Below are 57,671 nucleotides of genomic sequence, written 5' to 3' on the forward strand. Positions count from 1 at the left end.
GATGGCGGCGGCGGTCCGCCGGGAGTTCGGCAGGGGGCGTCCTGGACGCGGCACGCTCTCGTGGTCAATGGTCATCAGCGCACGAACTCCCCTGCTGTGAACCTGCCCGGGCAGACTGTGCGCCCGCCTCGACAGGAAGGCCGGACCGGCATCCGGATCGGCGCGGACATCCCGGCTCGATGGATTCGGCCCGGGTGACACCTGCCGCCATGGGCGGATTTCAGCCAATTCCCGGACTGCCCCCCGGAGGGCCGACGGCTCAAAGAGGTAACGAGGCAGGCAGAATCAGACAATACCGAACGGCGGCTTGATTTCGATGAGGTGACTTGCCATTTCATTCCACCCGCCCATTGATCAGACTTTCCGATTTGAACCCTCGATCGCGCAGTCGGGAAGCGAACACGGCGGTGCTGTCGCGGCGAGCATTCACGGCCTGAGAAACGATCAGGAACGCCCCGGGACACGGGCAGTTCGGCGGGGCGGAGGCAGAATGCCCGATGCATCCGGGAATTCCGCGAGGAGAATTGTTCGATAGAGCTCCGTCACCCGCCGCACCACCGAGCGCACATCATGGTGGCCGATCACATGTTCCCGGGCGACCGCACCCTGACGTTCGCATTCGATCAGATCGGAGAGCGACTCGGCCATTCGCCGGGCGAGTTCCGTCGGATTCTCCGGCGGAACCAGTCCGCCCGCCGACCGTCCGGGCGGCAGCGACTCCCGCGCCCCCGGCACATCCGTCAGCAGCACCGGGCGGCCGGTCGCCATCGCCTCCAGCGGAGCCAGCGCCATGCCCTCCCAGCGGGACGGCAGCACCACCAGATCGGCGGCGGCCAGCCAGGGCCGGAGGTCCGCCACATCGCCCGCCAGCCGCACCCGGGACGGCTCGGGCAGTGCACGGACCAGATCAGCCAGTGCGGTGGCGTCCGGACCGCCGCCGACCAGGGCCAGCCTCGCCTCCGGCAGCCGCTCGGCCACCTTCGGCCAGGCCGCCAGCAGGACGTCCTGGCCCTTCTGCCGGCAGAGCCGGCCGACGCAGACCGCCAGCGGGGCGTCCAGATCGAGGCCCAGCGACATCCGGGCGGCCCGGCGGGCCGCCGAGTCGGCGAAGGTGTGGTGCCGGACGTCCACCCCGTTGCGGACCACCCGCCAGGGCGCGACCAGTCCGGCCGCCTCGCCGTCCTGCCTCTCCCGCTCGCTCACGCAGAGCACCGCACGGGCCCAGCGGGTGGCGTACCGCTCCCAGCGCAGGGAGGCCGCCGCGAGCGGGCCCTCGACGGCGGCGAACGACCAGGCGTGCGGCTGGAAGACCGTCGGCACCGCCCCCCGGACGGCCAGCCGACCCGCCAACCCGGCCTTGGCGCTGTGCAGATGGACCACGTCGGGGGCCGCCGCCAGGACGATCCGGCGCAGCCGCCACGCCTCTGCGGGCGTCCACGGACCGGGCGCGCGCCGGGCCGGCCAGTCCAGCACCAGCGCCCCGGCCGCCGTCGCCTCGGCGGCCAGCCGGCCACCCTGCGGGCAGGCGACCAGCACCCGGAACCCCGCCTCGCGCTGCCCCCGGACCAGGTCCACCACCACCCTGGCGACGCCGCCGTCCACGGGCTGGGAAACATGAAGGATCGTCATATGCACGGCGGCGAGCCTAGGTTGGCGCGAGACCCGGGCTCGGGTGCGGTCACCCGGGACGGGGAACGCAATCACCCGTACGGCCCAACGGCCGTACGGGTGTGCGGCAGCGCTCCGGGAGCAAACCGTTCAGGGCAACCGGGTGCGCCCGTGGTTGCCCCCGGCGGGGAGAGGTCAGGCGACCTCGTCGGTGAGGCGGGTGAGGAGTGCGTCGTGGATGCGGTTGAGGCCCTTGGGTGCGAAGGTCCGCTCGAAGAAGCCGCCGATGCCGCCTGCGCCCTGCCAGACGGTCTCGACGAGCACCTTGGCCTGGTCCGCACCGGCCGCCGTGACCGTCCAGGTGATCACCATCGAGGAGTTGGCGTCGGACTCGACCAGCTTCAGCGGCGCCGGCTCGGTGACGTTGAACAGGCAGTCGCGGACCCGCTTCTCGGTGGCCTGGAGCTTCCAGTGCACCTGGGTCCCCGCGCCGGTGCCGCCCGCCCGGACCTCGTACTCGCTGTACTGCGCGGGCAGCAGCTTCGGGCGGGTGACGGCGTAGTCCGCCAGCGCCTCGTACACCCGCTGCGGGGACGCCTGGTAGACCCGCTCGGTGGCGGCGTACACCTGACCCATGACTTGTACTCTCCTCCGGCTGGGTGGCAAAGCTCCGAATATCCGGCCCAAGCCAACCACCGCTCACCTCCCGCGCCAAAACCGGGGCCGCGTCCGCGAGCTGCCGGGTTAGGGTGGCCGGTGTGCTGACCGAGGTGACTGCGCTCCGCTATCTGGACCCGCTGCGGGCGGGCGGCTCCGTGCCCGGGATCGTGGAGACCGACGACCTCGGGACGTACGTGGTCAAGTTCACCGGCGCCGCGCAGGGCCGCAAGGCGCTGGTGGCCGAGGTGATCGTCGGTGAGCTGGCCAGGCGGCTCGGCCTGCGGGTGCCCGAACTGGTCGTGGTGGACTTCGATCCGACCGTCGCCGCCGAGGAGCCGGATCCCGAGATCCAGGACATCCTGCGCGCCAGTGCCGGGCGCAACCTCGGCATGGACTACCTGCCGGGCGCCCGTGACTTCCAGCCGGGCGGCGGCGCCGCGGGCGGCCCGCCGATGGTGGACGTCGACCCCGTCGAGGCCGGGCAGGTGGTCTGGCTGGACGCGCTGACCGGCAATGTGGACCGCAGCGTCCACAACCCCAACCTGATGGTCTGGCACGGCCGGCTCTGGCTGATCGACAACGGCGCGGGGCTGATCTTCCATCACCGCTGGTCCGGTGCGCATGCCTCGCTGCTCAAGCGGTACGACCTGAGCGGTCACGCCCTGGCCGCCTTCGGCCCCGACGTACCCGCCGCCGACGCCCGGCTGGCGCCGCTGGTGACCGAGGAACTGCTGCGCGAGGTGGTCGCGTTGGTGCCCGAGCAGTGGCTGGCCGAGGAGCCCGGGTTCGACTCGGTGGCGGAGCTGCGCGAGGCGTACGTCCACCATCTGGCCGCGCGGGCCCGGGGGTCCGCCGCCTGGCTGCCGGACGGGTTCGCCACGCTCGAGCAGCTGCGGCGCACCGAGGCCGAGCGGGCCGCCGCGACCCGGGCCGGGCGGCCGGCCTGGCTCCAGCACGTGCCGGACCTGCACGGGAAGCCCGCGGCCGCGCCCGACTGGAGCCGGCACATCGACTGACCGCAACTGCCGAGGGGCGCGGGAGCCGTGCGATCGGCCACGACCTGCGTGTCCGGTTTCTCGCACGGCCCCCGCGCCCCTGCGCTGCGGCCGGTCAGGTGGCGGTGGAGCGGTTACCAGCGCCACCAGTCGACGGCCTTGGCGGCGTTGACGACTCCGGCGCCGTAGAAGCCGTTGTTCTGCAGGCCGCCCTCACAGGTGGCCTTGTAGGACCCGGTGCCGCCCGGGTCGTAGACCGAGGTCGGGCAGGCGTGCTCGTCGGCCTGGCTGGTCAGCAGGTGGCGCAGCTCGTCGGGGCCGGCCCACGGGTGGCTGCTGGCGAGCAGCGCGAGGACGCCGGCGACGTGCGGCGAGGCCATCGAAGTGCCCTGCATGTAGGCGTACTTGTTGCCCGGGACGGTGGAGAGGATCCGACCGTTCTTGTCCGGGGTGTCCGGGGTCTGGTAGCGGGCGTCGCCGCCGGGGGCGGCCACGGTGACCTTGTTCAGGCCGTAGCTGGAGTAGTAGGACTTGTCGCCGTTGCTGCCGGTCGCGGCGGCCACGACCACGCCGGGGAGTTCGACGGGCAGCGAGAGGCAGCTGCCGTCGATCGGGCGGGACGCCGGGGTGGTGTCGTCGGGACTGGAGGCGTCCGTGGTCTTGTGGGCCAGGTCGATGTTGGCGTTGCCCGCCGCCGCGACGCTGAGCACGCCGTTGCGCTGCGAGAAGGCCACCGCACGGCGGACGCCCTCACTGATGGCGGCCTGGTCCGGGTCGGCCTTGCAGTTGAACATCCAGGGGTCGACGTAGTAGCTGTTGTTGGTCACCTGGAAGTGGTGTTGACCGGCCCAGACGAAGCCGCAGATGGCGTACTCGGGGTAGATGAAACCGCCGTCGTCGACCACCTTGACCGCGGCCAGCCGGACGTTCGGCGCGATGCCGACGACGCCCTTGCCGTTCTTGGCGGCGGCGATGGTGCCCGCCACGTGGGTGCCGTGCTCGCTGGTGGTGGGCTGCCAGGCCTTCCAGTCGGTGTCGGGCTTCCCGCCGTCGATGCAGGAGACCGAGAGTGCGGGGTCCACGTTGGGCGCGAGGTCCTCGTGGGTGGCGTCGATACCGGAGTCGAGGACGCCGACCACCACGTTGCGGCTGCCGAGGGTGGTGCGGTGGGCCTGGTCCGCGCCGATCTGGCGCAGGTCCCACTGGTTGGCCTCCAGCGGCTCCGTGCCGTCGGCGGGCGCGGCGGCCGGGGCGGCCACCTCGGTCGCCGTCTCCAGGTCGTTCTGCACGATGCCCTTGGTGCGGCTGGCTCCCACCGAGTCGACGGTCTTCGACTGCCGCAGTTCGGCGGCGAACCGGGTGTCGGCGGAGCGGGCGATGATCACGCCGATCTGCTCGTACGAGTAGACCACGGTGCCGCCGAGTGCGGTGATCTCCCGTTCGGCCTTCTTGACCTGTCCGTGGTTGGCCTTGGTGTTCACCACATAGCTGACCAGCGGCCCGGTGGCCGCGGCGGCGGTGGCCGCGGGCGGCACCGGTGCCGTGGCCGCGACCGCGGTACCGGCCGGCAGCGCCAGCGCACCGGCGGTGGCCAGCGCGAGCCCTCCCGTTGCGAACCTGATCCGGCGTATCCGGGGAACTCTCATAGGGGTTGGCCCTCCCGAGTATTCATATGAATGCCCGGGACGGTAGTGAACAGACCTTGCCACCGGCAAGAGGTCGACACAGAACTGTCATACCGTCAACATGACTTGAAGCCAGCTGAAACCAACCGCCATCAGGTGGTCAAGGGAGCTCAGAGACGGTACAGGCGGCGGGCGTTGTCGGCCGAGACCAGTCGCTCGATCCGCAGCCCGTCGGCCGCCGAACAGGCGCCGTCCGCCCGCCAGTCGGCGAGCAGCCGCCCGAGGCTGTGCCGGTACTGGGCGGCGCCGACCAGGAACAGCTCGGGCAGACCGTACGCGTCGGTGGAGAACAACACCTTGCCGAACGGGGCGAGTTCGAGCACCTCGCCGATCACCTGGGCGGCCCGGGCGCCGGTGTACGAGACGGTGAGGCCGATGTCCGCGTACACCTGCGGGAAGGAGGCGGCCAGCCAGGCGGCCTGTCGGTGGTACGGGTAGCCGTGCAGCAGGACCAGCGGGACGCCGCTGGGCTCGGCGGCGCGGACGAAGTCGACCAGCAGCGCCGGGTCGGCCCGGTGCAGCCGCAGGTCGGGGTCGCCGAAACCGGTGTGCAGCTGGATCGGCAGGCCCAGTTGGACACAGACGTCGACGGCCGTCCACAGCAGCCGGGCGAGCAGGACGGGGTCGGTCAGCCTGGTCCGGGGGCCGCTCAGCCAGGCGCCGGCCGCCCGGACCACGTCGGCCTCCGCCGGCGGTGCCGGCGGTACCGCCAGCCCGTGCCGGTAGGCCAGGACGGACTTCACCGCCACGGCCCCGGCGCAGGCGGTCCCCAGCGCCGACCGCAGGGCCCGGGACCAGCCGTCCGCGGTGGCGGTGACCCGTTCGGCGACGTTTTCCAGCCGGACCACCTCGCGGACCTCGGCGCCGGTGGCGGCGGCCAGTTCGGTGAGCGGGAGCAGGGTGTGCCCGGCGGCGGCGGTCAGCCCGGTGTCGACCAGGCAGGTGTCGAGCGCGGCCGCCGCCAGCAGCCGCGCGGTGGCCTCGGCGGGGCCCAGCTCCCGCCGCCGGGCCAGGTAGTCGGCGGCCGGGGCGTGGGCGGGCAGCCCGAGGACCGGCGGGCACCAGCGGCGGACGGCCAGGCCGAGCGCGCTGTCGAAGGGGGTGGTCCCGGCGGCGGGCGGGCGGTCGGACTCGGTGAGCAGGGCGGCGAACCGCTCCGGCTCCAGGTCGGCGAGGACCACGCTGTGGCAGTGCTGGTCGACCAGGTCCACGGTCAGTACCGCCAGCGGGTCGCGGCGATCAGCTCCTCCGCGCCCAGGCTGCCGAGGAGTTCGATCTCCGCCCGGCGGACGGCGAGCACCGCCGCGTGCAGCTGGGCACCGAGTGCCTCGCGCAGCAGGACGGACTTCTCGTACGCGTCCACGGCCACCGCGAGGTCGGCGGGCAGGCGTTCGACGCCGGACACCCCGGCCGGGTCGCCGTGCACCTCGGGCGGCAGCGACCGGCCCGCGTCCAGCCCGGCGAGCCCGGCGGCCAGCACCGCGCCGACCACCAGGTAGGGATTGGCGGCCGCGTCGAAGCACTTGATCTCGGCGTTGGCCTGCGCGCCGGTGGAGCCGGTGATCAGCCGCAGCGCGGCCTCCCGGTTCTCCAGGCCCCAGCAGCGGAACGGCCCGGCCCAGCGGGAGGGTTGCAGCCGCAGGTAGCTGGCGACGCTGGGCGCGCCGAGGGCCAGCAGGGCGGGGAGCTCGGCCAGCACCCCCGCGAGAAAGGTCTCCGCGTCGTGGTGCAGACCGTACGGGCCCGAGCCGCCGTGGCCGAGGTTCTGCTCGCCGCGCCACAGGCTCAGGTGCAGATGGCCGCCGTTGCCGACGCCGTCCGGCGTGACGGCGGGCGCGAACGAGGCGCGCAGCCCGTACCGGTGCGAGACGGCGCGCACGGTGTGCCGCACCAGCAGCGCGGTGTCGGCGGCCTCGATCGGGCCCTCGGCGGCGACCGAGACCTCGAACTGGCCCGGGGCGTACTCGGGGTGGATCTGCAGTACCGTCAACTCCTGTGCGGTGAGGGCCCGCAGCACGTCCCTGAGGTAGTCGGAGAGGTCGATCAGCCGGTTCATCCCGTACGCCGGGCCTTCGCCGGCGGGCCGGCCGTCGGCGTCGGTGACCACCCACTCGACCTCGAACCCGGCACGCAGCGCGAGGCCGCGCCGCTCCAGGGCGTCCACCATCCGCCGGGCGAAGCGCCGCTGGCAGCCGGGGTGCGGGGTGCCGTCCTGGGTGTAGCGGTCGGCGGGCGCCCAGGCCCAGCCGGGCTGGGCGGCCAGCCGGGAGAGCCGGGCCAGGTCGGGGACCAGCCGCAGGTCGCCCTCGGGGCCGGTGGTGAACGGGCTGCTGGTCATCGAGTCGTCCAGCAGGAACACGTCGAAGCAGGGTGCGGCTCCGACGCCCCACTCGGCGGCGTGCGCCAGCTGGCGCACCGGGACGGCCTTGACCCGGCTGATCCCGGCGTTGTCCACCCAGCCGAGCACCACGCCGTCGATGGCCTCGTCGGTGAGTCTGGCGGCGGCCAACCGGGCCTGGGCGGCGCGTTCCGCGCGGGGCTGCGTGGTGCTCATACCTCCATGCTGCCGTTCCCGCATCCGTCGGGGGCCGAACCGGGCAGATCTGTCACCCGTCCGGCCGATCCGGCGGCCCGATCCGGGTTCCGGGGCGCATCTGCGACCATGGATGCCTCGGTGGCCGAGTCCCGCCCGAACCGAAATTCGGTTGAACCGGGCGCCGTTGTCGCGGAGAGTGGTCACTCTGGGCCTCGTCTGCGGCGAAGGGGGCCGAAGGCCGCGCCGAGCGAATTCCGAAGCCTGTGACGCAGGTCACCTCCGATCCCGAAATATCCGGGGATGAACTCCCCGTTTACTCCTCTGTCCGCACGATCCGGGGACACATTCCCCGGAAGCACACCTGCCGCCGGACTCACCCCGAAGGGAGCCCTCGACCATGACCGTCACCGCCGCCAAGCCGGCCGAACCCCGACTCAGGGCCGATGCCTCCCGCAACCGGGCGCGGATCATCACCGCCGCCCGCGAGGCGTTCGTCGAGTCCGGTGCGGACGTGCCACTGGACGAGATCGCGCGCCGCGCCGGGGTGGGGAACGCGACGCTGTACCGCAACTTCCCGGACCGGCGCGAGCTGATCCACCACGTGACGCTCTCGGTGCTCACCAACGTCGTCGAGCACGCCGAGGCCGCGATGGCCGAGGAGGCGGACACCTTCGAGGCCGTCCGCCGCTTCGCCCTCGCGGCCGCCCGCGAGCGGATCGGCGCCCTGTGCCCGCTGCTCTCCGACCACATCGACCAGGACGACCCCGACCTGGCGGCGAGCCGCCTGCGCCTGGAGCAGACGGTCACCGAACTGGTGACCCGTGCCCAGCGCAACGGCCGGCTCCGCCCCGACGTCGCCGTCGGCGACTTCGTGGTCGTCCTCACCCAGCTCACCCGTCCACTCCCGGGCAGTGGATGCCTGACCATGGACGGTTTCGTCCAGCGCCACCTCCAGCTCTTCCTGGACGGCCTGGAGGCCCCGGCCCGTTCCGTACTGGACGGCCGCGCCGTGACCCTGGAGGACCTCAAGCCGCACAACTGACCTGCATCCGATCTGCGCTCTGACTCCCCGCACTTCTGCACGCTCTTGTACGTAAGTGGGTACCCCCATGTCTGAAACCGTCCTCCAGCCGGACCCCCGGCGTTGGAAGGCCCTGGTCTTCATCGGCCTCGCCCAGCTGATGGTCGTGCTCGACGCGACCATCGTGAACATCGCCCTCCCGTCCGCCCAGGCCGACCTCGGCTTCTCGGACGCCAACCGCCAGTGGGTCATCACGGCCTACGCCCTGGCCTTCGGCGGCCTGCTGCTGTTCGGCGGCCGGATCGCCGACCTGTGGGGACGGCGGCGGACCTTCATAGTCGGCCTGACCGGCTTCGCGCTCGCCTCCGCACTCGGCGGCGCGGCCGCCAACACCGCCATGCTGCTCGGCGCCCGCGCCCTGCAGGGTGTGTTCGGCGCACTGCTCGCCCCGGCCGCGCTCTCGCTGCTCGCGGTGATGTTCACCGAGGCCCACGAGCGCGCCAAGGCCTTCGGCATCTACGGCGCGATCGCCGGTGGCGGTGGCGCCATCGGCCTGATCCTCGGCGGCCTGCTGACCGAGTACCTGAACTGGCGCTGGACCTTCTTCGTCAACATCCCGTTCGCCGCGATCGCCATCGCCGGTGCCGTCCTGGTGATCCGCGAGCCCGCCCAGGGCCGCAACCGCAACAAGCTGGACGTCCCCGGCGTGCTGCTGGTCACCACCGGCCTGGTCTCCCTGGTCTACGGCTTCACCCGGGCCGAGTCGGACGGCTGGACCTCGGGCAGCACGCTCGGCCTGTTCGCCGCCGCCGCGGTGCTGCTGGTCTCCTTCGTGCTGGTCGAGCGCTCGGTCAAGGCTCCGCTGCTGCCGCTGCGGGTGATCACCAACCGCAACCGCGCCGGTGTGTACCTGTCGCTGGGCTCGGCCGTGATCGGCATGTTCGGGCTCTTCCTGTTCCTGACCTACTACCTTCAGGTCGTGCTGCGCTACACCCCGGTCGTCACCGGCCTGGCCTTCCTGCCGATGGTCGCGGGCATGATCACCGGCTCGACCCAGATCGGCGCCCGGCTGATGACCAGGGTCGCCCCGCGCCTGCTGATGGTGCCCGGCTTCCTGACCGCCTCGCTCGGTATGCTGATCCTCACCCAGATCAAGGTGGACACGTCCTACCCGACGCTGATCCTGCCCGGTCTGGTCCTGATGGGCCTCGGCATGGGCACCGCGTTCATGCCCGCGATGAGCCTGGCCACGTACGGGGTCGAGCCGCGTGACGCGGGTGTCGCCTCCGCCATGGTCAACACCTCGCAGCAGGTCGGCGGCGCGATCGGCACCGCGCTGCTGAACACCATCGCGGCCAGCGCGGCGACCGCGTACGCCAAGTCGCACCTGGCGTCGGCGGCCTCGCCGCTGTTCAAGGTGCAGACCATGGTGCACAGCTTCTCGACCGCGATCTGGTGGTCCTTCGGCATCCTGGTGCTGGCGGCGGCGATCGCCTTCGTCTTCATCAACGTCGGCCGCCCGAACACCGAGTCGCAGGGCGCCGCGCAGGAGAACGACGTGCCGGTGCTGGTGCACTGACCTTCGCGTCCTCGAAGCCCCCGCGGTCCGTCCCTGTCAAGGGGTGGGCCGCGGGGGCTTCGTCATGCCCGGAGTCCTGTCCCAACTCTTCCTACGCGGCGGTAACTTCGCTACAGTGACCGCACGCACCACCGCCGGGCTTCGGGAGCCGCACCGGCGGGGCAGGCGTCCGACGCGCCATCGCGCGGTCCACGGGCCCGGCACAGGTGCCCGCTTCCCGGCCACGGCCCGCTTCGGGCGACGGCCACCTTCTCAGCGTCAGCGTCGCTTCATCCCATCCAGCGCGCCTGAGCACCACGGCACACCCGCAGCACGGCCGGAGCGGACCGGCCCTGCCTGCGGTGCCGCAACCGTCATCACCACTCCCCCGCGCCGCCGCGCCCTCCTCCGGCCCGGCCGTGGCACAGCGCTGCCCCGGCGCAGCACCGGAGCGCGGCGCGGGGCCCATGACAAGGAGTCAGGACCATGGAGCGTCCCTTCCCCACCGTCGCCGTGGTCGGCCTCGGCACCATGGGTGCCGGTATCGCCGTGGCCGTCGCCCGTAGCGGCCGCCGGGTGATCGGCATCGAGGCCGGTCCGGACGCCGCCGCCCGGGCGCTGGCCCGGATCGAGGAGGCCACCGCGCACGCCGTCCAGCGCGAGCGGTTCACCGCCGAGGAGCGGACGGCACTGCTCGCGCTGATCGAGGTCGGCGACCGGCTCGACGCGGCGGCCGCCGCCGACCTGGTGATCGAGGAGGTCCCCGAGCAGCTGGAGCTCAAGCGGGAGGTCTTCGCCGAACTGGACCGGATCTGCCCGCCGGAGACCGTCCTGGCCACCGGCACCACCGCACTCTCGGTCACCCGGATCGCCGCCGCCACCGCCCGCCCCGAGCGGGTGCTCGGCCTGCACTTCTTCAACCCGGTGCACAGCATGAAGCTGGTCGAGGTGGTCCGCACCGTGCTGACCTCGCCGCAGACCGCCGCGCAGGCCGCCGAGTTCGCCCGGGAGCTGGGCAAGGAGCCGGTGGCGGCGGGCGACCGGGCCGGGTTCGTGGTCAACGGCCTGCTCTTCGCCTACCTCAACCAGGCCGCCGCGATGTACGAGTCCAAGTACGCCACCAGGGAGGACATCGACGCCGCGATGCGGCTCGGCTGCGGCCTGCCGATGGGCCCGCTGGCGCTGCTGGACCTGATCGGCGTGGACACCGCCCGTACCGTCCTGGAGGCGATGTACGAGCAGTCCAGGGACCGGCTGCACGCGCCCGCGCCGATCCTCGGCCAGCTGGTCGCGGCCGGGCTGCTCGGCCGCAAGTCGGGGCGCGGCTTCTACACCTACGAGGCACCGGGATCGTCCAAGGTGGTCGCCGAGGCCGCCGTCGGTGCCGCGCCCGCGCCGGCCGGCCGGGAGGTGCGCAGCATCGGCGTCTGCGGCTCGGGCACCATGGCGACCGGCATCGCCGAGGTCTTCGCCAAGGCCGGGTACCGGGTGCTGCTCGCCGCCCGCAGCCAGGACAAGGCCGACCGGGCCAAGGCGCAGCTGGCCAGGTCGCTGGAGCGCTCGGTGGCCAAGGGCCGGCTCAGCGAGGCGCAGCGCGAGGCGGCCCTCGCGCTGGTGGCCCCGACCGGTTCGTACGCCGAACTGGCCGAGGTGGACCTGGTGGTGGAGGCGGTGGCCGAGGATCTGGCGGTCAAGCGCGAGCTGTTCGCGACCCTGGACAAGATCTGCAAGCCGGGCGCGGTGCTGGCCACCACCACCTCCAGCCTGCCGGTGATCAGTTGTGCGACCGCCACCTCGCGGCCGCAGGACGTGATCGGCATGCACTTCTTCAACCCGGCCCCGGCGATGAAGCTGGTCGAGGTGGTCTCCACGGTGCTGACCTCGGCGGATGTCACCGCGACCGTGCTGGGGCTGTGCACCGCGGTGCGCAAGCACGCGGTGGAGTGCGGGGACCGGGCCGGTTTCATCGTCAACGCGCTGCTCTTCCCGTACCTGAACGACGCGGTGCGGATGCTCCAGGAGCACTACGCCACGGTGGACGACATCGACACCGCGATGAAGCTGGGCTGCGGCTACCCGATGGGCCCGTTCGAACTGCTGGACGTGGTCGGCCTGGACGTGTCGCTGACCATCGAGAAGGTGCTGCACCAGGAGTTCCGCGAGCCGGGTCTGGCGGCGGCGCCGCTGCTGGAGCACCTGGTGGCGGCCGGGTGCCTGGGCCGCAAGACCGGCCGCGGCTTCCGCGACCACGCACGCCGGTGAACGGCCTGCCGGCGCAGGGTCCGGCAGCCGGCCGGGGGCGGCCGGGCGGTGCCCGGGCGAGCGGGGGCGACGGGGCCGTCCGGCCGGTCTGGGACCCGGGGGCGGTCTCCGCCCGCTGGCCGCGGCCGATCGCGACCGGGCCGGTGACGGCCGTGCGCCGCCCCAAGGCCCCGGGCGTGACTGCCGGGGCGTGTAGCGTGCCTGGCATGGATCGGGATCAGTCATCCGTGCAGCAGTCGGCCCTCGAAGAGGCACTGGCAGTACCGGTGCCGGCAGCGCAGTCGGCGGTGGCCTCGCCCGCCGGTCACCGGCGGGCGGCGGCCCAACGGCAGCAGATGCGCCAGGATCTGGCCACGGCCGCCATGGAACTGTTCGCCTCCCAGGGGTACGAGGAGACGACGGTCGATCAGATCGCGGCCGAGGCCGGGGTGGCCCGGCGGACCTTCTTCCGGTACTTCCGGTCGAAGGAGGAGGCGATCTTCCCGGACCACGACGACACCCTGGTCCGGGTGGCCGACCTGCTGGCCAGCGCCGAGCCGGAGGAGCATCCGCTGGACGTGGTCTGCCGGGGCATCAAGGAGGTGCTGCGGATGTACGCCTCCACGCCCGGGGTGTCGGTCGCCCGGTACCAGCTGATCCGTCAGGTCCCGGCGCTGCGCGAGCGGGAGATCGCGGTGGTCTCCCGGTACGAGCGGCTGTTCACCCGGTACCTGCTGGGACGGTTCGACGCCGCCGAGGAGATCCCGCCCGGCTGGCAGCGCGGCGGGGACGACGACTCGATGCTGGCCGAGGTGTCGGCGGCGGCCGTGGTGGCGGCGCACAACCACGTGCTGCGGCGCTGGCTGCGCGCGGGCGGCCACGGCGACGTGGAGGCGCAGCTGGACCACTCCTTCGAGGTGATCCGGGGGACGTTCTGGGCGACCGCCCCGCATCGGATGCGACGGCGTGGCACCGCTGTGGCACCCGGTGCCACCGATGACACGTTCCCTTCGCTGGAGGAGACGGCGGTGAGCGCACTGAGTGCCAGCCCGGGCGGTGAGGTCCTCATCACAGTGGCCCGCACGGACGCTCCGCTGGACCTGGTCGTGGACCGGATCAAGGCCGCCCTGAGCGGCGCGTCGATGAGCTGATTCCGCAGGTCAGACAGGTTCCCAAGGCCCGTTCCGCAGTAGCGGGGCGGGCCTTTGCACTGCCCGTTTCGCGGCATTCGAACGGTCGTCGCACTCGCCCGAATTGATGACACCCAGTGTCTTTACGAGTGGCACAGGGTGCCACTACGTTGTTACTCACCAGTCGCGGCGCCGCGGCTCCCCACCTCGGCGCGCCTCGTCCGGTGCGACACCACCACCCGTCGCAGGCACCACCACCCACCCTCAGACCGATAGCGAAGCCGGTGTCCGCTCCCGGCTACCCCAGACGCCCTGTGCAGCCCTCACACAGGTACGCCTTCGGAGGCAGCCATGAAGGAAATCCTCGACGCGATCCTCAACTCCGACAGCACCTCGGCGGACTTCGCCGCCCTCAAGCTGCCGGAGTCCTACCGAGCGGTGACGCTCCACAAGGACGAGGAGCAGATGTTCGCGGGCCTCGACAGCCGCGACAAGGACCCCCGCAAGTCCCTCCACCTCGACGACGTGGCCCTGCCCGAACTCGGCCCCGGCGAGGCCCTGGTGGCCGTCATGGCCAGCGCGGTGAACTACAACACCGTCTGGAGCTCGATCTTCGAGCCCGTGTCCACCTTCGGCTTCCTGGAGCGGTACGGGAAGCTCTCCCCGCTGACCAAGCGCCACGACCTGCCGTACCACGTGGTCGGCTCCGACCTCGCGGGCGTGGTGCTGCGCACCGGCGCCGGGGTCAACGCCTGGAAGCCCGGCGACGAGGTGGTCGCGCACTGCCTCTCCGTCGAGCTGGAGAGCTCCGACGGCCACAACGACACGATGATGGACCCGGAGCAGCGCATCTGGGGCTTCGAGACCAACTTCGGCGGCCTGGCCCAGCTGGCCCTGGTGAAGACCAACCAGCTGATGCCCAAGCCCGCCCACCTCACCTGGGAGGAGGCCGCCTCCCCCGGCCTGGTCAACTCCACCGCGTACCGCCAGCTGGTCTCGGGCAACGGCGCGGGCATGAAGCAGGGCGACAACGTGCTGATCTGGGGAGCGAGCGGCGGACTCGGCTCGTACGCCACCCAGTACGCGCTGGCCGGCGGCGCCACCCCGATCTGCGTGGTCTCCAGCCCGCAGAAGGCCGAGATCTGCCGGGCGATGGGCGCCGAGGCGATCATCGACCGCAGCGCCGAGGGCTACCGGTTCTGGAAGGACGAGCACAACCAGGACCCGCGCGAGTGGAAGCGGCTCGGCGGCCGGATCCGCGACCTGACCGGCGGTGAGGACGTGGACATCGTCTTCGAGCACCCCGGCCGGGAGACCTTCGGCGCCTCGGTCTACGTGACCCGCAAGGGCGGCACCATCGTCACCTGCGCCTCCACCTCCGGCTACATGCACCAGTACGACAACCGCTACCTGTGGATGTCGCTCAAGCGGATCGTCGGCTCGCACTTCGCCAACTACCGCGAGGCGTGGGAGGCCAACCGCCTGGTCGCCAAGGGCAAGATCCACCCGACGGTGTCCAAGGTCTACTCCCTGGAGCAGACCGGGCAGGCCGCGCTCGACGTCCACCACAACAGGCACCAGGGCAAGGTCGGCGTGCTCTGCCTGGCCCCGGAGGAGGGCCTGGGCGTGCGCAACCACGAGCTGCGGGCCACCCACCTCGACGCGATCAACCTGTTCCGTGAGGTCACCGAGCGGACCGAACAGCACAGCAGGAACATCTGATGAGCACTCAGAAGCGCGACCGCCCCTGGCTGATGCGCACCTACGCGGGCCACTCCACCGCCCACGACTCCAACGCGCTCTACCGGCGCAACCTCGCCAAGGGCCAGACCGGCCTCTCGGTCGCGTTCGACCTGCCGACCCAGACCGGGTACGACTCCGACCACGTGCTCGCGCGCGGCGAGGTCGGCCGGGTCGGTGTGCCGGTGGGCCATGTCGGCGACATGCGCACGCTGTTCGACGGCATCCCGCTGGAACAGACCAACACCTCGATGACGATCAACGCCACCGCGATGTGGCTGCTGGCGCTCTACCAGGTGGTCGCCGAGGAGCAGGGCGCCGACATCGCCAAGCTCACCGGCACCACCCAGAACGACATCGTCAAGGAGTACCTGTCGCGCGGGACGCACGTCTTCCCGCCCGGCCCGTCCGTGCGCCTGATCACCGACATGATCGCGTACACGGTGGCCAACATCCCCAAGTGGAACCCGATCAACATCTGCAGCTACCACCTCCAGGAGGCCGGGGCCACCCCCGTCCAGGAGATCGCGTACGCCATGTGCACCGCGATCTCCGTCCTGGACGCCGTCCGCGACTCCGGCCAGGTCCCGGCGGAGCGGATGGGCGAAGTGGTCGGCCGGATCTCCTTCTTCGTCAACGCGGGCGTCCGCTTCGTCGAGGAGATGTGCAAGATGCGCGCCTTCGCCGCACTCTGGGAGAAGGTCACCCTGGAGCGCTACGGCATCGAGGACGCCAAGCAGCGCCGGTTCCGCTACGGCGTCCAGGTCAACTCGCTCGGCCTGACCGAGGCCCAGCCGGAGAACAACGTCCAGCGCATCGTGCTGGAGATGCTCGCCGTCACCCTCTCCAAGGACGCCCGCGCCCGCGCCGTCCAACTTCCGGCCTGGAACGAGGCGTTGGGCCTGCCCCGGCCCTGGGACCAGCAGTGGTCGCTGCGCATCCAGCAGGTACTCGCCTACGAGTCCGACCTGCTGGAGTACGGCGACCTGTTCAACGGCTCCGCGGTGGTCGAGGCCAAGACCGCCGAACTGCTCGCCGGGGCCGAGGCGGAGATCGCCAAGGTGCTGGAGATGGGTGCCCAGGCCGGCAACCGGGGCATCATCCCGGCCGTCGAGTCCGGCTACCTGAAGTCCAACCTGGTGGCCTCGCACGCCGCCCGGCGGGCCAGGATCGAGTCCGGCGAGGACAAGATCGTCGGGGTCAACTGCTTCGACACCACCGAGGAGAGCCCGCTCACCGCCGACCTGGACACCGCCATCATGGTGGTCGACCCGGCCTCCGAGCAGTCCGTCCTGGCCGCCCTCAAGCAGTGGCGTGAGCAGCGCGACGAGGCCGCCGTCCAGATCGCGCTGGAGGAGCTGAAGGCCACCGCGGCCACCACCGCCAACCTGATGCCCGCCACCCTCGCCTGCGCCCGCGCGGGCGTCACCACCGGCGAGTGGTCCTTCGCCCTGCGCGAGGTCTTCGGCGAGTACCGCGCCCCCACCGGGGTCGGTGGCGCCCCGGTCGCGGTGGCGGCCGAGCCGGGCGGCGAACTCGCCGGCGTCCGCGAGGCGGTGGCCGCCACGGCCGCCGAGCTCGGCGCGGGCAAGCTGCGCCTGCTGGTCGGCAAGCCCGGACTCGACGGCCACTCCAACGGGGCCGAGCAGATCGCCGTCCGCGCCCGCGACGCCGGTTTCGAGGTGGTCTACCAGGGCATCCGCCTGACGCCCGAACAGATCGTCTCCGCCGCGGTCGCCGAGGACGTGCACTGCGTCGGCCTGTCGATCCTCTCCGGTGCCCACCCGGAACTGGTTCCCGACGTTCTGCACCGGCTGCGCCGGGCAGGGGTGGAGGATGTGCCCGTCGTCGTGGGTGGCATCATCCCGGCAGCGGATGCCGAGGCCCTGAAGGCCGCGGGAGTCGCAGCAGTCTTCACCCCGAAGGACTTCGGCATCACCACCATCATCGGCCGGATCGTGGACGAGATCCGGCTGGCCAACAGGCTCCAGCCTTGGGCCGCGACGCTGCACGGCATCGAGCAGCAGGCCGCGACCAGCTGACCGGAAGGAACGAATCCCGCACATGACCACCGTCAACCGCCTCCGGCCCCGCCGTTCCTGCCTCGCCGTGCCCGGGAGCAACCCGCGCTTCCTGGAGAAGGCCCAGGGGCTCGCAGCCGACCAGGTCTTCCTCGACCTGGAGGACGCCTGCGCCCCGCTGGTCAAGGAGAGCGCCCGGCACAACATCGTGGACGCGCTCAACAACGGCGACTGGGGCAGCAAGACCCGCGTCGTGCGGGTCAACGACTGGACCACCCACTGGACGTACCGGGACGTGATCACGGTCGTCGAGGGCGCCGGACCGAACCTGGACTGCATCATGCTGCCCAAGGTCCAGGACGCCACCCAGGTCAGGGCGCTCGACCTGCTGCTCACCCAGATCGAGAAGACGATGGGCTTCGAGGTCGGCCGGATCGGCATCGAGGCGCAGATCGAGAACGCCAAGGGCCTGGTCAACGTCGACGAGATCGCCGCCGCCTCGCCGCGGCTGGAGACGATCATCTTCGGCCCGGCCGACTTCATGGCCTCGATCAACATGAAGACCCTGGTGGTCGGCCAGCAGCCCCCCGGCTACCCGGCGGACGCCTACCACTACATCCTGATGCGCATCCTGATGGCCGCCCGCACGCACGACCTGCAGGCCATCGACGGCCCCTTCCTGCAGATCCGCAACCCCGACGGCTACCGCGAGGTGGCCGGCCGCGCCGCCGCCCTGGGCTTCGACGGCAAGTGGGTGCTGCACCCGGACCAGGTCGCCATCGCCAACGAGGTCTTCTCCCCCTCCCAGGAGGACTACGACCACGCCGAGCTGATCCTGGACGCCTACGACTGGTGCACCTCGGAGGCCGGCGGCGCCAAGGGCTCCGCGATGCTCGGCGACGAGATGATCGACGAGGCCAGCCGCAAGATGGCCCTGGTCATCGCGGGCAAGGGCCGCGCCGCCGGGTTCGAGCGCACCTCCAAGTTCGAGCCCCCGCAGGCCTGAGACCCCTAAGGAAGACGCGATGCAGTTCGGACGCACCTACGAGGAGTTCGAGGTCGGCGCGGTCTACAAGCACTGGCCCGGCAAGACGGTCACCGAGTACGACGACCACCTCTTCTGCCTGCTCACCATGAACCACCACCCGCTCCACATGGACGCCAACTATGCGGAGAACACGACGGACTTCGGCAAGAACGTCGTAGTGGGCAACTACATCTACTCCCTGCTGCTCGGCATGTCCGTCCCGGACGTCTCCGGCAAGGCCATCGCCAACCTGGAGATCGAGTCGCTGCGCCACGTCGCGCCGACCTTCCACGGCGACACGATCTACGGCGAGACGACCGTCCTCGACAAGTGGCCGTCCAAGTCCAAGGACGACCGGGGCATCGTCTACGTCGAGACCAAGGGCTACAAGCAGGACGGCACGGTCGTCTGCATCTTCCGCCGCAAGGTGATGGTGCCGACCGAGACCTACATCAAGGAGCGCGGCGGAGAGCAGCCCGGACGGCCGACCCCGCTCTCCTGAGCCCCACACCCCAAGACCCCGGACGGGGAGGCCGCCGTCATCGGCCACCCCTCACCCGGACACGGGGGCCCTGCTGCCGCAGCCACGCCGGCCGGGCCCCCGTCACCCCCACTTCCCCGCCGCCCGCCACCGCCCTTCACGGGCGCGCCGCGCGCGACACCTCTATACATACGGAGCCGCACGATGGGACGCCTCGCACAGACCGACGGCCTCACCGAGATCCAGCGGGACATCCTCGCCACCGTGCGGGACTTTGTCGACAAGGAGATCATCCCGGTCGCGACCGAGCTGGAGCACCGGGACGAGTACCCGACCGCGATCGTGGAGGGGATGAAGCAGCTCGGCCTGTTCGGCCTGACCATCCCCGAGGAGTTCGGCGGCCTCGGCGAGTCGCTGCTGACCTACGCGCTGGTGGTCGAGGAGATCGCCCGCGGCTGGATGTCGGTCTCCGGCATCGTCAACACGCACTTCATCGTCGCCCACATGATCAACGCCCACGGCACCCAGGAGCAGAAGGAGTACTTCCTGCCCCGAATGGCGGCCGGCGAGATCCGCGGCGCCTTCTCGATGTCCGAGCCGGGCCTCGGCTCCGACGTCGCCGCGATCTCCACCAAGGGCGTCAGGGACGGAGACTTCTACGTCCTCAACGGCCAGAAGATGTGGCTGACCAACGGCGGCACCTCCACCCTGGTCGCGGTGCTGTGCAAGACCGACGAGGGCGGCTCGACGCCGTACAAGAACATGACCACCTTCCTGGTCGAGAAGACGCCCGGCTTCGGCCCCAACCCGACGGTCCCCGGCCTCACCGTGCCCGGGAAGATCGAGAAGATGGGCTACAAGGGCGTCGACACCACCGAGCTGGTGCTCCAGGACGTCCGCATCCCGGCCGACCGGATCCTGGGCGGGGTCCCGGGCCGGGGCTTCTACCAGATGATGGACGGCGTCGAGGTCGGCCGGGTCAACGTCGCGGCCCGCGGCTGCGGTGTCGCCCGGCGCGCCTTCGAGCTGGGCATCTCGTACGCCCAGCAGCGGTCCACCTTCGGCAAGAAGATCGCCGAGCACCAGGCGATCCAGTTCAAGCTGGCCGAGATGGCCACCAAGGTCGAGGCCGCCCACCAGATGATGGTGATGGCCGCCCGCAAGAAGGACAGCGGCGAGCGGAACGACCTGGAGGCGGGGATGGCCAAGTACCTCGCCTCCGAGTACTGCAAGGAGGTCGTCGAGGACGCCTTCCGGATCCACGGCGGCTACGGCTTCTCCAAGGAGTACGAGATCGAGCGCCTCTACCGCGAGGCTCCGATGCTGCTGATCGGTGAAGGTACTGCGGAGATCCAGAAGATGATCGTGGGCCGCCGCCTGCTGGAGGAGTACCGCATCGCGGAGTGAGACACGCCGGTGAGCACCCGGTCCGGATTCCGCCACGCCGAATCCGGGCCCGGGAGCCCGGCACGAGAGCCATTCGAAAGCCAGGAGGCGGGCGTGCGGGCCTGCCTCCCGGCCCCGCCGTACCGCGGCAGTCCCCGGGCCTGGTCAGCCGATCGGGGGCGGTACGGCGATTTGGGGAAGGTCGTAGGGCGCGTACCCGCCGGTACGCGCCCTACGGCATACCTGCTCGCCCCAAACGCCCCAGAACGGCCCACAGGGCCCGCTCAGCGCCGTTCCAGCCCCTTCCCCAGACTGCGGGACGCGGAGCTGACTCCCAGTCAGCCAGGACCCGCCTCGTCGCTCTTGTCCGAATTGAGACATGGGTCACGCGCTTCGTCCAGCCTCTTGGGAACCGCGCCGAGCCGAGCTACGGTCGTACACATAGCAGGCACAGATCGGCGCCGCACCGGACTCCTGAACAAGCAGGCGGCTTGCCCACCTACCGCCTGGTCCCGATAGCATCCACCGGGACAGCAGCCGTCCCCATCTCACCCGATCCCCGCGGTGGCCCCCGTCCAGCGGCCATGATCCCCCGCGACTAAGGTCTTCGATGCCCATCAGCCCGTCCCCTCACACCTCCGCTCCGGCCGGCGCCCTCGACGCCCCGGCGGGCGGTCGGCGTCCCCGCGTGACCATTGCGCGCGGCGCCACCCCCTGGTTCGTCCCGACCCTGGCCACTGCCGCCCTCACCACCGCCCTCACCAGGCGGAACGGCAAGTGGGCCGTGGCAGCGGTACCGGCCTGCGCGCTCGGCGCGGGCATGCTGTGGTTCTTCCGCGACCCGGAGCGCGAGATCGGCGCCGGCAGAGTGATCTCCCCCGCCGACGGTGTGGTGCAGAGCATCGATGCCTGGCCGGACGGCCGGACCCGTGTCGCGATCTTCATGAGCCCGCTCAACGTGCACGTCAACCGCGCCCCGCTGCCCGGCACGGTGACCTCCGTCGAACACGTCGCCGGCGGCTTCGTCCCGGCGTTCAACAAGGACAGCGACCGCAACGAGCGCGTCGTCTGGCACTTCGACACCGAGCTCGGCGACATCGAGATGGTGCAGATCGCGGGGGCCGTGGCCCGCCGCATCGTGCCGTACGTGGACGCCGGCACCAAGGTCGAGCAGGGCGAGCGGATCGGGCTGATCCGCTTCGGCTCTCGCGTAGACACCTACCTGCCGGCCGGCGTCGACGTCGGCGTCGAGGTCGGCCAGAAGACCACTGCCGGGGTGACACGCCTTGACCGTGACTGATCCTGAGACTCTCGTCGGCCTGAGCGAGGAGGAGGAGACCGGCCTGCACCGCCGCCGCTGGGCACGCGACCGCGAGCTGCGCGCCCCCCGCTCGCCGCAGCACCTCTCCACCGCCGACTTCCTGACCCTGGGCAACGCCGTCTGCGGCTTCATGGCGATCTACTCGATCACCACCGGGGTCCTGATGCCGCACCTGATGGGCGACGCCATGCCGAACCGGCACAGCGCGGCCACCGCCGTGACGCTGCTGCTGATCGGCTCGATGTGCGACCTCTTCGACGGCCTGGTGGCGCGCAAGCTGCGCTCCTCCGCGCTCGGCGCCGAGCTCGACAACCTGGCCGACCTGATCAGCTTCGGCATCGCGCCGGCCTACTTCGTCGCGGTCTGGGGCATCGTCTCGCCGGACAGCAACCAGCAGCTCTCGGCGTTCATCGCGGTGACCGTCCTGCTCGCCGTGGTCCTGCGGCTGGCCAGGTTCTCCGCCGTGAAGATGCGGCCGGGGATCTTCCAGGGCATGCCCTGCCCGATGGGCGCGATGACGGTGATCGCCATCGTGCTGCTCGAACCGCCGCTGATGCTCGGCCTGCTGATGATCCTCGGCGTGGCGTACCTGATGGTGAGCCGCATCGAGTACCCCAAGCCGCAGGGCCTGCTGGCCACGGCGACGCTCTGCTGGATCGTGGTCTCCATCGGCTGCCTGGCGGCCTGGGCCGCCGGCCTGCCGGGCGGCGACACGCTGATGCACATCGGGGCGATCGCGCAGATCACGCTGGCCGCGATGGCGCCGCTGCTGGTCATCCGCCGCAAGGTGGGCCAGAAGGTGGGCGACGTCCGCGCCCGCCGCGCGGAGTCGCGGGGCTGCTGAGCCCGCCGTGAACGCCCGGAGGGGCCCGGATCCTGGATCAGGATCCGGGCCCCTCCGCCGTTCCGGGACAGGAGCCCTGGGCCTTTCAGGGGCAAGGGTGGGCAAATCCGGGGCGCGGGGAACTGCGCGCGGCGGAAGGTGACCGGGGTCGGTCGAGCACGGCGGGCCGGTTGCAGGACCTCCGGGTGGGGCGGTGCGACTTGATTACCGGAGGTACGTGCGGGTCCGGGGCCTTCCGGTTCGCGCACGCGGTTGATCAAGCAGAGCCCCGCGCCCCTGAGCGGCCCCGGCAGGGCTAGGCGCCGCCGTGGTGGACGCTGAAGGCGGAGCGGCGGGCCGCACGGGCCACGGCGGGGTCCGGGTGGACGCCCGCGACGGCGGTGAGCACGGAGGCCGCCCGGGGGTGGCCGGACTGCCTGGCCCGGTTGAACAGCCGGACCGGCTCGCCCGCCGAGGCGCCCTCGACATGGCCCACCAGCAGCTCGGTCTCACCGTGGTCGAGGACGGCGGCGGCCGTGTCCACCCAGAGCCAGGCGGCGTCGTCCGCACCGAGCACGTCGGCCGGCGAGACCCCCTCGTCCGACTGCTCGGCCAGCCAGAGCAGCGCGTACGGCCGCAGTACCGGCTCGTCCACGGCGGCCCGGACGGCCTGCTCGGCGGTGCCGCCCGCGACCCGGAGCGCCTCGAAGGCGAGCCCGCGCAGCAGCGCGTCCTCGCCCCGGGCGGCGTCCAGCAGCTCGGCGACCGCACGGTCCACCGGGCGGGCGGCGACCCAGGCCCGGTACTCGGCGCGGGCCGGGCCGGGAGAGTAGTTGGCGCAGGCGTCCAGGAGCTCCAGGGCGCTCTGCTCGATGTGCCCGGCCGCGGTCTGGGCGACCGTGCAGATCTCCTCCAGCTTGGCGCGCACGGCCCAGTGCCCGAGCAGGGAGAGCTCCGCGGCCTCGTCCCGGCGGACCAGGGCGCCGACGGCGGCGAGGCCGTCCAGCATCCAGTCGAGGACGGCGGCGACGTCCGAGGGGGCCGGCGGGTTGTCCACCTGCGGCTCACGGCAGGTGCCGCGAACCGCGGAGACGGCCGAGGCGGCGTGCGGGACCGGGGAGAGCGCCAGCGTGCCGGTGCCTGCGCCGTGGCGGCGCTCGTCCAGGCCGCGCCGGAGCAGTTCGAGCAGCTCGCTGTCGGCGACCGGGCCGTCCACCAGGTGCAGGAAGGAGAGCAGGTGGGGCGCGTGGTCGACGGCCTGCCCGGCGAGGACGGCGAAGACTCCGCGCATCGCGGCGGGCGGGACGGGGGCGACCAGCGTCCAGGAGTCGAACAGCGCGGACCAGCCCCGGATCACCGCCTCGTCGTCGTGCTCCCAGGCGTGCAGCCGCCAGCCCGGTCCGGCACCGCCCTCGCGCGGTTCGACCAGACCCACCAGCAGGGCCTGGCCCCAGGCCTTGGCCGCGGCGCCGACCGTCATGGCGAGGGCGCGCCCTGCGGCGCGGGCGTCGTCGGAGAGCAGCTCGCCCCGGCGGTCGACCTTGTCGAGTTCACCCGCCCAGCGCGCGATCCGGACCGCGTCCACGAGCATCCGGCGGGCCAGCGGGGCGAGCTCGGCCGGTGCGGGGAAGCCGTCGGGCACCGGAACCCTCCCCCGTCCCGGCTTGGGCGCCGGGGTACGGCGGCGGGCTCCGGCGGGGTGGCCGGGGTGCGCGCCGTCGGCGCGGCGGACCGTACCGGGCAGACGGGTCACCGTCGCACCGGTACCGATCGTCGGCGGGAGCGGGGCATCACGGTCGCGCGGGTTCCGAGACGTCACGCCGTGCAGTCTTCCCCGTGCACCGGCCTTCTGTCACATCGGGTTCGGCGCGTCTTTGGCCGCCCGGTGAGAAGCGATGGAAGAGATCGGGCAACAGCCCGCAAACCGGGCCTGAACATTCGAATGGTTGGCCTGATTCGAGTGTCGTGTCCCCAACAAGATGATCGACACTCCGTCAGGTTCAGGTCACCGGGAGCCCCCGGGGCACCTGATCGATGGTGACCGATCATCCACGGAGAGTGACTACGTGGTCAGAGCAGCGGGGTGAGCCAGCGGCGCAGCGCCTCCGCGTAGCCGTCCGGGTGGGCGTTCCACAGTTGCGTGTGCTCCGCACCGGGCAGCTCGTGCAGGCTCACCAGGTCGGGGCGGTGGTGCGCGAGGCGGCGGGCGGCTCCGATCGGCGCGATGCCGTCGGCCGGACTGCCCAGCAGCAGGGTGGGGACCCGCAGCTCCGTACCGTCCGCGAGGCGGGCGAAGGCGGCCGGATCCACCTTGGTACGGCCTTCGGCGGCCAGCGCGCCCAGCTCGGCCAGGGCACCCGGGATACCCGCCCGGACGCTCTCCCGGCGCACGCCGGCGGACCAGTCGAGGATCGGGGAGTCCAGCACCAGTCCGGCGATCGAGGCCCGCCGGGCGGACCTGGCCGCCGTCAGCAGGCACATCGTGGCGCCGAGCGACCAGCCGTACAGGACGACCCGTCCCGCGCCGCTGTCCAGGGCGAGCCCGATCGCCGACTCGACGTCCCGCCACTCGGTCTCGCCGAAGTGGCCGAGCCCGTCCGGCGAGGGCGGGGCCCCGGCGTCGCCCCGGTAGGTGACGGTCAGGGTCGGCAGTTTCAGCGAGCGCAGCAGCGGGAGCACCGGCAGCGCCTGGGTGCGGTCGGCGCCGGGGCCGTGCACCAGGATCACCCAGGTCCCGCGCATCCCGGGGACGTACCAGGCGGGCAGCAGTCCGAGCTCGCCCTCGGCGGCGGTCTCGGTGAAGTCGAGGCCGAGGGCGGTGGTCGGGTCGCCGAGGTAGACCCGGGGGGTCATCTCGACCTCGGTGCCGACGGCGAGGGTGCCGCGCTCCGCGCGCTCCAGCCGGCGGGTGACGGTCTGGACGTCGGTGCCCAGCACCTCGCCGACCACCGCGTGGCCGCCGCCGCGCCACTCCAGCGCGTACCGGCCCGGACGTTCGCTCTCCGGGGCCCGGGTGAGGGCGACCCGCCCGGCGGCGAGCTCGTGCACCCGGAGGGTGGCGGCCAGGCCCGGCCTCCCGGCCGGCGGGCGGACCGAGCGCTCGGACACCCTGCGGCCGATCAGGACCACGGCTGCTCCGGCTCCGACGGCGGTGGCTGCCACGGCGGCGGCGGTTCCCCAACGCATAGCGCTCCCCGGTGTGCTGGACGGGACGGTGCCTCCCAGTCCACTCTCCGGGCCGCGCGCGTGCCACCGGGGCGAGTCCGTCCGTGCGGGCCGGGCACTGCAGGCCATGCGGATCCCCGCCGCTCGCTACACGGGGATTTCGGTGGGGTAGCGGGAGAGCAGCTCCCAGAAGCGCCGGGCGAGCGGCTGCTCCGGCCCGTGGTCGGCCGGGGCGGGGGCGGAGGAGCCCCAGTGCGTCGGGACCAGGTACTCGTTCTGCAGGTCCGAGAGCGCCGAGGAGAGGGTGTCCGGCGAGACCGGGAGCAGCCTGCCGATCGCCTTCAGCTGCCCCTGCCAGCGGCCGTCGACGCACTGGCGCAGCCGCCGGTCGAAGTCGTCCTCACGGTGTGTCACCGCCAGCAGGGTGCGCAGGCCCAGGCCGAGGACGTGGGCCAGTGCGCGCGACTGCTCCTCGTCGCCGGTCCACCTGCCGGTCGACTCGGCCCGTTCGTACGCCGGCAGCGGCATCCCGATCCGGCGGGCCGCCTGTTCCCGGCCGAGTTCCCGGGCGAGGCGGAAGTCCCGCAGCGTTCCCGGAGGGACTCCCATCAACTGGACCGGCGGGCACCACAGGGCGCGCGCGAGGGCGATGAACTCCTCTTCGGAGGGCCGGATCTCACCGCTCTCCCAGCCGAGCACATGGGCGGGCAGCAGCCGGATGCCGTGGGCGGCCATGGCGTCGGCGACCTGCTCGGGGGTCAGGCCGAGCCCGGCCCGGTGGGACCGCGCGGCCGTCGGGGAGAACGGCACCGGGGGCGGAGGGGCCGGCTGTCTGCGTCGCATGGCACCCGACCGTAGGGGGCGCACATTTCGTCCACACCCCGCCGATTGCACGAAGCTCGGGTGGCCGCCCCGAGTCGGCATCGGATGATCCTCCACCCGGGCCCGGGGGAATCGGTCTGCTACTCGGAGGTAGTGACGGTTCCTCGGCGGACGGACGGACTACTCGGGTGGCTGTCCGGGCGGTAGCGCACGCCCGCCGGGGCCTGCCGAGGCGTCAGGCGGATCCGGTCACTTCAGGCCCAGCTTGCCGAACAGTTGCTTGAGGTGCTCCTCGGTGGGCGGATCGCCTGCGGGGTCAGCTTGTCGACGGCGTTCGGGAGGTGGGCGGCTTTCCGAGATCGTCCGTCATCGGTCGTCCTCCCATGAGGTCGTGGTCGAGTGAGGTCGTGGTCGAGCCGCGCGGGCGGGCACAGCGCCGGTCGCGGCAGGGGCCGGGGAGGCTGCCGCAGGGCTGTGACCAAGCCCTCCGCCGGGTTTGTTGACTCCCGGTCGCGGCCCGTGGTGGGATCTTTCAGCCAAACGGAGGCATGCAGAGGAAGCCGGTGCGAGTCCGGCGCGGTCCCGCCACTGTCACCGGGGAGCACACTCGACGTTTGGTCACGGCGGTCCGTTCGTACGGCTGCCGGTGGACCGGGGGTGTGTCCGCCCCGGAAGCCAGGAGACTCTCGCCTCCGGTACGTCGATCCAGGGCGCGGACCCTGAGTGAGGACACGCACGCCATGCAGGCTGCCCCGGCCCGAGTACGGCCGCCGTTCGACCTCGGGTCCGCCCCCCGGTCCGCCTCCGTCGCCGTGCCCGCGCCGTGCCTCGACTGAACCGCAGCACCGCCTTCGCCCTGGGCAGCATCGCCGGGTACCTCGCCGACGCCGCCCTCGCCGACCCCCGGCGCGGGCACCCCGTCGCCGCCTTCGGCACCGCCGCCGGGCGGCTGGAGCGGGCGCTCTGGCGCGACCGGCGGGCGGCGGGTGCCGGGTACACCGCCGCCTGTGTCGGTACGGTCGCGGCCGGGGCGGTGCTCGCCGAACGCGCGCTCGGGCGCAGCGGGTACGGACAGGCGGCGCTGGCCGCCGCCGCGACCTGGACGGTGCTCGGCGGTACCTCGCTCACCCAGGAGGCCAGGACCATCGGCCGTTCGCTCCAGGCCGGCGATCTGACCGCCGCCCGCGAGCGGCTGCCGCACCTGTGCGGCCGCGACCCGAGCGCGCTGGACGGGCAGCAGATCGCCCGCGCCGTGGTCGAGTCGGTGGCCGAGAACACCGCCGACGCCGTGGTCAACGCGCTGACCTGGGGTGCACTGGCCGGTACGCCCGGACTGCTCGCCTTTCGGGCCGTCAACACGCTGGACGCGATGGTCGGTCACCGCTCCCCGCGCCATCTGCGCTTCGGCTGGGCCTCGGCCCGGCTGGACGACGTGGCCGGCTGGCCCGGCGCCCGGCTGACCGCCCTGCTCACGGTGGCCGCCGCACCCGAACCCCGGACCGCCTGGCGGGTCTGGCGGCGGGACGGCTCCGCTCACCCGAGCCCCAACGCCGGGCAGGCCGAGTCCGCCTTCGCCGGGGCGCTGGGCGTACGGCTGGGCGGCACCCTGCACTACGGCGAGCGCGTGGAGCACCGGCCGGTGCTCGGCGCGGAGCTGCGGCCGGTGGCGGTCGGGGACATCGAGCGGGCGTGCCTGCTGTCCCGGCGGGTGGGCGCCCTGGCGCTGGCGGCCACCGTGGCCGGGCGGACGCTGTGGACCCGGCGGCGGAGGCGGACGTGAGCGCACGTCACGGAGCGGCGCCGCGCTGCGCCGGTCCGGGCGCCAGCCGGGTGGAGCACGGCAGGGTGAAGCACAGCCGGGTGGGGCAAGGGCGAGTGCGGCAAGGCCGGGTAGAGCGCAGCCGGGTGGGGCATGGCCGGGGAAGAACGACGACCGTGAAGCGGAGCGGAGAAGCATGAGCGGGGCACTGCTGGTCGCCGGGACGACCTCGGACGCGGGCAAGAGCGTGGTCACGGCGGGCATCTGCCGCTGGCTGGCCCGACAGGGCGTCAGGGTCGCGCCGTTCAAGGCGCAGAACATGTCGCTGAACTCCTTCGTGACCGCCGACGGCGCCGAGATCGGCCGGGCGCAGGCGATGCAGGCGCAGGCCGCCCGGGTCGAGCCGGAGGCGGCGATGAACCCGGTGCTGCTCAAGCCGGGTGCGGACGGCCGCAGCCAGGTGGTGCTGCTCGGCCGGGCGGTCGCCGAGGTCGGTGCGCTGGACTACCGGGAGCGCAAGCCCGTCCTGCTGGAGCGGGCGCTGGAGTGCCTGGCCGATCTGCGCAGCCGGTACGAGGTGGTGGTCTGCGAGGGCGCGGGCTCGCCGGCCGAGATCAACCTGCGCGACCGGGACATCGCCAACATGGGTCTGGCCACAGCCGCCGGGCTGCCGGTGGTGGTGGTCGGCGACATCGACCGGGGCGGGGTCTTCGCCGCGATGTACGGGACGCTGGCGCTGCTCTCGGCGGAGGACCAGCGGCTTGTGGCCGGCTGGTTCGTCAACAAGTTCCGGGGCGATGCCCGGCTGCTGGCGCCCGGTCTCGACATGCTGCACCAGCTGACCGGACGCCCGGTGCTGGGCACCCTGCCGATGCTCTCCGGCCTGTGGCTGGACGCCGAGGACTCGCTCGACCTGACCACGGTGGTGGACCACGCGGCGAGCAGCGGACCGGTCGGCGCGGACGTCCTGCGGGTGGCCGTGGTGCGCTTCCCGAGGCTGTCCAACTTCACCGATCTGGACGCGCTGGCGCAGGAGCCCGGCGTACTGGTGCGCTGGGCGACCCGCCCGGAGGAGCTGGCCGACGCCGACCTGGTGGTGCTGCCCGGCAGCCGGGCCACCGTCGCCGACCTGGCCTGGCTGCGCGAGCGCGGCCTCGAACCCGCGCTGAAGGCGCGGGCGGCCGCCGGGCTGCCGGTGCTCGGGGTCTGCGGCGGCTACCAGATGCTGAGCCGGAGCATCGTGGACGAGGTCGAGTCCAGGGCCGGCGAGGTCGCCGGGCTCGGTCTGCTGCCGACCCGGGTGGTCTTCGGGCGCGAGAAGGTGCTGGCCAGGCCGGTCGGCGAGGCGTACGGCGAGCGGGTCGAGGGCTACGAGATCCACCACGGGGTGGTGTCGGTCGAGGGCGGCGTGCCGTTCCTGGACGGCTGCCGGGTGGGCTCGGTCTGGGGCACCACCTGGCACGGCGCGCTGGAGAACGACGGCTTCCGGCGCCGACTGCTGCGCGAGGTGGCCGCGTCGGCCGGGCGGGCGTTCGTCCCCGCCCCCGACGTCTCGTTCGCGGCGGCCAGGGCGGCCCGTCTCGACCGGCTCGGCGACCTGATCGAGGAGCACGCCGACACCGACGCGCTCTGGAAGCTGATCGAGGGCGGGGCACCCGGTGGCCTGCCCTTCGTCCCGCCAGGGGCACCCCGAACGATGGAGAGCTGATGAGTGACGTCCGATACCCGTTCACCGCGATCGTCGGCATGGCCGACCTGCGGCTCGGGCTGCTGCTCAACGCGGTCTCCCCAGCCGTGGGCGGAGTGCTGGTGCGCGGTGAGAAGGGGACCGCCAAGTCGACCATGGTGCGCGCGCTGGCCGGGCTGCTGCCCGCCATCGCGACCGTGCCCGGCTGCCGGTTCGCCTGCGATCCGGCGGCGGCCGACCCGCAGTGCCCGGACGGTCCGCACTCCCCGGAACCGGCCGAGCGGCGCCCGGCACACCTGGTGGAGCTGCCGGTCGGCGTCTCCGAGGACCGGATCGTCGGCTCGCTCGACCTGGAGCGGGCGCTGGCCGAGGGCGTCAAGGCGTACGAGCCCGGGCTGCTGGCCAAGGCGCACCGGGGCGTGCTCTACATCGACGAGGTCAACCTGCTCCAGGACCACGTGGTCGACCTGCTGCTGGACGCCGCCGCGATGGGCCGTTCCTACGTGGAGCGCGAAGGCGTCTCGGTGCGGCACGCGGCCCGGTTCCTGCTGGTCGGGACGATGAACCCGGAGGAGGGCGAGCTGCGCCCGCAGCTGCTCGACCGCTTCGGGCTGACGGTCGAGATCGCCGCCACCCGCGACCCGGCCGAGCGCGCCGACGTGGTCCGGCGGCGGCTCGCCTACGACGCCGACCCGGCGGGCTTCGCCGCGCGCTATGCGGCGGACGAACGAGCCCTGGCCGAACGGATCACCGCAGCACGGGAGTTGCTGCCCGAGGTGGAGCTGACCGATCTAGCGCTTCGTCAGATCACCGCCGTGTGCGCGGCGTTCGAGGTGGACGGACTGCGGGCGGACATCGTGATGGCCCGGACGGCGGTCGCGCTGGCGGCCTGGGACGGGCGCACCGAGGTGCTGGAGGAGGACGTCCGCAAGGCCGCCCAGCTGGCGCTGCCGCACCGGCGGCGCCGGAACCCGTTCGACGCACCGGGGCTGGACGAGGAGCAGCTGGACCGCACGCTGGCGGAGCACTCCCAGCCGGAGGAGCCGGCAGAGTCCGAGGAGACGGCAGGCCCCGAGGAGCCCACCGACCCGGAGGGCGGCCCCGAGGGCGACGGTCCCGACGGCGGCGGCCCGGACGGGGGCGGGGCTCCCGCGCCCGGTGACGCCCCGGACGGCAGTGCCGCCTCGGAGCCCGAGCCCCCGGCCGAGGCGGGCATCCCCCCGCAGGGCACGGGTGGTGCGGGCAAGGCGCCGGTGGCCTCCGCCGGGGACCCGTACCGCACCCGGCTGTTCAAGGTGCCCGGCACCGGGAAGGGCGCCCAGGGGCGCCGCTCCCCCGCCGAGACCGACGGCGGGCACACCGTCCGGGCCCGCCGCCCGCAGGGGACGCTGAGCCGGCTGCACCTGAGCGCCACGCTGCGCGCCGCCGCCCCGCACCAGGTGGCGCGGGGCCGCGACTCGCGCGCGCTGGTGCTGCGCCGGGACGACTTCCGTGAGCAGGTGCGGCAGGGCCGGGAGTCCAACCTGGTGCTGTTCGTGGTGGACGCCTCCGGGTCGATGGCGGCGCGGCAGCGGATGACCGCCGTCAAGGGCGCCGTGATGTCGCTGCTGATGGACGCGTACCAGCGCCGCGACAAGATCGGCATGATCACCTTCCGGGGCTCCTCGGCCGAGCTCGCCCTGCCGCCCACCTCCTCGGTGGAGGTCGGCGCCGCCCGGCTGGAGCAGCTGCCCACCGGCGGCCGGACCCCGCTGGCGGCCGGGCTGCTGCGCGCGCACGAGGTGCTGCGGGTGGAGCGGATGCGCGACCCGCACCGCCGTCCGCTGCTGATGGTGGTCACCGACGGCCGCGCCACCGGCGGCCGGGACGCGCTGGCCCAGGCCGGGCGGGCGGCCGGGCTGCTGGCCGGGCAGGGCCTGGCGAGCGTCGTGCTGGACTGCGAGTCGGGACCGGTACGGCTCGGCCTGGCCCGTACGCTGGCCGGCCAGTTGAACGCCCCCGCTGTAACGCTGGACGAGCTGCGGGCCGAGGGTGTCACCGCACTGGTCCATGCGCACCGAACCGTTGGCCACGACCGAAAGGCAGCCTGAGCCATGCCGAAGGGTATTCCCGAGTCCGTCCCCGACGACGGCCTGACCACGCGTCAGCGCCGCACCCTGCCGATCACCGCCGTGCACACCGGCCCCGGCAAGGGCAAGTCCACCGCCGCCTTCGGGATGGCGCTGCGGGCCTGGAACCAGGGCTGGTCCGTCGGGGTGTTCCAGTTCGTGAAGTCCGCCAAGTGGAAGGTCGGCGAGGAGAACGCGCTGCGCGTGCTCGGCGCCTCCGGCGAGGGCGGCACGGTGGACTGGCACAAGATGGGCGAGGGCTGGTCCTGGGTGCAGCGCTCCGCCGAGATGGTCGAGTCCAGCGAGGAGGCGGCGAAGGAGGGCTGGGCGCAGATCAAGCGCGACCTGGCCGCCGAGCGCTACCGCTTCTACGTGCTGGACGAGTTCACCTACCCCATGCACTGGGGCTGGATCGACGTCGAGGAGGTGCTGACGGTGCTGCGCGAGCGGCCCGGCAGCCAGCACGTGGTCATCACCGGCCGCTACGCGCCCGAGGCGCTGACCGAGTTCGCCGACCTGGTCACCGAGATGACCAAGGTGAAGCACCCCATGGACGCGGGCCGCAAGGGCCAGCGCGGGATCGAGTGGTAACCGTACTGCCGTGAACAGTCCCCGCACCGACACCCCTCGTACCGACCGCCCCCGCACCGACAGCCGCCGTACGGACATCCCGCGCCTGGTCGTCGCCGCGCCGTCCTCGGGCGCGGGCAAGACCACCATCGCCACCGGGCTGATGGCCGCGCTCTCCGCCCGGGGCCTGGCGGTCTCCCCGCACAAGGTCGGCCCGGACTACATCGACCCCGGCTACCACGGCCTCGCCGCCGGGCGTCCGGGGCGCAACCTGGACGCCTTCATGTGCGGCCCCGCGCGGATCGCGCCGCTCTTCCTGCACGGCGCGGCCGGGGCGGACATCGCGGTGGTCGAGGGCGTGATGGGACTGTTCGACGGGGCGGCCGGGCGGGGGGAGCTGGCGTCCACCGCGCACGTGGCGAAGCTGCTGCGGGCGCCGGTGGTCCTGGTGGTGGACGCCTCCTCCCAGTCGCGGTCGGTGGCGGCGCTGGTGCACGGCTTCGCCTCCTGGGATCCGGAGGTCCGCCTCGCCGGGGTGATCCTCAACCGGGTCGCCTCCGACCGGCACGAGCAGCTGCTGCGCGAGGCCCTGGAGGAGGGGTCGGGCGTCCCGGTGCTGGGCTCGGTACGGCGGACGGCCTCGGTCGCGACACCGTCGCGGCACCTGGGTCTGATCCCGGCGGTCGAACGCTCGGCGGAGGCCCTGCGGGCGGTCCGCGACATGGGTGAACTGGTCGCCGCCTCGGTCGACCTGGACGCCCTGGTGGAGCTGGCCCGCAGCGCACCGCCGCTGGACGCCGAGCCGTGGTCGGCGGCCGAGGAGGTCACGGCGGTCGCCGGCCGGCCGAGGATCGCGCTGGCCTCGGGGGCGGCGTTCTCCTTCTCGTACGCGGAGAACGCGGAGCTGCTTACGGCTGCCGGGGCCGAGGTCGTCCCGTTCGACCCACTGCACGACGGTGAACTTCCGCCCGGAGCGGCGGGGTTGGTGATCGGCGGTGGCTTCCCGGAGATGTACGTCACCGAGTTGAGCGAGAACGCCTCGCTGCGCGCCTCGATCGCCGCGCTCGCGGCCTCAGGCGCGCCGGTCGCCGCCGAGTGCGCCGGACTGCTCTATCTGGGGCGGGAGTTGGACGGCAGACCGATGTGCGGCGTGCTCGACACCACCGCCCGGATGACCGAGCGGCTCACTCTCGGCTACCGCGAGGCGGTGGCCATCGGGGACAGCGCGCTCGCCCCGGCGGGCAGTCGGGTGCGCGGGCACGAGTTCCACCGCACCGTCTGCGAACCGGGTGCGGGGCCGCAGCCCGCCTGGGGCTGGCGCGGTCCCGACGGGCCGCGTACGGAGGGTTTCGCGGCCGGGTCCGTGCACGCCTCGTACCTGCACCTGCACTGGGCGGGTGCACCGGAGTTGGCCGAGCGGCTGGTCCGCGCGGCGGCCGGGCACCAGCAGCCCTGAGGGGACCGGTCGGGCCGCCGGGCGGTCGGCGCGGCGGCTCTCAAGCCCGGCCACCGGCCGCCCGGTCGAGCTCCTGCACCACCGCCTTGTCCAGGAACGGGACCGATCGCCCCGCGAACCTCTGGCAGGGGTCCGAGCCCCGGCCCGCCACCAGGACGACGTCGCCGCCGCGAGCACGGGACAGGGCCTCCGCGATGGCCTCGCGCCGGTCTCCGATCCGCGCATAGGGAGTCGGGGTGGTGGCGAGACCCGCTTCGACCCGGTCGAGGATCAGCTCCGGGTCCTCGCCGCGGGGACTGGTCGAGGTGAGCACGACCAGGTCGCTGAGGCGGCCGGCGATCTCGCCCATGGGAGCGCGCTTGCCGGGGTCGCGGTCGCCGCTGCACCCGAAGACGGTGATCACGCGGCCGGTGGCGAGGCCGCGGATGGTGGTGAGCACCTTCTCCAGCGCGTCGACGGAGTGCGCGTAGTCGACGACGACCGTCGCCCCGCTCCTCGCCCGGTAGGTGTCGAACCGGCCCGGGATCTGCGGCAGTTCCGCGAGGACGGCGGCGATCTCCTCGATCCCGTGCCCGGAGAGCACCGCCGCCGCGGTGGCGGCGAGCGCGTTCTCGACCGCGAAGCGGCCGGGCACCGGGAGGTGGAAGGCGTGGGCGGTGCCCTCGTGGTGCACGGTGAAGTCGCTGCCGGCGGCCGAGATCCCGATGTCCGTGGCCCGGAGGTCGGCCGGACGGCCGGAGGCGGAACAGGTGACGCTCGTGTCCGGCATCAGGGCCAGGATGTCGGTGCTCACCGGGTCGTCCAGGTTCACCACGGCCTGTCGGCAGCGTCCGTTGAACAGCCGCAGCTTGGCCTGCCGGTAGTTCTCCAGGGTGAGGTGGTCGTCCAGGTGGTCCGGGGTGAGGTTGGTGAAGACGCCGATGTCGAGGAAGGTGTGCTCGACCCTGCGGTGGAGCAGCGCCATCGAGGACGCCTCCAGGACGAAGCATTCCGCGCCGCCGTCGGCCAAGTAGCGCAGCATGGCCTGGAGTTCGGGTGCCTGGGGTGTCGTGATCATGTTGGTGGACACCAGGAGGGGACGGCCTTCGAACCGCGAGCCGCCCGTGCCGATCACGCCCACCCGGCGCCCGAGCGCCCCCAGGACGGCCTCCAGCATGAAGGCGACGGAGGTCTTGCCGTTGGTGCCGGTGACCGCGATCCCCCACAGCTCCCGCCCCGGCTCGCCGTAGTAGCGGGAGGCGAGGCGGGCGGCGGCCGTACGGACGTCCGCGACCCGGACCACGCACGGGCCGGCCGGGAGCTCGACGTCCGTCCGCTCGACCAGTGCGGCCACCGCGCCTCGCCGGTACGCCAGGGCCAGGAAGCGGTGGCCGTCGAGGCGCCGACCGTCGCGGGCGACGAACAGCGCCCCCGGGTGCACCGCCCGGGGATCGAACGTGATGCCCGCGGTGATGTCGACCCGGGGATCACCGGCCAGCAGAGCGTGCTCCAAACCGGCCAGGGCGGTGCAGAGTTGCATCCTCGCAGTACATCAGGACACGGGAGGCCGCGCGAGTGGGCGGCGGTTCGGCCGAGGCCGGGGTCAGTGTTCGTTCTCCTCGGCCGGCGCGGTGCCGTGGATGTTCCGCTCGATCTCCTCGGCCGACGCGGTGCCGTGGATGTTCCGCTCGATCTCCTCGGCGGACAGCGCCGCCCGCAGCGCCCAGTAGTAGACGGCCAGCGAGAAGAGCACGACCGCCACGATGTCCCACCACAGCGGCAGGTTGCCCGCAGCGCCCGCCCCGAAGGTGCCCTGCCAGGAGATCAGGCCCATCCCGATGAGGTAGACCGGCAGCCACCGGCCCGCCCTGAAGTCCATCCGGGGGGCGCCCGGCAGGCCCTTGGCGTTGGCGCGGGCGGCGTACGAGCCCATCAGGAGGTAGCCGATCAGGATCGCCGCGCCCAGGCGCCACAGGGTGTCCCAGCCGGCCCAGTAGATGACCAGGCCGGCGACCGCGAAGGAGACCGGCGCGACGACCGATCCGGCCGGCAGGCGGTACGGGCGCTCAAGGCCCGGCAGGCGCCTGCGCAGCACCCCGAAAACCAGCGGCGCACCCGCGTACATCAGCACCACCGCCGAGGTGATGAAGCTGACCAGCCGCTGCCAGCTCGGGAACGGCAGGAAGCACAGCACACCCGCCACGTAGGCGACGATCAGGCCGACCCACGGGACCGAGCGCCGGTCCGTCCACTGGAGCGCCCGAGGGGCGTAGCCGTTGCGGCTCAGCCCGTACGAGATCCGGGAGCTGGAGGTGATGTAGATCAGGCCGGTGCCGCCCGGGGAGATGATCGCGTCGGCGTAGAGCAGACTGGCCAGCCAGCCGAGGCCGAGCAGGGTGGCCAGACCGGCGAACGGCCCCGCGAGGCCCGGGTAGTCGAGCGCGGCCCAGCCGCCGGCGAAGGTCCTGGGCGGCAGCGAGGTGATGAAGACGACCTGGAGCACGACGTAGACGAAGGTCCCGAGGGTGACCGACCCCAGGACGGCGCGCGGGATGTCCCGCCGGGGGTTCAGGCTCTCACCGGCCCACTGGATCGCCTGCTCGAAGCCGAGCAGCGCGAAGATCACCCCGCTGGTGCTGATCGCCGCCAGCACGCCCTTGGCCCCGTACGGCGCGAAGCCGTGTGCGGTGAAGTTGCCGCCGTGGAACTCCGTCAGCGCCAGCACCAGGATGGTGAGCAGCGGAATCGCCACCTTCCACCAGGTGGCAGCGCTGTTGGTGTGGGCGAGGATCTTCACGCCGAGGAAGTTGACCACCACGAAGACCGCCAGCAGGCCAGCCGCCACCGCGAAGCCCGAACTGGTGAGGGTGTGGTCGGCGTGCAGGAAGCCGCGCGCCCAGGACCAGTGCCCGGCGTAGTTGATCATGGCCTGGACCTCGATCGGCGCGATCGTCGCGGCCTGCAGCCAGGAGAACCAGCCGAAGGACATCCCGGCGAACCCGCCGAAGACGTAGTGCGGGTAGCGGGCGGTGCCGCCCGCGACCGGGAACAGCCCGCCGAGTTCGGCGTGCACCAGCGCGAGCAGCACCACGGCCACCGCGCCGATCCCCCAGGAGAGCACGGCGGCCGGCCCGGCGGTCACCACGGCGTTCTTCGCCCCGAACAGCCAGCCCGAGCCGATGATCGCGCCGACCGAGGCCCACAGCAGCCCGATCATCCCCACCTCGCGGCGCAGTCTGCCGTTCCCCTGCGCGCCGGACGGGGTGATCTGATCGGTCGATGCCATGCGTTCGGCCTCTCGGGACTCGACCGGCACGCGGGATCCGGCCGCTCGGGCGGTGGTGCCGCGGTAGCGGTGCTTCGGCGGTGCCGCCCGCGGCGGGGTGCTGACGCCGACGGTGCCGCAGATCCGGCGCGGAGTCGGCCGGGCGGCCCTGACACGCACGGGCACAGCCGCCCCTCGGCCGAGTTGTCGGATGGTATGCGTCACCGCCGGCCCGAGGATCGGCCGTCGGTCAGGCCCGGCCCGAGGAGGCCTGTTCGGTCAGCGACTTGAACAGGTGCACGTCCTCGTGGCCGCCGGGGATGCCCAGGGTCCGGCCGGTCTCGACGTAGCCGTGGCGCTGGTAGAACCCGGGCGCCTGGAAGGTGAACGAGGAGACGACCATCCGATCGCAGCCGCGCCGCCGCGCCTCCGCCTCGGCGGCTCCCAGGAGCCTGCTGCCCCAGCCGTCCTTGCGGCTGTCCTCGCGCACCCACACCAGCTCGATGCCGCACAGCCCGCCCCAGGTCCACCCGGCCAGCCCGCCGACCAGTTCGCCCGTCTCGTCGGTGACCTTGACCGACAGCGTGCCGCGGTCGTCGGCGCCCGTGGCCGCGGTGTTGAAGGCGGTGAGCTCCTCGATCAGCCGCTCGTTGAGCTCGGAGTCCCGTTCACCCACGACCAGGACCGGGCCGGTTTCTTGATCATTAGTCATGGCGCGGAGTATGGCAGTCCGCGCGCCCCGGCGGCCCGTGATTTAGCGGCTCCACCGGTGGGTCCGGACACTTCCGGGGGCACGGGGGACTGCGCGGGACCGGAGGGGACTGCGCGGGACCGGAGGTGACGGCGCCGCACCTTCCGCCGCGCGCACGCAGTCGATCAAGCAGGGCCCCGCACCCCCGGGTGCCCGGCTTCCGCCGGCCGGGACCGCACGGTTCCCGTCCGCAGGACCGCCGCGATCACTCCGGGTCGGCGTCCGCACCCCAGACCGGGCGGAGCCGCCCACCGAGGTCACCGGCCTGGCGGAGACCTGCGTGGTAGACCGGCTCCCAGGCCGCCGGGTCGGTCAGGTCCGGTCCGAAAGCGCGCACCGATGTCGGATCGGGACCGACGGTCACGGCGGTGTGCGCCCCGGCGATCTCGGCGGGTCTCGCACCCCCGGGCTCGGGTCAGCCCAGGTAGGCCGGGGCGACGGCGGCGGCGACCGAGCGCTGCGGGGTGCCGGTGCCGTCGGCCGGGACGGTCCACAGGTCGGCGCCGTAGTCGCCGGGCATGGCGTAGAGCAGGGTCGAGTCGTCCGACCAGAGCGCCTGGTCGTCGATGTTGCGCTGCTCTGCGGTGGCCGTCTCGGTCATGGTCCGCAGGTCGAGCACGTACAGCCGCCACGGCGAGTCGGCGGAGGCACCGGGGACGCGCTTCTTGTAGGCGGTCCGGGTGCCGTCCGGTGAGGGGGAGGGGCACTCGACGTTCTGGTGCAGCGTGGTGAGGGTGTGTGCGGTGACGTCGCCCTGGACGAGGTAGGTGTGCCCGCCGGTGGCCAGGGTGGCGTAGAAGCGGTTGTCGTCGGCGAAGTGACACCCCAGACGTCGGTGTCGTGGGACTGGTAGGGGTGGCCGTCCCTGGTGATCGCGAAGGTCTCCAGGTTCTCCTGGACCGCCCAGCTGCGGGTGTCCACGATCGTGGTGCGGGTGGAGAAGCCGGTGCCCGCGTAGGAGTCGCCGCGGACGGAGACCGTCCAGGCGACCAGGTGGCCGGAGGGCGAGACCCGGGCGCGGGTGGGGACATCCGTCCACCTCCGCCCGGCCGCCTGCCGGACGGCTCCCGGCTCGGCGATTGACCTGCTCATCGGGCCCGTGGTGGGATTTCGGGGCCGGTGGGCCGACGGGCCGGTGAGTGCGGCGGGAGAACGGTGGGGCGGACGTGATCGAGGGGGGTGTGCCGGTGCGGGACCTCGTGGTGGGAGTCGGGGCGAGCCGGGGTGTGCCGGGTGCCGAGGTGCTCGGGCTGATCGACGCCGCCCTGGCCGCCATCGGACTCGGCCGCCACCGGATCGCTCAGCTGGCCACCGTCCTGGGCAAGGCCGGGGAGCCCGGCCTGCGGGCAGCGGCGCGGGAGCTCGGCGTACCGCTGGTCGGCCACCGTGCCGAGGCGCTGGCGGCCGTGCCCGTTCCGCATCCGTCCGGCTCGGTCCTGGCCGTGGCCGGGACGCCCAGCGTCGCGGAGGCGTCCGCCCTGCTCTCCGCGCCCGGCGGCGAACTGCTCGTCCCCAAGCGCAAGTCCGCCCGGGCCACCGTGGCGATCACCCGGCGGTCCTCCCGGCCGGCCGCCCCACTCCCCCTTCACCCTGGAGCCCCCGACGTGACCACCGAGCCCGACCTCCGCACAACGGGCGAGCCCGGCCCCCGCACGACGGACGAGCCCGACCTGCGCCACCACGGCGACGCCGAGGTACGTGCCGCCGGACTGGTCGACCTCGCCGTCAACGTCCGCACCGGCACGCCGCCGGCCTGGCTCCGCGAGCGCCTCGCCGCGACCCTGGCCGACCTCGCCGCCTACCCCGAGCAGACCGCCGCCCGGCGGGCCGTCGCCGCGCGGCACGACCGGCCGGTGGACGAGGTGCTGCTGACCTCCGGCGCCGCCGAGGCCTTCGTCCTGCTCGCCCGCACGCTGGCGCCGCGCCATGCCGTGGTCGTGCATCCGCAGTTCACCGAGCCGGAGGCGGCCCTGCGCGACGCCGGGATCACCGTCCACCGGGTGGCCCTCCCGCCCGCCGAGGGGTTCCGGCTCACGCCGGGCGCGGTGCCCGAGGAGGCCGACCTGGTCGTCCTCGGGAACCCGACCAACCCGACGTCCGTGCTCCACCCGGCCGCCGAGGTGGCCGCGCTCGCCCGCCCCGGGCGGACACTGGTCGTCGACGAGGCGTTCATGGACGCCGTCCCGGGCGAACGGGAGTCCCTGGCCGGGCCCGAGTACCGCGCACTGCCCGGCCGGGTGGTGGTGCTGCGCAGCCTGACCAAGACCTGGGGCCTGGCCGGGCTGCGGATCGGCTACGTGCTCGGCCCCGCCGGGCTGATCGCCCGGCTCGCCGCAGCCCAACCGCTCTGGCCGGTCTCCACCCCCGCCCTGGTCGCCGCCGAGGCGTGCAGCGCCCCCGCCGCGCTCGCCGAGGCGGAGCAGGCCGCGCACGCCATCGCCGGGCAGCGGGCTCACCTGCTCAAGGGCCTGGCCGCCGTCACCGGTGTCCGGGTGCACGGGGAGCCGGCCGCGTCCTTCGTCCTGATCGAACTGCCCGGTGCGGCGGCCGTCCGCGAGCGGCTTCGCGCGGCCGGGTTCGCGGTACGACGCGGGGACACCTTCCCGGGTCTCGGAGCAGACTGGCTGCGGATCGCGGTCCGGGACGAGGCCACCACCGACCGCTTCCTCGCCGCGCTCGCCGAGGCCGTCCACAGCTGATCCGCCCGCCTCGGCCACGGGCCGGTGCGGTCTCCCGCGTGGACACCGCCGTCGGTCATACCAGGCTGACGGGGTCCGAGCGGCGCACCCGGCCCGGCCGCAGCACCTGCGCATACGCCCCGACACACGGCAGCAGGCCCAGACCCGGCAGCGGCTCCACCCGGTTGTACCGGGCCGGAACGCGCAACGCCTCGGTGTTGCCGGGCAGTTCACCGTGGGCGAGGGTCGGCACGACGCAGCGCGGCGTCGGCACGACGATCCGCAGCCGCAGATCCGCGCCGACCAGCAGCTCACGTCCCACCCAGGCGTTCTCCGCGAACGGTCCGCCCTCCTCGGTACGGATCACCAGGTTCGGCCGGTAGCGCTCCGCCTCGCCCTCGCCCGGACCGCCGAGCCTCGCGATCCCGGCGAGGGTGGTGGTGGCCAGCAGGTGCAGCGGCGCGAAGTCGAAGAACGTCCCGGCGGGCGCGGCCCTGCCGAACTCGCTCTCGGTATAGCGGACATCCGCCTCGACACCGCTGCTCAGCACCTCCTCGGGGACGGAACGGCGCAGTGTCGCCCCGGCCGGCGGGGTGTCGATCAGCGAGACCCGGCGGCCGAGCCGTCCGGAGACGGCCTCGTCGATGTCGGCGTCACCGCTCCAGAGCGGCTTGCCGTCGGGGCAGGTGATCCATGCGCCCGCCTCGGCGCCGGCTGCCCGGAAGCCGAGCAACTCCCGCCACCAGCGCGGGTTCTTGGCGCTCGCCACCTGCCCGGTCTCCCGGTCGAGCAGCGCCAGCACCCGATCCCCCGCCACCCCCCGCTCCCCCACCTCACACTCGGAAAGCCCCTCCCCGAGCATGGACTTCACCGGATAGCGCCGCAGCGCCTCCACCACCCCGATCGTCACCATGCCGACACCCTGTCAGAGCGCGACAGACTCCTGCTTCGCACGCCGCCTACGGCACTCTGGGTAATCGCACTGTTACAGTCAATCACCGGGTGGAGGTGGGAACACTGCTCCGGCGCTGCCGGATTTGCGGCAACTCCCGCGCATTTCCCGCCCGCACCCGGACCCGGTGCGCATCGCAACGGCAGGTCCATGAGAAGCACCCGAGCAGAGGCGGTATTCATGGCACAGGAAGCCAGGATCGACGTCGAGTTGACGGCGAAGAAGGGCGAAGCGGAGCCCTCGGCCGAGCAGGTGAAGACATTCGCCACGGCGCTGAGGCCGGGAGCGTGGTTCGCCACCCCGTCGGGCACGGGGCGCACCGACGACCGGCAGCCGGACGCGGAGTGGCAGCTGGAGTCCTCCCGGCCGTACCGGGGCGAGGTGGCGCAGGGCAAGGCGGCCGTGTACTACGGCAAGGGCCACAAGAGCACGCTGGTGAAGCCGTTCATCTTCGCGGACGGGTTCAACTACGGCCCCAGCGACCTGACGGCCCTGTGGGCCCACTTCAACGCGCCCTACGCGAAGGGCAGGAAGGGATTCCTGGACCAGTTGCTCGATGCGGGCATCGACGTCATCCTGGTCGGCTTCGAGCAGCGGCACACCTACCTCCAGGCCAACGCCGGCGTGGTGATCAGCGCCATCCACCAGGCCATCGACGACCGGCGGGGCGGCGAGCCGCTGATCGTCGGCGGGGTGAGCATGGGCGGCATCATCACCCGCTACGCCCTCGCCGAGATGGAGCACCACAAGGTCGACCACCAGACCGCGACCTACCTCTCCTGGGACTCCCCGCACAACGGGGCGTGGATCCCGCTGGTGCTCCAGCAGATGGCGTACTTCTTCGAGGACGTCCCGACCGGCAAGCCGGGGCCCAAGCAGGCCGACCTGATCAGGAGCCCTGCCGCGCAGCAGCTGCTGTGGGCCTGGGTGGAGAACGCGAAGTACTCCGGCCCGGTCGCGACCGTCAGCAAGCTGCGCCAGGAGTTCCTGTCGGAGCTGAAGAAGTACGGCCAGTTCCCGGCCCGGCCCCGCAAGCTGGGTGTGGCCAACGGCACCGGCGACGGGATCGGCCGCCAGCTGCCGCCCGGGGAGGTGGTGTTCGACTGGAAGGTACCGCTGGTCGCCGCCGCCCAGGCCCGGTTCCAGCCCGCCTCCGACGAGCAGCAGCCGATCGGCGAGATGAAGTTCATGGGCCAGGTGCGGCGGGGCAACACCTCGTACGTCCCCGCCCTCGACGGCGCGCCCGGCGGCGCCCTCGACTCCTTCGGCCTGGTCGCGGACGCGCTCAAGGCCAAGATCCCGGCCAACTACCGCAGCGGGTGCTTCGTCCCCACGGTGAGCGCGGTCGCGCTGGACTACGACCCGGTCAAGTGGGACGTCGACCCGTACGAGAACATCGACGAACTGCCCATCGAGAAGAGCATGCTGGACGAGTTCCGGTGCGACTCCCGGAACACCGAGCACAGCCAGGTGACCGAGACGCTGGTCCAGTGGATCCTGGAGCGGATCGTCGGCTGACGCCGACGGCACGCGCACCGCGGCCGCTCCGGGCGACCCGCCCCCGGAGCGGCCGCGGTGCGCTCCGGCGGTTACCCGCGGGCCGGGCGCCAGGCGCGGGCGGCGGCGATCCGGCGAGTCGCGCTGGGGTGGGTGGCGAAGAGGAGCTCCAGCAGCCGGGGCGGGTCCACGTCGGAGATGTTGGTGACCGCGAGGCGGCGCTGCATGGCGATGAACTGCTCGGGGTCCTCGGTGAGTTCGAGGGCGTGCAGATCGGCCCGCACCTCGATGCGGCGGCTCACCGCACACTGGAGCGGTCCGGTGGCGGCGCCGATCAGCGCGGCGCAGGCGGCCAGCAGCGGCAGCGACCGGGGGTCGGCGGCGTCCGTGGCACCGGCCGCCGAGAGCAGCACCGACCAGTCGGCGAGCAGCCCCAGCAGGCAGACGGCCACGGCGGCGCCGACCGCGCCGAGGACGGTCCCGACCAGGACGTCCCGGTGCTGGACGTGCCCCAACTCGTGGGCCACCACCAGTTCCACCTCACGCGGTTCGGCGGTGGAGAGCAGGGTGTCGTAGGCGACGATCCGGCGGGTGGCGCCGAAGCCGGAGACGTACGCGTTGAGGGCGGTGGTCCGGCGCGAGGCGTCGGCGACCAGCACGTCGCGCACCCGGATCCCGTCCCGCTGCGCCAGGTCCAGGAGCGCGGTGCGCAGTTCACCGGCGGGCAGCGGGGTGAAGCGGTTGAACACCGGCTCGATCAGGAGCGGGTGGAGGAAGGAGAGGGCGACGGTGAGCAGCGCGGCGAAGCCCGCTGCGGGCAGCCACCAGCCGTGCGGGGAGCGCCCGGTGAGCGCGTACAGCCCGTACACCACCGGGAGGGCGATCAGCAGGCCGAGCGCCAGGCCGCGCAGGACGTCCACGGCCCAGCCGCGCCAGCCCTGGGTGACCAGGCCGTAGCGGCGGCGGACGATCCGGACCCGCGCGCCGAACGGGAGTTGCAGCACCTGGCCGATCAGCAGCAGGACGGCCGTACCGGCCAGCACCTGCGCCGTGCGCGAGCCGCCGAACAGTCCGCCCACCGCCGTGACCAGCCCGGCCCCGGCGGGGGTGAGACCGAGGGCGAGCGTGCAGAGCAGCCCGGCGATCCGGCCGCCGAGGGCCCACGGCAGCTGGGCGCGGCGCAGCGCCCGGCCTCGGGCCATCTGTGCCGGGGTGAAGTCGTCCATGCCGGCAAGCGTATGCGTCAGCGGCGCGGGACTGCGGATCCCGGCCGGCCCCGGAACGGGCGGTGCCCGCCGGGCGCCTCCCTCAACAGGGGCGTCCGGCGGGCACCATGGGTTCGGTCCCGGCCGGGATCAGACCTGGCCGGCCTTCTCCAGGGCGGCGCAGCAGGTGTTGACCAGCAGGCGGGTCACCACGTACGGGTCGACGTTGGCGTTCGGGCGACGGTCCTCGATGTAGCCCTTCTGCTCCACCTCGACCTGCCACGGGATGCGGACCGAGGCACCGCGGTCGGAGACGCCGTAGCTGTAGACGTTCCACGGGGCGGTCTCGTGCTTGCCGGTGAGGCGGGTCTCGATCTCGGCACCGTACTGGGTGACGTGCTCCAGCACCTTCTCCTGGGAGGCGCCGAGCGACTCGCAGGCGGTGATGATCGCGTCGTAGCCCTCGCGCATGGCCTTGGTGGAGAAGTTGGTGTGCGCACCGGCGCCGTTCCAGTCACCGCGGACCGGCTTGGCGTCCAGGGTGGCGTCGATGCCGAACTCCTCGGCGGTGCGGTAGAGCAGGTAGCGGGCGACCCACATGTGGTCGGAGACGGTCACCGCGTCGACCGGGCCGATCTGGAACTCCCACTGGCCGGGCATGACCTCGGCATTGATGCCGCAGATGGCCAGGCCGGCCGCGATGCAGCGGTCCAGGTGCAGCTCGACGATCTCGCGGCCGAAGACCTCCTCGGCGCCGACACCGCAGTAGTAACCGCCCTGCGGGGCCGGGAAGCCGCCCTCGGGGAAGCCGAGCGGACGGGAGCCCTTGAAGAAGGTGTACTCCTGCTCGATACCGAAGATCGACTCCTGCGCGGCGTACTGCTCGGCGATCGGACGCAGCAGCGCACGGGTGTTGGACTCGTGCGGGGTGCCGTCGGTCTCGTTGACCTCGCACAGGACCAGGATGTTGTCGCCGCCGCGGATCGGGTCCGGGAAGGTGGCGACCGGCGCCAGCACGCGGTCCGAGGCGTGGCCCTCGGCCTGGTTGGTGGAGGAGCCGTCGAAGCCCCAGGTGGGGATCTTGTCAGCGTTGGCCAGAACACGAGTCTTGGAGCGGAGCTTGGCGGTCGGCTTGGTGCCGTCGATCCAGATGTACTCGGCCTTGATTGCCATCGCTGGGTACCTCACTGCTTGGGTGGTGGGTGCCCGCGTAGCGTCGCAAGCTGCCGTTTCCCGGTTGTTCCTCCTATGTAACGCCCATGTGAACCAACCGTCCGCAGTGGCATGCTTACGTTCCGGTGGTACCGGAGCCGGTTTCCGGGGCCTGAGCTGACGTTGTCGCAGGCTACTGGAGTCAGCGGCGGCGCGCACGGGTATTGCGGCGGCGGCGTGAAATCAGCCAGAGCGCGCCGGTTCCGACGGCGATCAGCGCCCCCGCGGTGGCCGCCAGCGGGCCGGTGCCGCTGCTGCCGGTGAAGGCGAGTTCCCGGCCGGCCGCGGTGGTGCTCGCCGCCGAGGCGGTCGGCTTGGCCGGGGTCGCGGAGGCGGAGGCGGCGGCGGGCACCGGCTTCTCACAGCTGACCGAGGCGACCGTGATGGTGCCGGTCACCTTGGCCACGTTGAGGTTGAGCGGGTTGACCGCCACGTCCACCTTCAGCGCGGAGGCGGCGGCCGTGCTGGAGGTGGTGGTCCGCCGGGAGAACTCGATGTCCACGCTGCCGACCGCCGGTACGTCCACATGGGTCGGCCCGTTCAGCCCGAGCGCGACCGACTTGCCGAGCACCGTGACCCGGGCGGGCGCGGTGACCTTCGCGGTCGGCTGACCGTCCACCGGGCAGCTGGCCTCGGCGCTGAGCGCCTCCAGACCGATCAGGGTGGAGAGCAGACCGGGCGCGTGGAGGTCGGCGCCGACCAGGCTGACGGAGGCGGCGGTGCCGTGCCGGTCGGCCGTGGTGGTCGACCGGCCGACCTCCGCCTTGACCAGGGTGACCGGCCGGCCCTGGTCCACGCCGTCCACCTTGGCCGCGAGCAGCGACTGGTCGCGCTGGGCCGGGGACTCCACCTTGTTCAGGGCGATGTCCACCGGCACGTCCACCGTGTTGTTCAACAGGCTGACGTCGAGCGCGAGTTCCGCCGTCACCGCACGCGCCTTCCCCGGCGAGGGGGTCGGCCCGGTGGCGTGGGCGGTGCCGCCGGAGAGGGTGAGGGCACCTGCCACCAGTCCGGTGGCAGCGGCGGAGCGGAGAACGGAATTGAGCACGGGCATGGCGGATGACCCCCACGGGTGACGGATGGAGAGAGCGCCACCGTGGTCACCCCGCGCGCAGGCTGGTACCGCGCCGGTCCGGAGGCAGGGGCTTGTGCTCTCGACTTCCGTCAGTCTCTTCCGGAGCGTCCATCACATGGGCAACACCATGTGCCCGTTCACTCCTTCGAGTGGGGTTGACGCCGGATACTCCTTATCGGGGCGTGGGTTGCTGCAACTTATCGGGGCGGGCGTTGCTGCAGCAGGCGTCGCTACAGCACGCGTTGCTCCGGCCGCAGCTGCTACGGCAGGCGCCAGTCCACCGGCTGTGCACCCTGACGGGCCAGCAGCTCGTTCGCCCGGCTGAACGGGCGGGAGCCGAAGAAGCCCCGGTCCGCCGACATCGGGCTCGGGTGCGCCGACTCCACCGCAGGCACCTGCCCCAGCAGGGGGCGCAGATTACGGGCGTCACGCCCCCAGAGGATCGCCACCAGCGGGCCTCCGCGCGCCACCAGCGCCCGGATCGCCTGCTCGGTGACCTCCTCCCAGCCCTTGCCCCGATGCGCGGCCGGCTTGCCCGGCGCGGTGGTCAGCGCGCGGTTGAGCAGCAGCACGCCCTGCTCCGTCCACGGGGTGAGGTCACCGTTGGCGGGCGGCGGGAACCCGAGGTCGCGGCCGTACTCCTGGAAGATGTTGATCAGGCTGCCCGGGATCGGCCGGACCTGCGGCGCGACCGAGAAGCTCAGCCCGACCGCGTGTCCCGGCGTCGGGTACGGGTCCTGGCCGACGATCAGCACCCGTACCGAGTCGAAGGGTTGCTGGAACGCCCGCAGGACGTTCGGCCCGGCCGGGAGATAGGTGCGGCCTGCGGACAGCTCGCCGCGCAGGAAGTCACCCATGGCGGCGACCCGCCCGGCCACCGGCTCCAGGGCGCTGGCCCAGCCGGGTTCGACGATCTCGTTCAGTGGACGCGGTGCCATACCGCCACCCTATCGGCCCAACGGACCGCAGACCTCCGTCTTGCCCGCCCGCTCCCCTCTTCGTACCCGCCGTCGTACTCGCCGTCCCTCGGGCGCGGGGCCGCCGTGGCCCGGGGCAGCCCCGGGTGGCCCCGGGTGTCAGCCGACGACCCGGCCGCGCAGGACGACCAGTTGCGGATCGGCCAGTACCCGGACGTCCGCGCGCGGGTCCTGCGCGTACACCACCAGGTCGGCCGACGCGCCCTCGGTGAGCCCGTCCCGGCCCAGCCACTCGCGCGCTCCCCAGCTCGCCGCCGACAGCGCGGCGGCGGCCGGAAGCCCGGCCCTGACCAGCTCGGCGACCTCGTCCGCGACCAGCCCGTGCGCCAGCGAGCCGCCCGCGTCCGTGCCGACGAAGACCGGGACGCCCGCGTCGTACGCCGCACCGACCGTGTCGTACCGGCGCTCGTGCAGCCGCCGCATGTGGGCGGACCAGGCCGGGAACTTCGCCTCTCCGTCGTCCGCGAGCTGGGGGAAGGTCGCGATGTTCACCAGCGTCGGGACGATCGCCACCTGCCGTTCGGCGAAGACCGGGATCAGCTCCTCGGTCAGACCGGTCGCGTGCTCGATGCAGTCGATCCCGGCGGCGATCAGGTCGGGCAGCGACTCGGCGGCGAAGCAGTGCGCGGTGACCCGGGCGCCCTCGGCGTGCGCGGCGGCGATCGCCTCGCGCAGCGCGTCCCCGGGCCAGCAGGCGGCCAGGTCGCCGCGCTCGCGGTCGATCCAGTCGCCGACCAGCTTCACCCAGCCGTCGCCGCGCCGGGCCTCGGCCACGACGTAGGCGGCCAGGTCGCCGGGCTCGATCTCGTGCGCGTAGTTGCGGATGTAGCGACGGGTACGGGCGATGTGGCGGCCGGCCCGGATGATCCGGGGCAGGTCCTCGCGGTCGTCGATCCAGCGGGTGTCGGCGGCGGAACCGGCGTCGCGGATCAGCAGCGTGCCGGCGTCGCGGTCGGTGCGGGCCTGCTTCTCGCTGGTGGCCTCGTCCACCGCGCCGTGCGCGTCCAGGCCGACGTGGCAGTGTGCGTCCACCAGTCCCGGCATGACCCAGCCGGAGACCGTACGGACGTCGTCCGCCCGTACCGGACGGGTGAGGCTCACCCGGCCGTCCACGACCCACAGTTCGTCCCGGACGTCCTCGGGCCCGACCAGCACCCGCCCCTTGATGTGCAGCACCGCGCCTTCGCTCATGCCGGAACTCTACCGACGCGCCCGCCAGCGGCGGGAGGAGCCGCCGACGGCGGAACCGGCCGCCCGGGACACGGCGCCCCGGGCGGCCGGCCGGGGCCGTCAGCCGGTCAGGTTGGCCCAGCAGTCGGCGTCCGCCACGTGCGCGGGGTCGAGGGCGTGCCGGACCTCGTGCAGGACGACCGGGTCGACGGCCATCAGCACATGGTCCGGGATGTTGGTCGGGCAGAGGTCCTGGACCAGGACGTCGTGCACGTCCGGCCCGCTCAGGAACTGCGACCGGTACGGCGTGACCACCTCGTCGTACCGGGTCGCGATCACCCAGTACGTCACCCCCGGCACGGTGTCACCGCCCGCGTTGAGCCGGCTCAGCGTGTCCGAGCCGGTGACCTGGTCGGCGCAGGCCGGGCAGGCCGACCGGACCAGGTCGAGCGCGCCGGGGAAGGACTTCGCCAGGGTGGCCAGGCCGTCCAGGGTGGTGCCGTGGTTGCTCGGGGCGAGCCCGACCAGGGTGTGCACCTTGGCCGCGCCGCCGTCGAACTTCAGGTAGTAGCGCGGCATCATCCCGCCCTGGCTGTGGCCGACCACGTCGACCTGTCCGGCGCCGGTCGCCGCGAGCACACCGTCGACGAAGACCGACAGCTGCTGCGCGGAGTCCGCCACCGGCGCGATCGCCCGCAGCACGGGGACGTTCGGCACCGCTCCGTAGGTGAGGGCGAAGACGCAGTAGCCGTCCTGGGCCAGCGCGGGCGCGATGGTGTCCCAGTTCACCGAGCCGTTGGCGAAGGTCCCGTGGACCAGCACCACCGGCCTCGGGTGCGCCGGACTCGGCCGGCACGACCAGTTGTTGGCACCGGGCACGCCCGGTGCGGCGAGCGCCTGGGCGGCGCTCACCGGATCGGTCCGCGGCGTCGTCGCGGTGTTCGCGTTCGCCGCCCCGGCCGGACCGGCGGCGCCGGCCAGGGCCGCGACCAGCAGGGCACAGCCGGTCGCCAGCGACGCGAGGCGACGGCGACCGGGCAGTCGCCGGTTTCCGGGCAGGGGTGAGTGCGTGGGGGTTTCGGGCATGGCTTCCTCCGGGTGGGGGTGGAGGTGCAGACCCGGTCCGGCCGGTCCGACGACCGCTCCGGGCCTGAGCCGGCGCGAGTGGGGGCTCACGCCGTGAACTGGCTGACTGGCCGGTAAGTTACTGCTGCGTCAAGACCTTGCCCAGACACCTCGCACAAAGTGACACCCACTCGGCTCCCCGGTGCCGCACCCCGCGCGGCCTCGGGCATCCGCCGCGCACGGCAGTTCAGGCGGGCGCACCGGTCATCGCCGTGCCAGCCGGTCGCCGCGATGCCGATCGCGGCCGCGGTCCGCAACGTCCGACCGCCGGTCGGGGAGGGCAGGTGATACGGCAGACTGGGCGGAGCCCAGCCGTGCGTATCCATCCGAAAGGCCAGCCCCTGTGAGCCCCTTCCTCGACCTTCCGCCGCTGAGTGCCGCGCAGTTCGCCGCGATCGAGGACAGGGTCGCCGCGCTGCTGCACACCACGGCCGATGTGATCGTCACCCAGGGCGAGGCGCTGCTTCCGCTGGAGGCGGCGATCCGGGGGGCCGCGCACCCGGGCAGCACCGCGCTCAACATCGTCACCGGACCGTACGGCCAGACCTTCGGCAACTGGCTGCGCAGTTGTGGGGCGAAGGTCGTGGACCTGGCCGTGCCGTTCGACAGTGCCGTCTCCGCCGAGCAGGTCGCCCGGGCGCTCGACGAGAACCCCGGGGTCGACTTCGTCTCGCTGGTGCACGCCGAGGCCGCCACCGGGAACACCAATCCGGTCGCCGAGATCGCCGCCGTGGTACGGGCGCACGGTGCGCTGCTGATGCTGGACGCCGTCGCCTCGGTCGCCGCCGAGCCGCTGCTCACCGACGCGTGGGGGGTGGACCTGTGCGTGATCGGCGGGCAGAAGGCGATGGGCGGCCCGGCCGGGGTCTCCGCCGTCTCGGTCAGCGACCGCGCCTGGGAACGGATCGCCGCCAATCCGGCCGCGCCGCGCCGCTCGTACCTCTCGCTGCTGGACTGGAAGGAGCGCTGGACGGACGCCGGACGCACCGTCCTCCCGCACGCCCCGGCCCAGTTGGAGATGCTCGCGCTCGACGCCTGCCTGGACCGCATCGAGGCCGACACGCTGGCCTCGACCATCGCCCGGCACCGCGCCGCCGCCGCCGCGACCCGCGCGGGCGTCCGCGCCCTGGGCACCCTCGTCCCGTACGTCCACCGGGACGAGCACGCCGCCCCGGTCGCCACCACCCTGCGCACCCCGTCCGGCCTGCACGCCGCCGAGCTCGTCGGCCGCCTGGACCCGGCCCTCCCCGTCCAGCCCGGCGGCGGTCCGCTCGCCGCCGGGATGCTGCGCGTCAACCACTACGGCACGGCCGCCTCGCTGGAGACCGTCCGGTCCGTCCTCAGCGCTCTCGCCGCCGCCCTGCCCGGCACCGACTCCGCACGGGCCGCCGTCGCCGCGGGCGAGGCCTGGGACGCCACACTCGCCGCGCTCTGAGCCGCCGGCCGGGGCTGCCGGGCCGCCGCGCCAGCGGGTGCGCCCGTCCGGAGCGGCAGCCGCTCCGGACGGGCGTCGCCGACGAGCGGGGTGACCTGGTCGACGGTACCGTGGCCGAAGGTGCCACAGAGCGCCTGCCGGACCAACTGACCTGGTGAGAGCGGGTGTTGCGGCAGGCTCACGCCGACCGGCCCTACCGACTCCGAGCGGGGTGAGCGCCATGAGCACCAGTGCCACCTCGCGTACCCGGATCGGCCTACGGCCGACCGGCGGTGCGGCCCTGAAGCCCACCGCCCTGGTCGTCGTCCTCGGCGCGTTCATGAGCGTGCTGGACACCACCGCCGTCAACACGGCGATGCACGACCTCGGGCAGAGCTTCGACGCGCCGCTCACCACCATCCAGTGGGTCGCCACCGGCTACACCCTCGCCCTGGCCACCGTCATCCCGATCACCGCCTGGGCGGTCGGCCGGCTCGGCGCCAAACGGCTGTACCAGATTGCCCTCGCCCTCTTCGGAGCCGGTTCCGCCCTGGCCGGGCTGGCCTGGAACACCGAGACCCTGATCGTCTTCCGGGTGCTCCAGGGGCTGGGCGGCGGAATGCTCACACCCGTGGGGATGACCCTGGTGCTCAGAGCCGCCGGGCCCGAGCGGACCGGCCGGGCGATGAGCGTGCTCGGCCTGCCCGTGCTGATCGGCCCGCTGGCCGGCCCCATCCTGGGCGGGGCCCTGCTGGACGCAGCCTCCTGGCGCTGGATCTTCTTCATCAACCCGCCCGTCGCGGCCGTCGCCATCCTGCTCGCGGCCCGGATCCTGCCCCGGGAGACGCCGCGGCCGGGCCGCCGGCTGGACCTGCTGGGCCTGCTGCTGCTCTCCCCCGGACTGGCCGTGCTGATCTACGGGCTCACCAGCGGCGGGTCCACACCCCCGATGCTGGTCGGTGCCGCCATGGTGCTGGGCTTCATCGTCCGCGCACTGACCACGGACCACCCACTGCTGGACCTCAGGCTGCTCGCCCGGCGCCCGTTCGCGGCCGCGGCCGGGGCCCAGCTGCTCTTCGTCTGCGCCTACTTCGGCTCGCTGATCCTGCTGCCGCTGTACTACCAGGGACTGCGCGGTCAGAACGCCGCCCACTCCGGCCTGCTGGGCATCCCGCAGGCCGTGGCCACCGGGGTGACCATGCAGTTCGCCGGGCGGCTGATCGACCGCCACCCGCCGGGCCGGATCGTGCTGACCGGCGTGAGCCTCGCCACCACCGGCTTCCTCTGCTTCAGCGTCCAGGTCACCGGGGACGTACCCTTCTGGCACCTCCAGGCCGCCCTGACGGTGATGGGCGTCGGCGTCGGGCTGACCATGATGCCCACCATCGCCGCCGCCACCCGCAGCGTCGCCCCCGAGGAGGTGCCGCTGGCCACCACGGCGGTCACCATCCTGCAGCAGGTCGCCGCCTCCACCGGCACCGCGCTGATGTCCGTCCTGCTGACCGATGCACTGAGGACCGCGCCGCACCCGGCCGACGCCTTCCGCCACACCTACGGCTGGGCGGTCGCGCTGATGGCGCTGGCCCTGCTGCCCGCCCTGCTGCTGCCCCGCCGCCGCCCCGTCTGAGCACCTCGCGGAACCGGGGGCGGGAAGGGGGACTTGAGGTCAGGCCGTGTCCGGCGAGCGGAGCCAGCCGCCTGTGTGGGCCGTGTCGGTGGCGACCCGCAGCAGCCGTGCGAGGGCGGGGCGGCCGGGCCGCCCCCGGGTGAGCAGGTGGATCTCGATGGTGGCGACGGGGGCCAGCGGCCGCCACACCAGCCCGGCCGGCAGGCCGTGCACGGCGGACCGCCCGACGACCGAGACCGCCTCGCCGCGCGCCACCGGGGTGTGCGCGGCGTCGAACGAGAGCTGCCGCAGCAGCAGCCTCGGGGCCCGCTCCGGCTCGGCGAAGAGGTCCATGATCGCGTCGTAGTGGCCGGGGTTGGCCTCCCGGTGGTGGACGAGCAGGGTCTCACCGGCCAGCGCGGCGACGTCGACGTACGGACCGTCCGCGAGCGGATGGCCCTCGCGCATCAGGACGCCCTGCGGCTCCAGCCGGAGCAGCGTCCGCACCAGCTCGGGTGCGGGCGGCGGACAGCGCACCAGCCCCGCGTCGAGTGTGCCGTCGGCGACACCCGCCACGATCTCGGCCGTCGGCAGCAGACGGGTGGTCACGGCGATGCCGGGGTGCCGCTCGGCCAGCGCCGCCAGCAGGGCGGGGGCGGTCTCGTACCCGGTACTGGTGCTGTAGCCGACGGACAGCGCGCCCTGCTCGCCCCCGGCGAAGCCCCGGACGTCGCGCCAGAGCCGGTCCGCCTCGTCGCACAGGGCGGCCCCGCGGTCCATCAGCAGCCGACCGGCCTCGGTCGGTTCGACCGAGTGGGTGCTGCGCTCCAGCAGGCGCACGCCCAACTCGGCCTCCAGCTGCCGGATCTGGCGGCTCAGTGCGGGCTGGGCGACGTGCAGCCGCTCGGCCGCTCTGGTGAAGTTCCGCTCCCCGGCGACGGCCAGGAAGTACCGCAGGCGGCGCAGTTCAGACATGCCCGGCAGTCTACGACCCGATCTGACCTGCCGTAATGCCGTTTCGTTCTGATCCGGTTCGGAACAGGTCTTTCCCTCCGGCGGGCTGCTCTTCCTAGGGTTCGAGGACCGGAACAACAGACCACGAGAAGGGCCCGGGACATGACCACCGAAGACCTCACCGCAGCCAGCAAGGCCGTCGTCCTGGCGTACATGAACACCCTGACCACGGGGGACTTCGCCGCCCTGCGCGGCTTCTTCGCGCCGGACGTGACCTGGCGGCTCGCGGGCGACCTGCCGCTGTCGCGGACCTGGACCGGGCCGGACGAGATCCTCGACGAGTTCATCCCCTCGATGCTCTCCCGGCTGGTGCCGGAGTCGATGGAGTTCGAGTTCGAGGGCCTGATCGGCGACGGCGACCAGGTACTGGCGGAGTGGAACACCCGGGGCCTGGCCAGGTCCGGCGGCCGGTACGACCAGCACTGCCTGGCCGTCTTCACCGTCCGCGACGGGCGGATCACCGCCGTCCGCGAGTACTTCGACACCCTGCACGCCAAGAACGTCGTCTTCGTCTGAGCCGACGCCCCACAAGAGACGCCCCACAAGAGGAGGAGAGCGATGAAGGCCGCACTGCCCGGGCCCGACGGCAAGCCGGTACTGCTCGGCGAGGCCGCCGAACCCGTGCCCGCCGAGGACGAGTTGGTGGTCGCCGTGGAGGCGTACTCGGTCAACCGGGGCGAGACCCTCCAGCTCGACGGGGTGCTGGGCCGGCCCCGGCCAGACTGGCGGCCCGGCAAGGACGTGGCCGGCCGGGTCGTCCGGGCCGCCGCCGACGGCAGCGGGCCCGCCGTCGGCACCCGCGTGGTGGCCCACCCGCCCGCGTACGGGTGGGCCGAACGGGTCGCCGTCCCCACCCGGAGCGTCGCCGAACTGCCGGACAGCATCGACTCGGTGACCGCCGCCGCGCTCCCGCTCGCCGGGATCACCGCACTGCGGCTGCTCCGCGCGGCCGGTCCGGTCGCCGCCCGGCGGGTGCTGCTCACGGGGGCGAGCGGCGGTGTCGGCCACTACCTGACCGAGCTGGCGGCCGCCTCGGGGGCGGCGGTCACGGCAGTCAGCGCGAGCCCCGGACGCGGCGCCCGGCTGCTGGAACTCGGCGCGGTCGAGGTGGTGACCTCGGCGGCGCGGGCCCGTGGGCCGTTCGAGATCGTGCTGGAGTCGGTCGGCGGCCCGTCGCTGGCGGCCGCGCTCGCCCGGACCGCGCCCGGCGGACTGCTGGTCTGGTTCGGCCAGGCCGGCGGCGCGCCCGTGACCCTCGACTTCTTCGACTTCTTCAAGGGCCCGGCGCAGGCCCGGATCGCGCACTTCGACTACACCGCGTCCGGCGCGGACTACGGCGACGATCTCGCCGCCCTGGTCCGGCTGGTGGCCGGGGGGCGGCTGCATCCGGAGATCGGCTCGGTCCGCGACTGGTCCCGGACCGCCGACGTCATCGCCGATCTGCGCGGCCGCCGGGTGCGGGGCAACGCGGTGCTGACCGTAGGGTGACGAGCGGGTCGGCGCCGGCTGCGGCGCCCACGGGTCCACTGCTGTTCGTGTCGCGGCCATCCGGCCGTCGCCCGACCCTCACCCCGGCTCGGCAGGGTCGTGCGCGACGTCAAGTTGGCTATACAACTTGACGCGATCCGAGGAGGAGATCCCGATGCCGCTTTCCGCGTACTGGCTGCGCGACAACTGCCCCTGCACCGAGTGCCGCGACCCGCGCAACGGGCAGAAGCTGTTCCAGATCACCGACCTGCCCGCGGACCTGGCCATCGCCGACCAGGTGACGGAGGCCGGCGTACTGGCGGTGCGCTGGTCGGACGGGCACCGGTCGGCCTACCCGGTGGAGTGGCTGACGCAGGCCGGCACGGGAGACGGCCGGACCGAGCAGGACAAGCGGCTCTGGGCCGCCGAGGACTTCGCCGCCGGGCTGCCCGAAGCCGACTGGGGCGCCTACCTGGCCGACCCGACGGAGCGGGCGGCCGTGCTGGCGGCGGTGCGGCGGTCCGGGTTCGCGGTGCTGCGCGGGGTGCCGGTGGCGGAGCGGCAGGTGCTGGCGGTGGCCCGCAGCTTCGGGTACGTCCGGGAGACCAACTACGGCGAGCTGTTCGACGTCCGGGTCGAGCCGGACCCGAACAACCTGGCGTTCACCAGCGCGGCCATCGCGCCGCACACCGACAACCCGTACCGCGACCCGGTGCCCACCCTCCAGCTGCTGCACTGCCTGCGCAACGACTCCGCCGGCGGTGACTCCGGCCTGGTGGACGGCTTCAAGGCGGCGGCCGTCCTGCGCGCGGAGGCCCCCGAGGACTTCGCCGTGCTGACCCGCACGCCGGTGCCGTTCGTCTTCCGCGACCGCGCCACCGAACTGCGGGCCGAGCGGCCGCTGATCGAGGTGGACGGGCTGGGACGGGTCCGCGAGGTGCGGTTCAACAACCGGTCGATCGGGACACTGCGGCTTCCCGCCGAGCAGCTGGACGCCTTCTACGCCGCGTACCGGCGCTTCGCGGAGATCACGCTGCGGCCGGAGCTGCAGCTGACCTTCCGGCTGGAGCCCGGCGACTGCCTGATCTTCGACAACGTGCGGCTGCTGCACGCCCGTACGGCCTTCGAGCAGGACGGCCACCGCCACCTCCAGGGCTGCTACGCCGATCTGGACTCGCTCACCTCCACGCTCGCCGTGCTCGACCGGCGGGCGGCCGGGCTGGAGACGCTGGAGCAGCTGTTCGCGGGCGAGGGGCTGGGCGAGTACCTGGGCGAGGCCGTGACGATGGCCGAACACATGCTGCAGGCGGGCGCTCTGGCCGAGGCGGCGGGGGCGCCCGCACACCTGGTGGCGGCGGCGCTGCTGCACGACGTGGGCCACTTCGGGGGATCCGGACTGGAGTTGATGCAGGGGCAGGACAACCGGCACAGCCACACCGGCGCGGACTGGCTGGCGCAGTGGTTCGGCCCCGAGGTGACCGAGCCGATCCGGCTGCACGTGGCGGCGAAGCGCTACCTGTGCGCGGTGGAGCCCGACTACCGGGCGGGGCTGTCGGAGGCCTCCGAGTACACCCTCCAGGTGCAGGGCGGCCCGATGGACGCCCAGGAGGCCGCCGCCTTCGCCGCCCTTCCGGGCGCCGAGAACGCGGTGGCCGTCCGCCGCTGGGACGACCAGGCCAAGGTCGCGGACGCCCCGACCCCGCCCTACACCCACTTCCGCCCGCTGCTCGAACTCCTGATGATCGGGTAGCCCCTCAGGGGCGCGGGGAACTGCGCGAGACGGAAGGCACGGCGCCGCACGGCTCCTGCGGAGGGCAAGGTGCACCGCCCATCCATGGGTAATGAGGTGCAACTGGCCCGACGGGCCCGGCTGGAGGTGGTCGCCTTCCGCAGCGCGCAATTCCCCGCGCCCCTGGTGTTGAACCCGATTGCCCTGGGAGATTCGGCCTTGTCGCTGCGGGGTCAGTCGTTGTCGCGGGCGTGGCGGGAGAGTGCCGAGGCGGCAAGGGAGTTGTGGACGCTGAAGGCGACCGTGCCGGGGAGGTAGCGGTCCTGGGACCACTCGACGGGGGTGCCGGTGGGGTCGGTGGTGCGGCGGCGTTCGCGGAGCAGCGGGCTGCCCCGGCGGCAGCCGAGCAGGCGGGCGTCGTCCGCGTTGGCGGCCACCACGTCGATGGTGTGGTCGGCATCGCTGAACAGGATGCCGTGCTCGCGCAGCGGTTCGGTGTGCGAGACCACGTCGGCCGGAAGTTGGGCCACCAGCTCGCCGACCAGCGGCGGGTAGACGGTGCGCTCCACCATCACGGGGGTACCGGACAGGGTGCGCACCCGGAGCGTGACGTACACCTCGGTGCCGGGTGCGAGGCGCAGCTGCTCGCGTTCGGCGGCGTCGGCCGGACGGCGGGTCAGCGACTCCAGCCGGCCGCCGGGCTCCTCGCCCATCGAGCGGGCCCAGTGGGTGAAGCTGAGCAGTTCGGAGAAGCT

46 protein-coding genes, 1 pseudogene and 1 riboswitch (1 of these 48 running past the window's edge) are annotated in these 57,671 nt (G+C 73.0%); of the genes and pseudogenes, 25 read left to right on the top strand and 22 right to left on the bottom strand.

What is annotated here, in order from left to right:
- Positions 1-444: 444 nt before the first annotated feature.
- Together UK12_RS08680 and UK12_RS08685 are read right to left on the bottom strand one after the other, a co-directional pair.
- A complete protein-coding gene (locus UK12_RS08680; protein WP_045301442.1) occupies positions 445-1,629 on the bottom strand; it encodes a glycosyltransferase in 1,185 nt (394 codons plus the stop codon).
- A 174-nt stretch (positions 1,630-1,803) separates the two neighbouring features.
- Positions 1,804-2,244 carry an SRPBCC family protein gene (locus tag UK12_RS08685; protein WP_045301444.1) on the bottom strand — a complete coding sequence of 147 codons (441 nt, stop codon included), beginning with the start codon at positions 2,242-2,244 and terminating at the stop codon, positions 1,804-1,806.
- 122 nt (positions 2,245-2,366) lie between these two features.
- Between UK12_RS08685 and UK12_RS08690 the strand changes: the two genes are divergently transcribed.
- A complete protein-coding gene (locus UK12_RS08690; RefSeq protein WP_045301446.1) occupies positions 2,367-3,284 on the top strand; it encodes a HipA family kinase in 918 nt (305 codons plus the stop codon).
- 113 nt (positions 3,285-3,397) lie between these two features.
- Here the strand turns inward: UK12_RS08690 and UK12_RS08695 are convergent, their stop codons facing one another.
- The 3 genes from UK12_RS08695 to UK12_RS08705 all read right to left on the bottom strand — a co-directional run bounded on the left by UK12_RS08695 (position 3,398) and on the right by UK12_RS08705 (position 7,502).
- Positions 3,398-4,909: a S8 family peptidase gene (locus tag UK12_RS08695; protein ID WP_045301448.1), complete on the bottom strand. Its 1,512-nt coding sequence runs from the start codon at positions 4,907-4,909 to the stop codon at positions 3,398-3,400.
- 149 nt (positions 4,910-5,058) lie between these two features.
- Positions 5,059-6,159 (bottom strand): amidohydrolase family protein, encoded by a 1,101-nt coding sequence (locus tag UK12_RS08700; protein WP_231591103.1) that lies wholly within the window; start codon positions 6,157-6,159, stop codon positions 5,059-5,061.
- Positions 6,160-6,161: 2 nt separating this feature from the next.
- Positions 6,162-7,502 (bottom strand): glutamine synthetase family protein, encoded by a 1,341-nt coding sequence (locus tag UK12_RS08705; RefSeq protein ID WP_045301450.1) that lies wholly within the window; start codon positions 7,500-7,502, stop codon positions 6,162-6,164.
- 379 nt (positions 7,503-7,881) lie between these two features.
- On the opposite strand from UK12_RS08705, the gene UK12_RS08710 reads away from it, so the two are divergent.
- The 11 genes from UK12_RS08710 to UK12_RS08760 all read left to right on the top strand — a co-directional run bounded on the left by UK12_RS08710 (position 7,882) and on the right by UK12_RS08760 (position 22,254).
- A complete protein-coding gene (locus UK12_RS08710; RefSeq protein ID WP_045301452.1) occupies positions 7,882-8,526 on the top strand; it encodes a TetR/AcrR family transcriptional regulator in 645 nt (214 codons plus the stop codon).
- 67 nt (positions 8,527-8,593) lie between these two features.
- Positions 8,594-10,084 carry an MFS transporter gene (locus UK12_RS08715; protein WP_045301454.1) on the top strand — a complete coding sequence of 497 codons (1,491 nt, stop codon included), beginning with the start codon at positions 8,594-8,596 and terminating at the stop codon, positions 10,082-10,084.
- Between the two features lie 465 nt (positions 10,085-10,549).
- Complete coding sequence (locus UK12_RS08720) at positions 10,550-12,325, top strand: 3-hydroxyacyl-CoA dehydrogenase family protein (protein WP_045301456.1); 1,776 nt, start codon at positions 10,550-10,552, stop codon at positions 12,323-12,325.
- Between the two features lie 206 nt (positions 12,326-12,531).
- On the top strand, positions 12,532-13,455 hold the full coding sequence (locus UK12_RS08725) for a TetR family transcriptional regulator (protein ID WP_052681725.1): 924 nt from the start codon (positions 12,532-12,534) through the stop codon (positions 13,453-13,455).
- 330 nt (positions 13,456-13,785) lie between these two features.
- Positions 13,786-15,156, top strand: a complete 1,371-nt coding sequence (gene ccrA / locus UK12_RS08730; RefSeq protein ID WP_045301458.1) for a crotonyl-CoA carboxylase/reductase — start codon at positions 13,786-13,788, stop codon at positions 15,154-15,156.
- Positions 15,156-17,216: a protein meaA gene (locus tag UK12_RS08735; RefSeq protein ID WP_045301460.1), complete on the top strand. Its 2,061-nt coding sequence runs from the start codon at positions 15,156-15,158 to the stop codon at positions 17,214-17,216. The genes ccrA and UK12_RS08735 overlap by 1 nt, the downstream gene beginning before the upstream one ends.
- A gap of 22 nt (positions 17,217-17,238) precedes the next feature.
- Positions 17,239-18,201, top strand: coding sequence for an HpcH/HpaI aldolase/citrate lyase family protein (locus tag UK12_RS08740; protein WP_045301462.1), 963 nt, complete (start codon positions 17,239-17,241; stop codon positions 18,199-18,201).
- Between the two features lie 19 nt (positions 18,202-18,220).
- Positions 18,221-18,724 (top strand): MaoC family dehydratase, encoded by a 504-nt coding sequence (locus UK12_RS08745; protein WP_045301464.1) that lies wholly within the window; start codon positions 18,221-18,223, stop codon positions 18,722-18,724.
- Between the two features lie 183 nt (positions 18,725-18,907).
- On the top strand, positions 18,908-20,110 hold the full coding sequence (locus UK12_RS08750; protein ID WP_045301466.1) for an acyl-CoA dehydrogenase family protein: 1,203 nt from the start codon (positions 18,908-18,910) through the stop codon (positions 20,108-20,110).
- A gap of 667 nt (positions 20,111-20,777) precedes the next feature.
- Positions 20,778-21,389: a phosphatidylserine decarboxylase gene (locus UK12_RS08755; RefSeq protein ID WP_045301540.1), complete on the top strand. Its 612-nt coding sequence runs from the start codon at positions 20,778-20,780 to the stop codon at positions 21,387-21,389.
- Complete coding sequence (locus tag UK12_RS08760) at positions 21,382-22,254, top strand: CDP-alcohol phosphatidyltransferase family protein (protein ID WP_231591104.1); 873 nt, start codon at positions 21,382-21,384, stop codon at positions 22,252-22,254. The genes UK12_RS08755 and UK12_RS08760 overlap by 8 nt, the downstream gene beginning before the upstream one ends.
- Positions 22,255-22,549: 295 nt before the next feature.
- Here the strand turns inward: UK12_RS08760 and UK12_RS08765 are convergent, their stop codons facing one another.
- The 3 genes from UK12_RS08765 to UK12_RS08775 all read right to left on the bottom strand — a co-directional run bounded on the left by UK12_RS08765 (position 22,550) and on the right by UK12_RS08775 (position 26,241).
- Positions 22,550-24,052 (bottom strand): hypothetical protein, encoded by a 1,503-nt coding sequence (locus UK12_RS08765; RefSeq protein ID WP_197084673.1) that lies wholly within the window; start codon positions 24,050-24,052, stop codon positions 22,550-22,552.
- Between the two features lie 251 nt (positions 24,053-24,303).
- Positions 24,304-25,419 (bottom strand): alpha/beta hydrolase family protein, encoded by a 1,116-nt coding sequence (locus UK12_RS08770; RefSeq protein ID WP_045301470.1) that lies wholly within the window; start codon positions 25,417-25,419, stop codon positions 24,304-24,306.
- A gap of 126 nt (positions 25,420-25,545) precedes the next feature.
- Positions 25,546-26,241 (bottom strand): helix-turn-helix domain-containing protein, encoded by a 696-nt coding sequence (locus UK12_RS08775; protein ID WP_156178609.1) that lies wholly within the window; start codon positions 26,239-26,241, stop codon positions 25,546-25,548.
- 506 nt (positions 26,242-26,747) lie between these two features.
- A riboswitch (cobalamin riboswitch) is annotated at positions 26,748-26,928 on the top strand.
- Between the two features lie 115 nt (positions 26,929-27,043).
- On the opposite strand from UK12_RS08775, the gene UK12_RS08780 reads away from it, so the two are divergent.
- The 5 genes from UK12_RS08780 to UK12_RS08800 all read left to right on the top strand — a co-directional run bounded on the left by UK12_RS08780 (position 27,044) and on the right by UK12_RS08800 (position 33,800).
- The gene (locus UK12_RS08780; protein WP_082119439.1) at positions 27,044-28,000 is read left to right on the top strand and encodes a cobalamin biosynthesis protein; all 957 of its coding nucleotides are present in this window, start codon (positions 27,044-27,046) and stop codon (positions 27,998-28,000) included.
- A 175-nt stretch (positions 28,001-28,175) separates the two neighbouring features.
- The gene (locus UK12_RS08785; RefSeq protein ID WP_045301472.1) at positions 28,176-29,687 is read left to right on the top strand and encodes a cobyric acid synthase; all 1,512 of its coding nucleotides are present in this window, start codon (positions 28,176-28,178) and stop codon (positions 29,685-29,687) included.
- Positions 29,687-31,756, top strand: coding sequence for a putative cobaltochelatase (locus tag UK12_RS08790; protein WP_045301473.1), 2,070 nt, complete (start codon positions 29,687-29,689; stop codon positions 31,754-31,756). The genes UK12_RS08785 and UK12_RS08790 overlap by 1 nt, the downstream gene beginning before the upstream one ends.
- 3 nt (positions 31,757-31,759) lie before the next feature.
- Positions 31,760-32,365 (top strand): cob(I)yrinic acid a,c-diamide adenosyltransferase, encoded by a 606-nt coding sequence (gene cobO / locus UK12_RS08795; protein WP_045301475.1) that lies wholly within the window; start codon positions 31,760-31,762, stop codon positions 32,363-32,365.
- 76 nt (positions 32,366-32,441) lie between these two features.
- Positions 32,442-33,800: a cobyrinate a,c-diamide synthase gene (locus tag UK12_RS08800; RefSeq protein WP_045301548.1), complete on the top strand. Its 1,359-nt coding sequence runs from the start codon at positions 32,442-32,444 to the stop codon at positions 33,798-33,800.
- Between the two features lie 40 nt (positions 33,801-33,840).
- On the opposite strand, the gene UK12_RS08805 is transcribed toward UK12_RS08800, so the two are convergent.
- The 5 genes from UK12_RS08805 to UK12_RS08820 all read right to left on the bottom strand — a co-directional run bounded on the left by UK12_RS08805 (position 33,841) and on the right by UK12_RS08820 (position 38,834).
- Positions 33,841-35,319 (bottom strand): UDP-N-acetylmuramoyl-L-alanyl-D-glutamate--2,6-diaminopimelate ligase, encoded by a 1,479-nt coding sequence (locus tag UK12_RS08805; protein WP_045301477.1) that lies wholly within the window; start codon positions 35,317-35,319, stop codon positions 33,841-33,843.
- A 63-nt stretch (positions 35,320-35,382) separates the two neighbouring features.
- Entirely contained in the window at positions 35,383-37,065 is a 1,683-nt protein-coding gene (locus tag UK12_RS08810; RefSeq protein WP_082119441.1) for an APC family permease, read from the bottom strand.
- A 229-nt stretch (positions 37,066-37,294) separates the two neighbouring features.
- The gene (locus tag UK12_RS08815) at positions 37,295-37,756 is read right to left on the bottom strand and encodes a GNAT family N-acetyltransferase (protein ID WP_045301479.1); all 462 of its coding nucleotides are present in this window, start codon (positions 37,754-37,756) and stop codon (positions 37,295-37,297) included.
- 244 nt (positions 37,757-38,000) lie between these two features.
- Positions 38,001-38,132, bottom strand: a complete 132-nt coding sequence (locus UK12_RS44330) for a hypothetical protein (protein ID WP_269432001.1) — start codon at positions 38,130-38,132, stop codon at positions 38,001-38,003.
- A gap of 78 nt (positions 38,133-38,210) precedes the next feature.
- Positions 38,211-38,834, bottom strand: a complete 624-nt coding sequence (locus UK12_RS08820) for a hypothetical protein (RefSeq protein WP_197084674.1) — start codon at positions 38,832-38,834, stop codon at positions 38,211-38,213.
- 163 nt (positions 38,835-38,997) lie between these two features.
- Here UK12_RS08820 and UK12_RS43105 point away from each other — a divergent pair.
- Both UK12_RS43105 and cobC read left to right on the top strand, forming a co-directional pair.
- Positions 38,998-39,330, top strand: a pseudogene (locus tag UK12_RS43105) (cobalamin biosynthesis protein); the annotation flags it as partial.
- Positions 39,331-39,399: 69 nt separating this feature from the next.
- Positions 39,400-40,494, top strand: coding sequence for an Rv2231c family pyridoxal phosphate-dependent protein CobC (gene cobC, locus UK12_RS08825; protein WP_045301552.1), 1,095 nt, complete (start codon positions 39,400-39,402; stop codon positions 40,492-40,494).
- Positions 40,495-40,549: 55 nt separating this feature from the next.
- Here cobC and UK12_RS08830 read toward each other — a convergent pair whose 3' ends face one another.
- Positions 40,550-41,386, bottom strand: coding sequence for an MOSC domain-containing protein (locus tag UK12_RS08830; RefSeq protein ID WP_045301480.1), 837 nt, complete (start codon positions 41,384-41,386; stop codon positions 40,550-40,552).
- A gap of 219 nt (positions 41,387-41,605) precedes the next feature.
- On the opposite strand from UK12_RS08830, the gene UK12_RS08835 reads away from it, so the two are divergent.
- Positions 41,606-42,943 carry a hypothetical protein gene (locus UK12_RS08835; protein ID WP_052681727.1) on the top strand — a complete coding sequence of 446 codons (1,338 nt, stop codon included), beginning with the start codon at positions 41,606-41,608 and terminating at the stop codon, positions 42,941-42,943.
- A gap of 71 nt (positions 42,944-43,014) precedes the next feature.
- On the opposite strand, the gene UK12_RS08840 is transcribed toward UK12_RS08835, so the two are convergent.
- The 6 genes from UK12_RS08840 to UK12_RS08865 all read right to left on the bottom strand — a co-directional run bounded on the left by UK12_RS08840 (position 43,015) and on the right by UK12_RS08865 (position 49,647).
- Positions 43,015-44,148, bottom strand: a complete 1,134-nt coding sequence (locus UK12_RS08840) for a M48 family metallopeptidase (protein WP_045301482.1) — start codon at positions 44,146-44,148, stop codon at positions 43,015-43,017.
- Between the two features lie 129 nt (positions 44,149-44,277).
- Positions 44,278-45,300: a glutamine synthetase gene (gene glnII / locus UK12_RS08845; protein ID WP_045301484.1), complete on the bottom strand. Its 1,023-nt coding sequence runs from the start codon at positions 45,298-45,300 to the stop codon at positions 44,278-44,280.
- Between the two features lie 181 nt (positions 45,301-45,481).
- On the bottom strand, positions 45,482-46,393 hold the full coding sequence (locus UK12_RS08850; protein WP_045301486.1) for an SCO1860 family LAETG-anchored protein: 912 nt from the start codon (positions 46,391-46,393) through the stop codon (positions 45,482-45,484).
- A gap of 281 nt (positions 46,394-46,674) precedes the next feature.
- The gene (locus UK12_RS08855; protein WP_045301489.1) at positions 46,675-47,352 is read right to left on the bottom strand and encodes a uracil-DNA glycosylase; all 678 of its coding nucleotides are present in this window, start codon (positions 47,350-47,352) and stop codon (positions 46,675-46,677) included.
- A gap of 138 nt (positions 47,353-47,490) precedes the next feature.
- The gene (locus UK12_RS08860) at positions 47,491-48,582 is read right to left on the bottom strand and encodes an amidohydrolase family protein (protein ID WP_045301491.1); all 1,092 of its coding nucleotides are present in this window, start codon (positions 48,580-48,582) and stop codon (positions 47,491-47,493) included.
- Between the two features lie 99 nt (positions 48,583-48,681).
- Positions 48,682-49,647, bottom strand: a complete 966-nt coding sequence (locus UK12_RS08865) for an esterase/lipase family protein (RefSeq protein WP_045301492.1) — start codon at positions 49,645-49,647, stop codon at positions 48,682-48,684.
- Between the two features lie 382 nt (positions 49,648-50,029).
- On the opposite strand from UK12_RS08865, the gene UK12_RS08870 reads away from it, so the two are divergent.
- The gene (locus UK12_RS08870) at positions 50,030-51,121 is read left to right on the top strand and encodes a pyridoxal-phosphate-dependent aminotransferase family protein (RefSeq protein WP_045301494.1); all 1,092 of its coding nucleotides are present in this window, start codon (positions 50,030-50,032) and stop codon (positions 51,119-51,121) included.
- 220 nt (positions 51,122-51,341) lie between these two features.
- Positions 51,342-52,727, top strand: coding sequence for a DHA2 family efflux MFS transporter permease subunit (locus UK12_RS08875; RefSeq protein ID WP_052681728.1), 1,386 nt, complete (start codon positions 51,342-51,344; stop codon positions 52,725-52,727).
- A gap of 39 nt (positions 52,728-52,766) precedes the next feature.
- On the opposite strand, the gene UK12_RS08880 is transcribed toward UK12_RS08875, so the two are convergent.
- Positions 52,767-53,681, bottom strand: a complete 915-nt coding sequence (locus tag UK12_RS08880; protein ID WP_045301496.1) for a LysR family transcriptional regulator — start codon at positions 53,679-53,681, stop codon at positions 52,767-52,769.
- 141 nt (positions 53,682-53,822) lie between these two features.
- Here UK12_RS08880 and UK12_RS08885 point away from each other — a divergent pair, with 141 nt between their 5' ends.
- From UK12_RS08885 to tmpA, 3 genes are all read left to right on the top strand, one after another.
- Positions 53,823-54,236 carry a nuclear transport factor 2 family protein gene (locus UK12_RS08885; RefSeq protein ID WP_045301498.1) on the top strand — a complete coding sequence of 138 codons (414 nt, stop codon included), beginning with the start codon at positions 53,823-53,825 and terminating at the stop codon, positions 54,234-54,236.
- Between the two features lie 42 nt (positions 54,237-54,278).
- A complete protein-coding gene (locus UK12_RS08890) occupies positions 54,279-55,208 on the top strand; it encodes a zinc-binding dehydrogenase (RefSeq protein WP_045301500.1) in 930 nt (309 codons plus the stop codon).
- Between the two features lie 154 nt (positions 55,209-55,362).
- Positions 55,363-56,937, top strand: a complete 1,575-nt coding sequence (gene tmpA / locus UK12_RS08895; protein WP_082119440.1) for a 2-trimethylaminoethylphosphonate dioxygenase — start codon at positions 55,363-55,365, stop codon at positions 56,935-56,937.
- Between the two features lie 212 nt (positions 56,938-57,149).
- Here tmpA and UK12_RS08900 read toward each other — a convergent pair whose 3' ends face one another.
- Positions 57,150-57,671, bottom strand: the 3' portion of a protein-coding gene (locus tag UK12_RS08900; protein WP_197084676.1) for a GntR family transcriptional regulator. It continues 264 nt past the right edge of the window; only the last 522 of its 786 coding nucleotides appear in the window; the start codon falls outside the window, past its right edge — the gene reads right to left on this strand; it ends in the stop codon at positions 57,150-57,152.

This window comes from Saccharothrix sp. ST-888 (assembly GCF_000955975.1).
Taxonomy (GTDB): domain Bacteria; phylum Actinomycetota; class Actinomycetes; order Streptomycetales; family Streptomycetaceae; genus Kitasatospora.

Coding starts and splice junctions, on each gene's coding strand:
- UK12_RS08680 (WP_045301442.1), bottom strand. CDS start 1,629: ATGACGATCCTTCATGTTTCCCAGCCCGTGGACGGCGGCGTCGCCAGG.
- UK12_RS08685 (WP_045301444.1), bottom strand. CDS start 2,244: ATGGGTCAGGTGTACGCCGCCACCGAGCGGGTCTACCAGGCGTCCCCG.
- UK12_RS08695 (WP_045301448.1), bottom strand. CDS start 4,909: ATGAGAGTTCCCCGGATACGCCGGATCAGGTTCGCAACGGGAGGGCTC.
- UK12_RS08705 (WP_045301450.1), bottom strand. CDS start 7,502: ATGAGCACCACGCAGCCCCGCGCGGAACGCGCCGCCCAGGCCCGGTTG.
- UK12_RS08710 (WP_045301452.1), top strand. CDS start 7,882: ATGACCGTCACCGCCGCCAAGCCGGCCGAACCCCGACTCAGGGCCGAT.
- UK12_RS08715 (WP_045301454.1), top strand. CDS start 8,594: ATGTCTGAAACCGTCCTCCAGCCGGACCCCCGGCGTTGGAAGGCCCTG.
- UK12_RS08720 (WP_045301456.1), top strand. CDS start 10,550: ATGGAGCGTCCCTTCCCCACCGTCGCCGTGGTCGGCCTCGGCACCATG.
- UK12_RS08725 (WP_052681725.1), top strand. CDS start 12,532: ATGGATCGGGATCAGTCATCCGTGCAGCAGTCGGCCCTCGAAGAGGCA.
- ccrA (WP_045301458.1), top strand. CDS start 13,786: ATGAAGGAAATCCTCGACGCGATCCTCAACTCCGACAGCACCTCGGCG.
- UK12_RS08735 (WP_045301460.1), top strand. CDS start 15,156: ATGAGCACTCAGAAGCGCGACCGCCCCTGGCTGATGCGCACCTACGCG.
- UK12_RS08740 (WP_045301462.1), top strand. CDS start 17,239: ATGACCACCGTCAACCGCCTCCGGCCCCGCCGTTCCTGCCTCGCCGTG.
- UK12_RS08745 (WP_045301464.1), top strand. CDS start 18,221: ATGCAGTTCGGACGCACCTACGAGGAGTTCGAGGTCGGCGCGGTCTAC.
- UK12_RS08750 (WP_045301466.1), top strand. CDS start 18,908: ATGGGACGCCTCGCACAGACCGACGGCCTCACCGAGATCCAGCGGGAC.
- UK12_RS08770 (WP_045301470.1), bottom strand. CDS start 25,419: ATGCGTTGGGGAACCGCCGCCGCCGTGGCAGCCACCGCCGTCGGAGCC.
- UK12_RS08775 (WP_156178609.1), bottom strand. CDS start 26,241: ATGCGACGCAGACAGCCGGCCCCTCCGCCCCCGGTGCCGTTCTCCCCG.
- UK12_RS08785 (WP_045301472.1), top strand. CDS start 28,176: ATGAGCGGGGCACTGCTGGTCGCCGGGACGACCTCGGACGCGGGCAAG.
- UK12_RS08790 (WP_045301473.1), top strand. CDS start 29,687: ATGAGTGACGTCCGATACCCGTTCACCGCGATCGTCGGCATGGCCGAC.
- cobO (WP_045301475.1), top strand. CDS start 31,760: ATGCCGAAGGGTATTCCCGAGTCCGTCCCCGACGACGGCCTGACCACG.
- UK12_RS08805 (WP_045301477.1), bottom strand. CDS start 35,319: ATGCAACTCTGCACCGCCCTGGCCGGTTTGGAGCACGCTCTGCTGGCC.
- UK12_RS08810 (WP_082119441.1), bottom strand. CDS start 37,065: ATGGCATCGACCGATCAGATCACCCCGTCCGGCGCGCAGGGGAACGGC.
- UK12_RS08815 (WP_045301479.1), bottom strand. CDS start 37,756: ATGACTAATGATCAAGAAACCGGCCCGGTCCTGGTCGTGGGTGAACGG.
- UK12_RS08830 (WP_045301480.1), bottom strand. CDS start 41,386: ATGGTGACGATCGGGGTGGTGGAGGCGCTGCGGCGCTATCCGGTGAAG.
- UK12_RS08835 (WP_052681727.1), top strand. CDS start 41,606: ATGGCACAGGAAGCCAGGATCGACGTCGAGTTGACGGCGAAGAAGGGC.
- UK12_RS08840 (WP_045301482.1), bottom strand. CDS start 44,148: ATGGACGACTTCACCCCGGCACAGATGGCCCGAGGCCGGGCGCTGCGC.
- glnII (WP_045301484.1), bottom strand. CDS start 45,300: ATGGCAATCAAGGCCGAGTACATCTGGATCGACGGCACCAAGCCGACC.
- UK12_RS08850 (WP_045301486.1), bottom strand. CDS start 46,393: ATGCCCGTGCTCAATTCCGTTCTCCGCTCCGCCGCTGCCACCGGACTG.
- UK12_RS08855 (WP_045301489.1), bottom strand. CDS start 47,352: ATGGCACCGCGTCCACTGAACGAGATCGTCGAACCCGGCTGGGCCAGC.
- UK12_RS08860 (WP_045301491.1), bottom strand. CDS start 48,582: ATGAGCGAAGGCGCGGTGCTGCACATCAAGGGGCGGGTGCTGGTCGGG.
- UK12_RS08865 (WP_045301492.1), bottom strand. CDS start 49,647: ATGCCCGAAACCCCCACGCACTCACCCCTGCCCGGAAACCGGCGACTG.
- UK12_RS08875 (WP_052681728.1), top strand. CDS start 51,342: ATGAGCACCAGTGCCACCTCGCGTACCCGGATCGGCCTACGGCCGACC.
- UK12_RS08880 (WP_045301496.1), bottom strand. CDS start 53,681: ATGTCTGAACTGCGCCGCCTGCGGTACTTCCTGGCCGTCGCCGGGGAG.
- UK12_RS08885 (WP_045301498.1), top strand. CDS start 53,823: ATGACCACCGAAGACCTCACCGCAGCCAGCAAGGCCGTCGTCCTGGCG.
- UK12_RS08890 (WP_045301500.1), top strand. CDS start 54,279: ATGAAGGCCGCACTGCCCGGGCCCGACGGCAAGCCGGTACTGCTCGGC.
- tmpA (WP_082119440.1), top strand. CDS start 55,363: ATGCCGCTTTCCGCGTACTGGCTGCGCGACAACTGCCCCTGCACCGAG.